The 57,671-nt window shown below is 73.4% G+C and carries 43 protein-coding genes and 1 pseudogene (1 of these 44 running past the window's edge); 23 read left to right on the top strand and 21 right to left on the bottom strand.

Going from position 1 to position 57,671, the window contains the following annotated elements; all coding sequences use genetic code 11:
- Positions 1 to 2,946, bottom strand: partial view of an indolepyruvate ferredoxin oxidoreductase family protein gene (locus FPV26_RS10680; protein WP_147653870.1) — the 5' portion only. The gene continues 714 nt to the left of window position 1, outside the view; 2,946 of the gene's 3,660 nt are visible here — the first part of the coding sequence; the start codon lies at positions 2,944 to 2,946; the stop codon falls past the left edge of the window.
- A gap of 182 nt (positions 2,947 to 3,128) precedes the next feature.
- Between FPV26_RS10680 and ggt the strand changes: the two genes are divergently transcribed.
- The 11 genes from ggt to FPV26_RS10625 all read left to right on the top strand — a co-directional run bounded on the left by ggt (position 3,129) and on the right by FPV26_RS10625 (position 14,555).
- Complete coding sequence (gene ggt / locus FPV26_RS10675; RefSeq protein WP_147653869.1) at positions 3,129 to 4,850, top strand: gamma-glutamyltransferase; 1,722 nt, start codon at positions 3,129 to 3,131, stop codon at positions 4,848 to 4,850.
- 76 nt (positions 4,851 to 4,926) lie between these two features.
- Positions 4,927 to 5,553, top strand: coding sequence for a ParA family protein (locus FPV26_RS10670; protein WP_147653868.1), 627 nt, complete (start codon positions 4,927 to 4,929; stop codon positions 5,551 to 5,553).
- A 105-nt stretch (positions 5,554 to 5,658) separates the two neighbouring features.
- Positions 5,659 to 6,135, top strand: a complete 477-nt coding sequence (locus tag FPV26_RS10665; RefSeq protein ID WP_147653867.1) for a SixA phosphatase family protein — start codon at positions 5,659 to 5,661, stop codon at positions 6,133 to 6,135.
- Positions 6,136 to 6,146: 11 nt separating this feature from the next.
- Positions 6,147 to 6,728 carry a YceI family protein gene (locus FPV26_RS10660; protein WP_147653866.1) on the top strand — a complete coding sequence of 194 codons (582 nt, stop codon included), beginning with the start codon at positions 6,147 to 6,149 and terminating at the stop codon, positions 6,726 to 6,728.
- A complete protein-coding gene (locus tag FPV26_RS10655; protein WP_147653865.1) occupies positions 6,725 to 8,632 on the top strand; it encodes a phospholipase D family protein in 1,908 nt (635 codons plus the stop codon). Before FPV26_RS10660 ends, FPV26_RS10655 begins: the two co-directional genes overlap by 4 nt.
- 200 nt (positions 8,633 to 8,832) lie before the next feature.
- Positions 8,833 to 9,447 (top strand): YkvA family protein, encoded by a 615-nt coding sequence (locus tag FPV26_RS10650; RefSeq protein WP_147653864.1) that lies wholly within the window; start codon positions 8,833 to 8,835, stop codon positions 9,445 to 9,447.
- 80 nt (positions 9,448 to 9,527) lie between these two features.
- On the top strand, positions 9,528 to 9,890 hold the full coding sequence (locus FPV26_RS10645) for a hotdog fold thioesterase (RefSeq protein WP_147653878.1): 363 nt from the start codon (positions 9,528 to 9,530) through the stop codon (positions 9,888 to 9,890).
- 40 nt (positions 9,891 to 9,930) lie between these two features.
- Positions 9,931 to 10,749, top strand: coding sequence for a lysophospholipid acyltransferase family protein (locus FPV26_RS10640; protein ID WP_147653863.1), 819 nt, complete (start codon positions 9,931 to 9,933; stop codon positions 10,747 to 10,749).
- 44 nt (positions 10,750 to 10,793) lie between these two features.
- On the top strand, positions 10,794 to 11,789 hold the full coding sequence (locus FPV26_RS10635) for a YheT family hydrolase (protein WP_147653862.1): 996 nt from the start codon (positions 10,794 to 10,796) through the stop codon (positions 11,787 to 11,789).
- A gap of 41 nt (positions 11,790 to 11,830) precedes the next feature.
- Positions 11,831 to 13,918, top strand: a complete 2,088-nt coding sequence (locus FPV26_RS10630; protein ID WP_181952638.1) for a tetratricopeptide repeat protein — start codon at positions 11,831 to 11,833, stop codon at positions 13,916 to 13,918.
- Between the two features lie 22 nt (positions 13,919 to 13,940).
- Positions 13,941 to 14,555 carry a YbhB/YbcL family Raf kinase inhibitor-like protein gene (locus FPV26_RS10625; protein WP_147653860.1) on the top strand — a complete coding sequence of 205 codons (615 nt, stop codon included), beginning with the start codon at positions 13,941 to 13,943 and terminating at the stop codon, positions 14,553 to 14,555.
- A 6-nt stretch (positions 14,556 to 14,561) separates the two neighbouring features.
- On the opposite strand, the gene FPV26_RS10620 is transcribed toward FPV26_RS10625, so the two are convergent.
- On the bottom strand, positions 14,562 to 15,356 hold the full coding sequence (locus FPV26_RS10620) for an undecaprenyl-diphosphate phosphatase (RefSeq protein ID WP_147653859.1): 795 nt from the start codon (positions 15,354 to 15,356) through the stop codon (positions 14,562 to 14,564).
- Positions 15,357 to 15,593: 237 nt separating this feature from the next.
- Between FPV26_RS10620 and glnA the strand changes: the two genes are divergently transcribed.
- The 4 genes from glnA to FPV26_RS10600 all read left to right on the top strand — a co-directional run bounded on the left by glnA (position 15,594) and on the right by FPV26_RS10600 (position 20,350).
- Positions 15,594 to 17,003: a type I glutamate--ammonia ligase gene (gene glnA, locus FPV26_RS10615; RefSeq protein ID WP_147653858.1), complete on the top strand. Its 1,410-nt coding sequence runs from the start codon at positions 15,594 to 15,596 to the stop codon at positions 17,001 to 17,003.
- Between the two features lie 249 nt (positions 17,004 to 17,252).
- Positions 17,253 to 18,302, top strand: a complete 1,050-nt coding sequence (locus tag FPV26_RS10610; RefSeq protein WP_147653857.1) for a two-component system sensor histidine kinase NtrB — start codon at positions 17,253 to 17,255, stop codon at positions 18,300 to 18,302.
- Positions 18,292 to 19,716: a nitrogen regulation protein NR(I) gene (ntrC, locus tag FPV26_RS10605; RefSeq protein ID WP_147653856.1), complete on the top strand. Its 1,425-nt coding sequence runs from the start codon at positions 18,292 to 18,294 to the stop codon at positions 19,714 to 19,716. The genes FPV26_RS10610 and ntrC overlap by 11 nt, the downstream gene beginning before the upstream one ends.
- An 82-nt stretch (positions 19,717 to 19,798) precedes the next feature.
- A complete protein-coding gene (locus tag FPV26_RS10600; RefSeq protein ID WP_147653855.1) occupies positions 19,799 to 20,350 on the top strand; it encodes a superoxide dismutase family protein in 552 nt (183 codons plus the stop codon).
- A 3-nt stretch (positions 20,351 to 20,353) separates the two neighbouring features.
- Here the strand turns inward: FPV26_RS10600 and FPV26_RS10595 are convergent, their stop codons facing one another.
- Complete coding sequence (locus FPV26_RS10595; protein ID WP_246109269.1) at positions 20,354 to 21,262, bottom strand: hypothetical protein; 909 nt, start codon at positions 21,260 to 21,262, stop codon at positions 20,354 to 20,356.
- 92 nt (positions 21,263 to 21,354) lie between these two features.
- Between FPV26_RS10595 and FPV26_RS10590 the strand changes: the two genes are divergently transcribed.
- Positions 21,355 to 22,632, top strand: a complete 1,278-nt coding sequence (locus FPV26_RS10590) for an acetyl-CoA C-acetyltransferase (protein ID WP_147653854.1) — start codon at positions 21,355 to 21,357, stop codon at positions 22,630 to 22,632.
- Positions 22,633 to 22,637: 5 nt separating this feature from the next.
- Here the strand turns inward: FPV26_RS10590 and FPV26_RS10585 are convergent, their stop codons facing one another.
- From FPV26_RS10585 to rpoH, 4 genes are all read right to left on the bottom strand, one after another.
- Positions 22,638 to 25,052, bottom strand: a complete 2,415-nt coding sequence (locus tag FPV26_RS10585; RefSeq protein ID WP_147653853.1) for a spermidine synthase — start codon at positions 25,050 to 25,052, stop codon at positions 22,638 to 22,640.
- A gap of 10 nt (positions 25,053 to 25,062) precedes the next feature.
- On the bottom strand, positions 25,063 to 25,833 hold the full coding sequence (locus FPV26_RS10580; protein ID WP_147653852.1) for a protein-L-isoaspartate(D-aspartate) O-methyltransferase: 771 nt from the start codon (positions 25,831 to 25,833) through the stop codon (positions 25,063 to 25,065).
- A gap of 105 nt (positions 25,834 to 25,938) precedes the next feature.
- The gene (locus tag FPV26_RS10575) at positions 25,939 to 26,574 is read right to left on the bottom strand and encodes a hypothetical protein (protein ID WP_181952637.1); all 636 of its coding nucleotides are present in this window, start codon (positions 26,572 to 26,574) and stop codon (positions 25,939 to 25,941) included.
- A gap of 75 nt (positions 26,575 to 26,649) precedes the next feature.
- Positions 26,650 to 27,528, bottom strand: a complete 879-nt coding sequence (rpoH, locus tag FPV26_RS10570) for an RNA polymerase sigma factor RpoH (protein ID WP_147653850.1) — start codon at positions 27,526 to 27,528, stop codon at positions 26,650 to 26,652.
- A gap of 169 nt (positions 27,529 to 27,697) precedes the next feature.
- On the opposite strand from rpoH, the gene FPV26_RS10565 reads away from it, so the two are divergent.
- Entirely contained in the window at positions 27,698 to 28,735 is a 1,038-nt protein-coding gene (locus FPV26_RS10565; RefSeq protein ID WP_147653849.1) for a LacI family DNA-binding transcriptional regulator, read from the top strand.
- A 14-nt stretch (positions 28,736 to 28,749) separates the two neighbouring features.
- On the opposite strand, the gene FPV26_RS10560 is transcribed toward FPV26_RS10565, so the two are convergent.
- Both FPV26_RS10560 and FPV26_RS10555 read right to left on the bottom strand, forming a co-directional pair.
- Positions 28,750 to 30,438 carry an alpha-amylase family glycosyl hydrolase gene (locus FPV26_RS10560; RefSeq protein ID WP_425473092.1) on the bottom strand — a complete coding sequence of 563 codons (1,689 nt, stop codon included), beginning with the start codon at positions 30,436 to 30,438 and terminating at the stop codon, positions 28,750 to 28,752.
- Positions 30,435 to 31,928, bottom strand: a complete 1,494-nt coding sequence (locus FPV26_RS10555; protein WP_147653847.1) for an MFS transporter — start codon at positions 31,926 to 31,928, stop codon at positions 30,435 to 30,437. The genes FPV26_RS10560 and FPV26_RS10555 overlap by 4 nt, the downstream gene beginning before the upstream one ends.
- Before the next feature lie 185 nt (positions 31,929 to 32,113).
- Here FPV26_RS10555 and FPV26_RS10550 point away from each other — a divergent pair, with 185 nt between their 5' ends.
- Positions 32,114 to 33,715, top strand: a complete 1,602-nt coding sequence (locus tag FPV26_RS10550) for an alpha-glucosidase family protein (protein WP_147653846.1) — start codon at positions 32,114 to 32,116, stop codon at positions 33,713 to 33,715.
- 7 nt (positions 33,716 to 33,722) lie between these two features.
- On the opposite strand, the gene FPV26_RS10545 is transcribed toward FPV26_RS10550, so the two are convergent.
- On the bottom strand, positions 33,723 to 35,240 hold the full coding sequence (locus FPV26_RS10545) for a tryptophan halogenase family protein (protein WP_147653845.1): 1,518 nt from the start codon (positions 35,238 to 35,240) through the stop codon (positions 33,723 to 33,725).
- A 124-nt stretch (positions 35,241 to 35,364) separates the two neighbouring features.
- On the opposite strand from FPV26_RS10545, the gene FPV26_RS10540 reads away from it, so the two are divergent.
- The 3 genes and pseudogenes from FPV26_RS10540 (at position 35,365) to FPV26_RS12870 (ending at position 41,039) form a co-directional block, all read left to right on the top strand.
- Positions 35,365 to 38,088, top strand: coding sequence for an alpha-1,6-glucosidase domain-containing protein (locus FPV26_RS10540; protein ID WP_147653844.1), 2,724 nt, complete (start codon positions 35,365 to 35,367; stop codon positions 38,086 to 38,088).
- Between the two features lie 56 nt (positions 38,089 to 38,144).
- Positions 38,145 to 40,175 (top strand): annotated as a pseudogene (locus FPV26_RS10535) (glycoside hydrolase family 97 protein); the annotation flags it as partial.
- On the top strand, positions 40,173 to 41,039 hold the full coding sequence (locus FPV26_RS12870) for an alpha/beta hydrolase (protein ID WP_246109271.1): 867 nt from the start codon (positions 40,173 to 40,175) through the stop codon (positions 41,037 to 41,039). The pseudogene FPV26_RS10535 and the gene FPV26_RS12870, both read left to right, overlap by 3 nt.
- 140 nt (positions 41,040 to 41,179) lie before the next feature.
- Here the strand turns inward: FPV26_RS12870 and FPV26_RS10530 are convergent, their stop codons facing one another.
- Complete coding sequence (locus tag FPV26_RS10530) at positions 41,180 to 43,786, bottom strand: alpha-amylase family glycosyl hydrolase (protein ID WP_147653842.1); 2,607 nt, start codon at positions 43,784 to 43,786, stop codon at positions 41,180 to 41,182.
- A gap of 289 nt (positions 43,787 to 44,075) precedes the next feature.
- Between FPV26_RS10530 and FPV26_RS10525 the strand changes: the two genes are divergently transcribed.
- Positions 44,076 to 46,733, top strand: a complete 2,658-nt coding sequence (locus FPV26_RS10525) for a TonB-dependent receptor (protein ID WP_181952636.1) — start codon at positions 44,076 to 44,078, stop codon at positions 46,731 to 46,733.
- A 104-nt stretch (positions 46,734 to 46,837) separates the two neighbouring features.
- Entirely contained in the window at positions 46,838 to 48,253 is a 1,416-nt protein-coding gene (locus FPV26_RS10520) for a solute:sodium symporter family transporter (protein ID WP_147653840.1), read from the top strand.
- A 207-nt stretch (positions 48,254 to 48,460) separates the two neighbouring features.
- Here the strand turns inward: FPV26_RS10520 and eda are convergent, their stop codons facing one another.
- From eda to rhlB, 10 genes are all read right to left on the bottom strand, one after another.
- Positions 48,461 to 49,117: a bifunctional 4-hydroxy-2-oxoglutarate aldolase/2-dehydro-3-deoxy-phosphogluconate aldolase gene (eda, locus tag FPV26_RS10515; protein WP_147653876.1), complete on the bottom strand. Its 657-nt coding sequence runs from the start codon at positions 49,115 to 49,117 to the stop codon at positions 48,461 to 48,463.
- On the bottom strand, positions 49,114 to 50,106 hold the full coding sequence (gene glk, locus FPV26_RS10510; RefSeq protein WP_147653839.1) for a glucokinase: 993 nt from the start codon (positions 50,104 to 50,106) through the stop codon (positions 49,114 to 49,116). The genes eda and glk overlap by 4 nt, the downstream gene beginning before the upstream one ends.
- Complete coding sequence (gene edd, locus FPV26_RS10505; protein ID WP_147653838.1) at positions 50,103 to 51,950, bottom strand: phosphogluconate dehydratase; 1,848 nt, start codon at positions 51,948 to 51,950, stop codon at positions 50,103 to 50,105. Before edd ends, glk begins: the two co-directional genes overlap by 4 nt.
- Positions 51,950 to 52,657 (bottom strand): 6-phosphogluconolactonase, encoded by a 708-nt coding sequence (gene pgl / locus FPV26_RS10500; RefSeq protein WP_181952635.1) that lies wholly within the window; start codon positions 52,655 to 52,657, stop codon positions 51,950 to 51,952. Before pgl ends, edd begins: the two co-directional genes overlap by 1 nt.
- A 5-nt stretch (positions 52,658 to 52,662) precedes the next feature.
- A complete protein-coding gene (zwf, locus tag FPV26_RS10495; protein ID WP_147653836.1) occupies positions 52,663 to 54,141 on the bottom strand; it encodes a glucose-6-phosphate dehydrogenase in 1,479 nt (492 codons plus the stop codon).
- A 76-nt stretch (positions 54,142 to 54,217) separates the two neighbouring features.
- Positions 54,218 to 54,964, bottom strand: a complete 747-nt coding sequence (ung, locus tag FPV26_RS10490) for a uracil-DNA glycosylase (RefSeq protein WP_147653835.1) — start codon at positions 54,962 to 54,964, stop codon at positions 54,218 to 54,220.
- Complete coding sequence (locus FPV26_RS10485) at positions 54,939 to 55,781, bottom strand: response regulator (protein WP_147653834.1); 843 nt, start codon at positions 55,779 to 55,781, stop codon at positions 54,939 to 54,941. Before FPV26_RS10485 ends, ung begins: the two co-directional genes overlap by 26 nt.
- A gap of 10 nt (positions 55,782 to 55,791) precedes the next feature.
- Positions 55,792 to 56,736, bottom strand: a complete 945-nt coding sequence (gene ftsX, locus FPV26_RS10480) for a permease-like cell division protein FtsX (protein WP_147653833.1) — start codon at positions 56,734 to 56,736, stop codon at positions 55,792 to 55,794.
- A complete protein-coding gene (ftsE, locus tag FPV26_RS10475) occupies positions 56,729 to 57,418 on the bottom strand; it encodes a cell division ATP-binding protein FtsE (protein ID WP_147653832.1) in 690 nt (229 codons plus the stop codon). Before ftsE ends, ftsX begins: the two co-directional genes overlap by 8 nt.
- A 23-nt stretch (positions 57,419 to 57,441) precedes the next feature.
- Positions 57,442 to 57,671, bottom strand: a 230-nt coding sequence (gene rhlB, locus FPV26_RS12685) for an ATP-dependent RNA helicase RhlB (RefSeq protein WP_181952634.1), incomplete at its 5' end; no start/stop codon positions are given.

Here is a 57,671-nt window from a genome sequence, read left to right as displayed (position 1 = left end):
CGGCACGTGGCGCAGCTCGTCGGTCTCGCGCACGGGCTTCGGCGCCACGTTCGCGCCCCACTCGTGGCCTTCCCACTCGCCCGGCTTCAGCACCGGCAGGTCGAGCGCGTTGCCGGCATTCGGTGCGCTCGGCGCGATGCCGGCGGCGTCGAGCACCGCGCGCATGTCGAGCGCGGCCAGGCGCCCCCAGGCGAACGCGGTCTTGTTCATCTCCACCGCCGCGCCGTTGAGTTCGATCGCGCGCATCAGCGCCTCGAACGTCACCGGGACCAGCCCGCGCTGCCAGGCGTAGCCGAGCATGAACAGGTTGGTGGCGATCGCATCGCCGAGCAGCGCGGTGGCGAGCTGGGTGGCATCGACCTGCAGCGGATCGCGCCCGCCGAGCGCGGTGCGCACCGCGGCGACGATGTCGGCGGCCGGGAACTTCATGTCCGGCCGGGTGGTGAACGTGCCCGGCATCGCCTCGTAGGTGTTGAGCACGACCTGGGTGCGGTCGGCGCGGATCTTCGACAGCGCCCAGTAATCGTTGACCACCACCATGTCGCAGCCGAGCACGAGGTCGGCTTCGCCCGCGGCGATGCGCACGGCGTGGATGTCGGCCGGCGTGTTGGCGATCCGCACGTGAGTGGTGACCGCACCGCCCTTCTGCGCCAACCCGGTCTGGTCGAGCACGCTCGCGCCCTTGCCTTCGAGGTGGCCGGCCATGCCGAGCAGCGCGCCGATGGTGACCACGCCGGTACCGCCGACGCCGGTGATCAGGATGTTCCACGGCCGGTCGAGCGCCGGCAGTTGCGGCATCGGCAGGTTCGCCAGCCGGTCCTTCGCGTTCGAACCCTTCTGCTTGCGCAGCTGGCCGCCTTCCACCGTGACGAAGCTCGGGCAGAAGCCGTTGACGCAGGAGAAGTCCTTGTTGCAGTTCGACTGGTCGATCTCGCGCTTGCGGCCGAACTCGGTCTCCTTCGGCAGCACCGAGACGCAGAACGACTTCTTGCCGCAGTCGCCGCAGCCCTCGCACACCAGCGAGTTGATGACGACGCGCTTGTTCGGATCCGGCATCTTGCCGCGCTTGCGGCGGCGACGCTTCTCGGTGGCGCAGGTCTGATCGTAGATCAGCACCGTCACGCCCGGCGTCTCGCGCAGGCGCTTCTGCACGGCGTCCAGTTCCTTGCGGTCGAAGAATTCGACGCCGCTCGGGAAGATCGACGGGTCCGACCACTTCGCGATGTCGTCGGACAGCACCACGATCGTCTGCACGCCCTCGGCGCGCACCTGGTGGGCGATCTGCGGCACGCTCAGCACGCCGTCCACCGGCTGGCCGCCGGTCATCGCCACCGCGTCGTTGTAGAGGATCTTGTAGGTGATGTTGACCCCGGCGGCGATCGACTGGCGGATCGCCAGCGAGCCGCTGTGGAAGTAGGTGCCGTCGCCGAGGTTCTGGAACACGTGCGGCGTCCGGGTGAACGGCGCCTGCCCCGCCCAGGTGACGCCTTCGCCGCCCATGTGGGTGAAGGTGTCGGTGCTGCGGTCCATCCACGTGACCATGTAATGGCAGCCGATGCCGCCGAGCGCGCGCGAGCCGTCCGGCACCACGGTCGAGGTGTTGTGCGGGCAGCCGGAGCAGTAGTGCGGCACGCGCGGGAACTGCGCGCGCGGCAGCGCGAGCTCGGATTCCTTCTCGGCCATCCAGCGCAGCACGTTCTCGATGTGCTCGGAATTGTGGAAGCGCTGGATGCGGCGCGCGATCACCCGCGCGATGCGCGCCGGCGTCAGCTCCGAGGTCGACGGCAGAATCCATTCGCCGGCCTCGTCGTACTTGCCGACGATGCTCGGGCGCTCCGGCCAGTTGTACATCTGCTCCTTCATCTGGCTCTCGATGAAGGCGTGCTTCTCCTCCACCACCACGATGTCGGACAGGCCCTGCACGAAACGGCGCAGACCGACCGGCTCCAGCGGCCAGGTCATCGCCACCTTGTAGACGCGGATGCCGAGATCGGCGCAGGCGCGCGCGTCGAGCCCGAGGTACTCCAGGGCCTGCAGCACGTCGAGGTAGCTCTTGCCGGTGGTGATGATGCCCAGCCGCGGGTTCGGCGAATCGATGACGATGCGATCGATCCGGTTGGCGCGCGCGAACGCCTGCGCCGCCTTGACCGCGTACTGGTGCAGGCGCATCTCCTGCTCCAGCGGCGGATCCGGCCAGCGGATGTTGAGCCCGCCCGGCGGCAGCTCGAAGTCCTCCGGCAGCACGATCTGCAGCGCCAGCGGATCGACGTCCACCGACGCCGACGACTCCACGGTTTCGGCGATCGTCTTGAAGCCGACCCAGCGGCCGGTGAAGCGGCTCATCGCCCAGCCGATGAGGCCGAGGTCGAGGATCTCCTGCACGCCGGCCGGATTGAGCACCGGCATCATCGCGCTGACGAACTCGTGCTCCGAGCCGTGCGGCAGGGTCGAGCTGCGGCAGGCGTGGTCGTCGGCGGCGAGCGCGAGCACGCCGCCATGCCTGGAGGTGCCGGCGGCGTTGGCGTGCTTGAACACGTCGCCGCAGCGGTCCACGCCGGGGCCCTTGCCGTACCACATGCCGAACACGCCGTCGTGCTTCGCGCCGGGCCACAGCCCGATCTGCTGCGTGCCCCAGACCATGGTCGCGCCCAGGTCCTCGTTCAGGCCCGGGGTGAACTTCACCCCCGCGCGCTCCAGGTGCTTCTTCGCCCGCCACAGCTCCAGGTCGAAGCCGCCGAGCGGCGAGCCGCGGTAGCCGGAGACGAAGCCGGCGGTGTTCAGGCCGGCGGCCTGGTCGCGCACGCGCTGCATCAGCGGCAGCCGCACCAGCGCCTGCACGCCGGAGAGGTAGATCCGGCCTTCCAGGCGGGTGTACTTGTCGTCGAGGGTGTAGTCGCGGTCCACCGCGGCGGCGGCGGGGGAGCGGGAAGCGGAGGCGGTGGTCATGGGCGGGCCTGCGACGGCGAAGGCGGCGGAATCGGCCGTGTCCGGCGCGGAATCCGCGGGAGAAAAGGGGCGAAATTGTAGCAGCGGCCCCGGCCGGGCCCGGCCGCGGCCATACGCCACCGCACCGAGCCTGCACAGCGCCGGCGCTACCATCCGCCGGCCCCCACGGAGGAATTCGTCCGATGCGCGCCTGCCTGCTCGCCCTCGCCCTGACCCTGGCCGCGGCCGCGCCCGCGTCCGCCGCCGACCGCATCACCGGCCGCCCCTTCGCCACCCGCAGCGAGGTCTATGCCCCGCACGCGATGGCCGCGACCTCGCATCCGCTCGCCACCCAGATCGCGCTCGACGTGATGCAGCGGGGCGGCAGCGCGGTGGACGCGGCGATCGCCGCCAACGCCGCGCTCGGGCTGATGGAGCCCACCGGCAACGGTATCGGCGGCGACCTGTTCGCGATCGTGTGGGATCCGAAGACGAACAAGCTGTACGGCTACAACGGCTCCGGCCGCTCGCCGAAATCGCTGACCCTGGCCGAGTTCCAGCGCCGCGGCCTGACCGAGGTGCCCGCGCACGGCCCGCTGCCGGTGACCGTGCCGGGCACGGTGGACGCCTGGTTCGCGCTGCACGCGCGGTTCGGCAAGCGGCCGATGGCCGAGAACCTCGCCCCCGCGATCCGTTACGCGCGCGAAGGCCATCCGGTGCACGAGACCATCGCCTACTACTGGGACCGCTCGGTGCCGGTGCTGTCGAAGTGGCCGGGTTTCGCCGAGCAGTTCACCGTGGCCGGCGACACGCCCGGTGCACGCCGCGCCCCGCGCACCGGCGAGATCTGGCGCAACCCCAACCTCGCCAACACCCTGGAGAAGATCGCGCGCGGCGGGCGCGATGCGTTCTACAAGGGCGAGATCGCGCGCGTCATCGACGCCTACTTCAAGGCCCACGGCGGGTTCCTGTCCTACGAGGACCTGGCCGCGCACCGCGGCGAGTGGGTCGAGCCGGTGAGCGTGAACTACCGCGGTTACGACGTGTGGGAGCTGCCGCCGAACGGCCAGGGCATCGCCGCGCTGCAGATGCTGCAGATCCTGGAAGGCTACGACCTGGCGAAGTACGGCTTCGGCAGCCCCGAGCACGTGCACCTGTTCGTCGAGGCCAAGAAGCTCGCCTTCGCCGACCGCGCCGCGTCCTACGCCGATCCGGACTTCTACCGCACGCCGGTGGCGAAGCTGCTCTCGGACGAATACGCGGCCGAGCGGCGCAAGCTGATCTCGATGGAGCGGGCGATGCGCGCGGCCGAGCCGGGCGTGATCCCGCAGCTCGACGAGGGCGACACCATCTACCTCACCACCGCCGACGCCGACGGCATGATGGTCTCGCTGATCCAGTCCAACTACCGCGGCATGGGCAGCGGCATGGCGCCGCCGGGGCTGGGCTTCATCTTCCAGGACCGCGGCGAGCAGTTCGTGCTGAAGGCCGGCCACCCCAATGCCTTCGCGCCGGGCAAGCGCCCGTTCCACACCATCATCCCCGCCTTCGTGACCAAGGGCGGCAAGCCCTGGCTGTCCTTCGGCGTGATGGGCGGGGCGATGCAGCCGCAGGGCCATGTGCAGATCCTGCTCAACCTGATCGACTTCGGCATGAACCTGCAGGAGGCCGGCGACGCGCCGCGGATCCAGCACGACGGTTCCACCGAGCCGGCCGGCCAGGCCACGCCGATGGCCGACGGCGGCGAGGTGGACCTGGAGACCGGCTTTCCCTACGAGACCATCCGCGCCCTGATGCGCAAGGGCCACAGCGTGCGCTTCGCCGACGGCCCCTACGGCGGCTACCAGGCGATCATGGTCAACCCGCACGGCGGCTACGTCGGCGCGTCGGAGTCGCGCAAGGACGGGCAGGCGGCCGGGTACTGACCGCCGCGCCGGGCCGGCCGGGCAAAGCCGCGGGGGCTCGGGTACCCTGCGGCTTCCACCGCAGCCGGAGGTCGGAATGAAGACGGTGCTCGTGGCCAGTTCCAAGGGCGGCGTGGGCAAGACCACGCTTTCCACCAACCTCGCCGCGCACTTCGCGGTGGCCGGCAGGCGCACGGTGCTGGTGGACGCCGACCGCCAGGGCTCGGCCCGGCACTGGGCGGAAAAACGCGCCGCGCATGCGCATGCGGTGCTGCCGGTGGACGGCACCCGCCGCGACTGGGACCGGCGCGTGCCGGGCGATGCGCAGCAGGTGGTGATCGACGCCGCCGCCGGCGCGCACGGCGCCGAGCTCGCGCACTTCCTCGACGTCGCCGACGCGGTCGTGGTGCCGGTGCTGCCCTCGGTGATAGATCTGGAGGCCACCGTGCCGTTCCTGAACACGCTCGCCCGGCACGCGCGGGTGAAGAAGGGCCGGCTGCCGGTGGGCCTGGTCGGCAACCGCTTGCGGCCGTGGACCTCGGCCTCGCAGCAGAGCATCGCCACCCTCGAGCAGTGGCCGTATCCGCTGGTCGCGCAGCTGCGCGACACCCAGGCCTACGTGCTGCTCGCCGGGCTCGGCCGCAGCCTGTTCGACTACCACTCGGCACAGGTGCGCGAGCACCAGGACGACTGGGCGCCGTTGCTGAAGTGGTTGCGGCGCTGACCGCGCCCGAGCCGCAACGCCGGCTGCACGGCGGGAGCAACGCGCGGTCGGGCGGCGCGGGCGGGCCGCTACACTCTGGCCATCCCCGCCGCCGGCCCTGCCTCCATGCGTGAACTGATCCTGCTGCGCCATGCCCATGCCCAGCCCGCGGCCGCGGGCCAGGCCGACCTGGACCGGCCGCTCTCACCCGAAGGCCTGGCGGAGGCCGAAGCCGCCGGGCGCTGGCTGCGCGAGCGCACGCTGATTCCGGACTGCGTGCTGTGCTCGCCGGCGCGGCGCGCGCGCGAGACGCTGGAGGCGGTGCTGGGCACCATCGGCTACGTGGACCAGCGCCTGGAGCCTGCGATCTACGAGGCCACGCCCGGCGCCCTGGCCGGGCTCGCCGACGCGCACGCCGAGATCGGCCGGTTGATGATCGTGGGCCACAACCCCGGCCTGGAGCAGCTGGTGGCGCTGATGCACAGCGGCCAGAGCGGCGACTACCGCGGCATGCCGCCGGCGGGGGTGGCGGTGCTGCAGTTCCCGCCGGGCCAGGCCCTGGAACCCGGGATCGCGCGCCTGGCCGCGTTCTGGTGGCCGTAGGCGGGGACGGGATGGGCGCAACCTGGCTGGTCGGCCTGCTGGCGCTGCTCGCGCCCGCGGCGGAGGCGCCGCCGGCGCCGGTTGCGGCGGCCCCCGACGCCGGCGTGCAGATCGCGGCGGCCTCGCGTTGCGAATTCCTGCTGTACCTGCGCTGGGGCCAGACCCTGCGCGGGATCTGCCCGCGGGTCGGCGGCGAGGTCGAGGCGCTGGCCGACGGCCGCCGCCGCGTGCGCATATGGCTGGACGCGCGCGCGGTCGAGATCGCCGACCACCCGCGCTACACCGCCTTCGCGCGCGGGCCGCGGTTCTTCGACGCCGAGCGCCATCCGTTCCTGTACTTCCTCTCCGATCCCTATCCGCCGCAGCTCTTGCACGCCGGCGGCACGCTCGAGGGCCTGCTGACCGTGCGCGGGCGGAGCCGGCGCGAGCGCCTGACCCTGGCGCCGGCGGCCTGCGCCGTGCCCGGGCGGGAATGCGCGATCGTGGTGCGCGGCCAGCTCTCGCGCGACGAGTACGGCATGCCGAGCTGGCGCATGGTGCTGCGCGACCGCGTGGACCTGCTGCTCGAGGTGCGCACGGAGCCGGTGCCGTGAGTGGCGTCGTCCGGTCCCTGCTGCTGGTGCTGGCGCTGCTCGCCTCCGGCTGCGCGACCCTCTCGCACGACGAGCGGGTGCAGGCGGCGCTGGTGGCCGACCGGGCGCGCCCGACCACGCTCGACTGCCCTCGCGAGGACGCCTGCGCGCGGCCCTCGCCGCTGCGCGCGCTCGCCGGCCAGGCCTTCGCCGCCTCCACCCCGGAGGCGCCGCGCCACCACGCCCTGATCCTGGACCGCGGCGAGGACGCGCTGCTCGCGCGCCTGGACCTGATCCGCGGCGCCCGCCACAGCATTGATCTGCAGACCTACATCTTCTCCGAGGACGACGCCGGGCGCCTGGTGCTGGAGGAGCTGCTGGCCGCGGCGCGGCGCGGGGTGCAGGTGCGGGTGCTGATCGACCAGCTCTCGGCGCTGGAGGACGTGCGTACGCTGGCCGCGCTCGCCGCCGCGCACGCCAACTTCCGCCTGCGGGTGTACAACCCGGTGCTTGGGCACGCGCGCCTGAGTTACCCCGAATACCTGCTGGCCTCGGTGTGCTGCTGGCGCCGGCTCAACCAGCGCATGCACAGCAAGCTGCTGGTGGTGGACCGCGCGGTGGCGATCACCGGCGGGCGCAACTACCAGAACGACTATTACGACTGGAACCCCGACTACAACTTCCGCGACCGCGACGTGCTGGTCGCCGGCCCGGCGGTGCGGGCGATGGCGGACAACTTCGAGGCCTTCTGGGTCGCGCCCCGGAGCGTGCCGGCCGAGCAGCTCGGCGACGTCGGCCGCTGGCTGCTGCGCCGCGGCGTGCCGGAACTGCCGCGGCGCGGGTATGCGGTGCCGGAGCGGGTCGAGGCGGTCTCGCGCGCGGCCGACGATCCGGCGCGGACGCAGGCGCTGGCCGCGGCGGCGCTGCCGGTGGGGACGGTGGAGTTCCTGGCCGACCTGCCGGACAAGCACGGGCGCGAGGCGCCCGCCTACGCCAACGGCACCGGCCACGGCCTGCGCGGGCTGATCGAGTCGGCGCGCGAGGAGGTGCTGCTGCAGACGCCGTACCTGGTGCTGAGCAAGCCGGCGCAGCGCATGTTCGAGGCGATGCACCAGCGGCCCGATGCGCCGCGGGTGAAGATCTCGACCAACAGCCTGGCGGCGACCGACGCGTTCATCGTCTATGCGCTGTCGCACAAGTACAAGCGCCGCTACCTGCGCGATTTCGGCTTCCACATCTACGAGTACAAGCCGTTCCCGGCCGATGCGCCGGTGAACCTGGCGATGGCACGCGCCGGGGTTCCGCCGCCGGCGCCGCCGGCGGCGCCGGCACGCTTCGACCGCGGCAGCGCGGTCCGGCGCACGCCGCGACGCACGCCGCTGGAGCGGGAGAACACGGCCGCGCGCTATTTCGGCAGCGGCGCGAACGAGCGGGTGCCGCTGCAGCGCGGGGGCACGCGCATCGGTCTGCATGCCAAGTCGCTGGTGGTGGACGAGCGGGTGGGGGTGATCGGCACGCACAACTTCGATCCGCGCGGCGACGGCTACAACACCGAGAGTGCGGTGGTGATCCCCGACGCGGCGTTCGCGCGCGCGCTGGCGGCGAGCATCCGCCGCGACATGGCGCCGGCGAACGCGTGGGTGATCGCGCCGCGCGACAAGCCGCCGGTGTTCTCGGGCCTGGACTATTCGCTGGGCAAGCTGTCCGAGCACCTGCCGGTGTTCGACCTGTGGCCGACGCGCTATGCGACCAGCTACGAGTTCGTGCCCGGCCCGGACTGCCCGTTCCCGGTGCCGCGCGACCACCCCGACTTCCGCCGCTGCCATCGCCCGGTCGGCGATTTCCCCGAGGTCAGCCTGGGGCTGAAGGGCCTGACCACCCGCATCTTCACCGCGTTCGGGGCGGGGCTGGCGCCGATTCTCTGATTGCGCGGGAGGCACCGCTGCGGCACGGGCGCGCGGCCGCATGTCGGAGCCGGACGCGGAGCCCGCGCGGCGACCCCCACCCCAGGCAGACCGGCGCCCCCGTCCGAAGCGATGAAGCGCACGCCAGCCCCGTCGCATTGACGCCACGCCGAGCCGCGGCCTAGTCTGCCGCTCCTACGCGACTTCGACGGATCTGCGCCATGGCCCTCTCCCTGCACATCGAACTGACCGACCAGGATCTCGAGCACTTCCACCAGGCCATGGCCGCCGCCAAGCAGGCCGCCACGCACCGTTCCGCCGAGGAAATCATCGAGGCCGCCGGCAAGCTGCTTGCCCAGGCCCAGCAGACCCGCCTGCCCGACTTCATCCTGCAGCGCCTGCTGCGCCTGGACGACATGATCGCGATGCTGCGCGACGAAGGCTGGGCCCTGCCCGAGGAGGACCGCCAGCGCGTGCTCTCGGCCCTGGTCTACTTCTGCGACCCCAAGGACGTCATCCCCGACCACGTCGCCGTGCTCGGCTTCCTCGACGACGCGATCATGATCGAGTTGTGCGTGCGCGAGCTGAAGCACGAACTCGACGCCTACGACGACTTCTGCGACTTCCGCCAGCAGGAGGCAGAGCGCCGCGGCCTCAAGCCGGAGGCGGTGGGTCACGCCGACTGGCTCGACAGCCGCCGCAACGAACTGATCGAGCGCATGCACCGCCGCCGCGAGCGCGACTACGGCACCGGCTACGGCAGCAGCAGCGGCTACGCCGGCGGACACCGCAGCTACGCCCGCACCTGGCGCCCGGGCATGTTCCGCTTCGCCTGAGCGGACGCTTGAACCCGCGTTCCCCGTTCCGCCCCGGGAGCAGCGTCGAGGCGCTCAACGCCCTGTCGGCCGGCACCGCGATGGAGCCGCTCGGGATCGTGTTCACCGAGCTCGGCCCCGACTGGCTGCGCGCGACCATGCCGGTGGACGCGCGCACCCGCCAGCCCTACGGCCTGCTCCACGGCGGCGCCTCGGTGCTGCTGGCCGAGACCCTCGGCAGCAGCGCCGCGATGCTGTGCGTGGCCGAGGGCGAACGCTGCGTGGGCATCGAGATCAACGCCAACCACCTGCGCGCGGTGCGCGAGGGCACCGTCACCGGCACCGCCCGGCCCCTGCACCTGGGCCGCCAGACCCAGGTGTGGGAGATCCGGATCGAGGACCAGGCCGGGCGCCTGGTCTGCGTCTCGCGCCTGACCGTGGCCGTGCTGCGCGGCGGCGCCTGAGCGGTGGCCGCGGCCGCGGCGCTTCCGCTATCGTGATGCGATGAGCTCCCCCGCCGCCGATGCCGCCTACGCGCGCGCGCTGCGCTACCTGCTGCGCGTGCCCATGCTGCTGTGGCACGTGGTCGTGCACCTGCCGCTGACCCTGCTGCTGATGCTGCCGCCGTGGGGGCGCATCCGGCTCGACGGCGAACCGCTCGAATACCGCATGGTGCGTTTCTGGCAGGGCGGGCTGATGCACGTGTTCGGCTTCCGCCTGCGCCGCTTCGGCACCCCGCTGCGCGGCCCGGTGGTGTTCGTCGCCAACCACGTCAGCTGGCTCGACATCGTCGCCCTGCACAGCCAGCGCATGATGGGCTTCGTCGCCAAGCGCGAGATCAGCGGCTGGCCGCTGGTGGGCTGGCTGGCCGCGCGCGGCGAGACCATCTTCCACGAGCGCGGCAGCAGCGAGTCGCTCGGCGGCGTGCTGCACGAGATGCTGGCGCGGCTGCGCGCCGGGCGCTCGGTGGGCGTGTTCCCGGAGGGCCGCACCCGCGACGGGCGCGAGGTCGGGCCGTTCCACGCCCGCATCTTCCTCGCCGCAGTCGAGGCCGGCGTGCGCGTGCAGCCGGTGGCGTTGCGCTACGGCGAGCACGGCCAGGCCCAGACTGCGGTTGCGTTCCGGCCCGGCGAGAGCTTCTTCCACAACTTCCTGCGCCTGCTCGGCGAGCCCGGGCGCACGGTGGAGGTGTGGTTCCTGGAACCCATCGACACCGCCACCGCCGGCGGCCGGCGCCAGATCGCCGACCTGGCCCGCGAGCGCATCGTCGCGGTGATGGAAGGCGCATCCCGACCCGCGGTCCACGCCCCGGCGCCCGCCTGAGCGCGACGGACGCTCCACGCTGCGCGCGCTATCGTGTGCGGCCGATGCCGATCCTCCACGAATCGCCCTACCGCCCCCCGCGCGCGCTGCGCAATCCGCACCTGCAGTCGGTGCTCGGCACCAGTCCCTTGCGCCGCCGGCAGGGGCAGCGCCGGCTGCAGGCACTGGGCGCGGTCTCGACCATGCACCTGGTGGACGCCGGCGACGGGGTGTGCCTGCAGGGCGTGCACAGCACCCGGCCCGGGCTGGCGCCGCGCGGCCTGGCGCTGCTGCTGCACGGCTGGGAGGGCAGCGCCGAATCGAGCTACATGCGCCTGACCGCGGCCGCGCTGCTGGCGCGCGGCTTCGAGGTGTTCCGGCTCAACTTCCGCGACCACGGCGATACCCACCACCTCAACGAGGAGCTGTTCCACTCCAATCGGATCGACGAGGTGGTGCGGGCCGCATGCGCGGTGGCCGCGCGCTTCCCGACACGGCCGCTGGTGGCGGCGGGCTACTCGCTGGGCGGCAACTTCGCCCTGCGCCTGGCGCTGCGCGCGCCGGAGGCGGGGCTGCCGCTCGCGCGCGTGGCCGCGGTCTGCCCGGTGCTGGACCCGGCGCGCACGCTGGCGGTGATGGAGGCGGGCCTGGGCCTGTACCACGCCTACTTCCAGCGCAAGTGGACCCGCTCGCTGCGGCGCAAGCGCGCCCTGTTCCCGCAGCGGCACGCGATCGACGAGCGCACCCTCGGCCTGGACATGCGCACGCTCACCCGCTGGCTGGTCGAGCGCCACACCGAGTTCGCCTCGCTCGAGGACTACTTCCACGGCTACACCATCGCCGGCGACCGCCTGGCCAGGCTGCGGGTGCCGGCACGGGTGCTGACCGCGGCCGACGACCCGGTGATCCCGGTCGAGGACTTCCACCGCTGGCAGCTGCCGCCGATCGCGCAGGTCGAGATCGCCGCCCACGGCGGCCATTGCGGCTTCCTCACCTCCTGGCGCGGCGACGGCTACGCCGAGCACTGGGTCGCTGCGCACCTGGCCGGGGACGGCGACTGAGCGCGGCTACAATGGCCGGCTCCCGTGTTGCCGGAAGCCCCATGTACGACGCCATCCTCGAGGCCCTGCGCCGCGGCGCGGTCGCCGACGCCCTCACCGCCGCGCGCGAGGCGGTCGCCGCCCGCCCGGACGACCCGAAGGCGCACCATGTGCTGGCCCTCGCCCTGCGCCAGCAAGGGGAGGCGGCCGCGGCGCTGGAGAGCCTCGATCGCGCGCTCGCGCTCGCGCCCGAGGAGCCGGAGCTGCACCTGGCCCGTGCCGGCCTGCTGCTCGGCACGCGCCAGCTCGACGCGGCCCAGGCCGCGCTGGCGCGCAGCGTCAGCCTCGACCCCAACCAGTTCCCCGCCTATCTGCTGCAGGCGCACCTGGCGTTGGGCCGCGGCGATGCCGACGAGGCCGAGCGGCAGATGCGACTGGCCGCGCGCCTGGCCCCCGACCACCCGCAGGTGGTCGGGCTGGAGGGCCTGATCGCACTGCGTCGCGGGCGTGCCGAGGATGCGATCCGGCTGCTGACCGCGGCCACGCGCGCCATGCCCGACGATCCGGTGTTGCGCAACGGGCTCGGGTTTGCCTTCCTGGCCCAGGGGCACCTGGCCTTCGCCGAACAAGCGTTTCGCAGCGTGCTCGCGGCGGCGCCGGGCCAGGCGAGTCCGGTGCAGCGTGCCCTGCTGGCCGACATCGTCGGGCGCCAGGGGCGGCCCGACGAGGCGGTGGCCGAACTTGAACCATTGCTGGCCGAGTCGCAGACCGCCACGCCCGGCGTGAGGCGCCAGATCGGCGAGTGGCTGCTCGCCGCCGGCCGCGACGAAGCTGCGCGCGAACAGCTCGAAGCGGCATTCGAATCGATGCCCGAGGATCCACGCACGCTCGGCTTGCTGTTCGAGGCCTGGCGCCGGCTGGGGGAGCGCTCCCGCGCCCGCGAACGGCTGGACGCGGCGCTCGCGCGGCGGTCGACGGACATGTCCCTGTGGCAGGCGCGGCTGGCGGTGGAGACGGCGGCCAGCGCCGAAGCGCGGGTGGTGCTCGAACGCTGGCTGCAGGCGATGCCGGAGGCGATCGCTGCACTCGAAGCGCTCGCCGCCATGCACGACAGTGCCGGCGAAACCGACGCGGCGCTGGCGGTGGCACGGCGCATCCTGGCGCAGGATCCGGAACACCCGGGCGCCCGCCTGCGCGTGGCGGTCGGACATCTGATCGAGGCCGATCCCGCCGCCTCCATCGCTGAACTGGAAGCGCTGCTCGAGCGCACGGCCGAGGCCGGGTTGCAGCGCGAGTTGCGCGCCTGGCTCGGCTTCGCCCAGGATCGTGCCGGTCGCGTGCACGAGGCGGTGGCCACATGGATGGTCCGGCAGGACGAGGTCACGGCGTTCGCGGTTGCGCGGCCGCAGCCCACCGCGCCTCGAGTCGAGTGGGCGGAGGCTGCCGTCGCCGCGTCCGGAGCGGTCTCAATCGCATGGCTATGGGGCCCGCCGGGCAGTGGAGTCGAGCAACTCGTGGCTGTCGGCGCCTACGCGGGCCTGCCGTTGCTGACCGACCGCTTCGGCCCGCAGCCGCCGGCGGATCCGCTGCAGCAGCCCGACAGCGCCGCGCGCCTGCTCGCCGGCGAGCTGGATCCGGCGGCGCTGGTCGCCGGCTGGCGCACGACGCTGGCTACGCGCGGAGTTCCCGCCGGCCAGGCGCTGATCGACTGGCTGCCGTGGTGGGACAACGGCCTGCTGCAGGCGCTGCGTCCGCACCTGCCCGAGGCGCTGCTGCTGATCGCGCTGCGCGACCCGCGCGACATGCTGCTCGACTGGCTCGCCTTCGGCGCGCCGGCCGGGCTCGCGTTCGAGTCGCCGCAGGCGGCCGCGGCCTGGCTGGCGCCGGTGCTGCAACAGGTCGCCGCGCTGCACGAGCAGAACCTGCACCCGCACCGCCTGCTGCGCCTGGACGAGGCGCTGGACCGGCCCGAAGCGTTGGCGGCGGCCATCACCGCCGCGCTGGAGAGCGAGGTGCCGCCGCCACCGCGCGCGGCGCTCGGCCCGGCGCGGCTGCCGCCCGGCCGCTGGCGCGCCTACGCCGAGCCGCTGGCCGACGCCTTCGCCCTGCTGGCGCCGGTGGCGCGCCGGCTCGGCTACCCGGAGACCTGACCCAACCGAAGGAGACCCCGCCATGCGGATCTGGAGCGAGAGCTTCGAGCATCGCCAGCGCATTCCCGCCGAGTTCGCGATGGGCACGCCGGACGGTTTCGGCGGCAACCGCAATCCGCACCTGGCCTGGGACGGGGTGCCGGCCGGCACCCGCTCGTTCGTGCTGATGTGCATCGACACCGACGTGCCGACCGTGGCGGAGATGGTGGGCAAGCCGGGGGTGGAGATCCCGGTCGAGCAGCCGCGCACCGAGTTCGTGCACTGGGTGATGGCGGACATCCCGGCCGAGGTGCGCGCGATCGCGGCCGGCAGCTGCAGCGACGGGGTGACCCCGCGCGGCAAGCGCAATCCGCCCGGCCCGCCCGGCGCGCGCCAGGGCCTGAACGACTACACCGGGTGGTTCGCCGGCGATGCCGATATGGGCGGCGACTACTACGGCTACGACGGCCCCTATCCACCGCCGAACGACCTGCGCCTGCACCGCTACTTCTTCCGCCTGTTCGCGCTCGACACCCCGCGCCTGGCGCTGCCGGCGCGCTTCACCGCCGCCGACGTGTTCCAGGCCATGCACGCCCACCTGCTCGGCGAGACCGCGCTCTACGGCACCTACTCGCTGCACCCGCGCGTGGCGGGCTGAGCGCGCTCACTGCCCCGCCGGCAGCAGCCACAGCAGCAGCGCGCCGAGGCAGAAGCGGTAGATCGCGAACGGCGTGAAGCGGTGCCGGGAGATGTAGCCGAGCAGCCAGCGCACGGTGGCGAAGCCGGTCGCGGTGGCGGCGGCGAAGGCGACGGCGAGTTCGCCCCAGTCCTCGCGCGGGGCGCCGGGCGTGGCGGCGTACTCGACCAAAGCGTAGGCGCTGGCCGCGAACATGGTCGGGATGCCGGCCAGGAACGCGAACTCCGCCGCGGCCGAGCGCCGGCTCAGCCCGGCCAGCATCGCCATGAAGATCGCCGCGGCGCTGCGCGAGGTGCCGGGGAACACCCCGGCCAGCACCTGCGCCAGGCCGACCAGCACCGCCACGGTCCAGGTCGCCTCGGTGCGGTCGGGGCGACGCTCGGCCACGCGTTCGGCCAGCAGCATCCACACCCCGCCCAGGATCAGCGCCCAGGCCACCGGCGTCACCGTCTCCGGCAGCTCCCAGCCGAGCAGCCGCACCGGGATCCCGACCGCCGCCGTGACCGCGAACGCGGCGCCGATCTTGAGCGCGTAGTCGCGCGTCTCCGGCCGGTGCAGGCCGTGCGCCAGCGCCCACAGCCGCTGCCGGTACACCAGGCTGATGGCGAGGATCGCGCCGGCCTGGATCACGATGTTGAACAGGTCCGAGCGCGGCCCCAGCCAGTGCTGCGCGATCAGCAGGTGGCCGGTGCTCGAGATCGGCAGGAACTCGGTGATGCCTTCGAGGATGCCGAGCAGCAGCGCGGCCAGCAGGTCGGACATGGGCGGGCGTGGAAGAACGGGCGGCGCGCAGCATAGCCGATCGGCGGATTTGCACACGAAGAGTGCAAGCTGGACGCATCTGCACCAAGACAGTGCCCGGCCGGCCCCGTTTCTGTCGTGCGCCCCGGCCAATCAATGGGTTGCGTGGTCCGCCGGGTTGGCACACCCCTTGCTAACCCTCATCCCGTTCCTTCCCGTTCCCGCCCACTCCCCACTCTTCGCCCCAACGGAGCCGCCATGTCCCTCGATCACGTCAACAAGCTCGTCAAGGACCACAAGGTCGAATGGATCGACCTGCGCTTCGCCGACATGCGCGGCGTGCAGCACCACGTCACCTTCCCCGCCTCGATCGTCGAGCCTTCCCTGTTCGAGGACGGCAAGATGTTCGACGGCAGCTCGATCGCCGGCTGGAAGGGCATCAACGAGTCCGACATGGTGCTGCTGCCGGATCCGTCCACCGCGTTCCTGGATCCGTTCACCGCCGACCCGACCCTGGTGCTGACCTGCGACGTGCTCGACCCGGCGACGATGCAGGCCTACTCGCGCGATCCGCGCGGCGTGGCCCGGCGCGCCGAGGCCTACCTCAAGGCCAGCGGCATCGCCGACCAGGCGTTCTTCGGCCCCGAGCCCGAGTTCTTCATCTTCGACTCGGTGCGTTTCGGCAACGAGATGGGCCACACCTTCTTCCACATTGATTCGGAAGAGGCGCACTGGAACTCCGGCCGCGAGTACGCCGGCGGCAACACCGGCTACCGGCCGATGGTGAAGGGCGGCTACTTCCCGGTGCCGCCGCTGGATTCGCTGCACGACCTGCGCGCGGAGATGTGCAAGACCCTGGCCCAGGTCGGCATCGAGGTCGAGGTCCACCACCACGAGGTCGCCAACGCCGGCCAGTGCGAGATCGGCACCCGGTTCAGCTCGCTGGTGAAGAAGGCCGACGAGCTGCTGACCATGAAGTACGTGATCAAGAACGTCGCCTTCCGCAACGGCAAGACGGTGACGTTCATGCCCAAGCCGCTGGTCGGCGACAACGGCAGCGGCATGCACGTGCACCAGTCGCTGGCCAAGGGCGGGGTGAACCTGTTCTCCGGCGACGGCTACGGCGGCCTGTCGCAGCTGGCGCTGTGGTACATCGGCGGCATCTTCAGGCACGCGCGCGCGATCAACGCGTTCGCCAACTCGACGACCAATTCGTACAAGCGCCTGGTGCCGGGCTTCGAGGCGCCGGTGATGCTGGCGTACTCGGCGCGCAACCGCTCGGCCTCGTGCCGCATTCCGTACGTGGCCAACCCGAAGGCGCGCCGGATCGAGATCCGCTTCCCCGACCCGATGCAGTCGGGCTACCTCACCTTCGCCGCGCTGATGATGGCCGGCCTGGACGGCATCCGGAACCAGATCGATCCGGGCGAGGCGATGGACAAGGACCTGTACGACCTGCCGCCGGAAGAGGCCAAGGGCATCCCGACCGTGTGCCACTCGCTCGACCAGGCGCTGGAGGCGCTCGACGCCGACCGCGAGTTCCTCAAGGCCGGCGGGGTGTTCTCCGACGACTTCATTGACGGCTACATCGCGCTGAAGATGCAGGAGGTCACCAAGTTCCGCGCGGCCACGCATCCGCTGGAGTACCAGCTGTACTACACGATCTGACGCAACAGGGTCGTCGGGCACGGGCGCCGGATGCATGGTCGGCCCGGGCCCGGTCCGCGGGGGATGTCGCTTTTCGCTCGGTCAGGGCTTCCTGCCCTGACTCGCGCGCGCGCCATCCATGGCGCGCTCGGCGCGACACCCCCCGCAGACCGGCCCCTCGGAAAGAGCCGCAGCGCCTGTGACCGACCAGAGCGAAGCCCGTCGCAGGACGCGGATGCGAGCCGGCGCGGTTTGCCCTACATTGGTGCAATGCCCGCGCCCCCCGACCTCGACCACCTGAGCACGCCGCTGGCCTGGGCCGGGGCGGACGGGCGCATCGCCGGGGCGAACCTGGCCTGTGCGCGCTGGCTGGGGGTGAGCGTGCGGCGGCTGCCGGGGGTGCCGCTGGCGGCGCTGGAGCACGAAGGCGCGGCGCTGGCGCGGGCCCTGGGGCAGACGCCGGGCAGCGAGCTGGTCCGGCTGCGGCGGCTGGCGCTGGCCTTTCCCGGCGCCGAGGCGCCGCGGTTCGCCGACGTGGTCCTGTCCCGGCGCGAGGGCGGGGGCTGGCTGCTGGAGGCGCACCCGGTCGAGGAGTTCCCGGGCGAGGATCCGGCACTGGCCCTGCCGGGGGCGCTGGCCGCGGCGCTGAAGGGGCTGGCGCACGAGCTGCGCAACCCGCTCGCCGGGCTGAAGGGCGCGGCGCAGTTGCTGGCGCGGCGCGCGGAGACGCGGCCGGACAACGACGACGAACGCGCCCTGACCGCCCTGATCGAGAGCGAGGTCGGCCGCCTGGCGACGTTGCTGGACCGGCTGCTGGTGCCGGCGCCGCCGCGCGCGTTCGAGCCGCTCAACATCCACGCCGTGCTCGAACGGGTGCTCAAGCTGGCCGAGGCCGACGCCGGCTGGGCGGTGCGGCTGGCGCGCGACTACGACCCCTCGCTGCCGGAACTGGCCGGCGACGCCGACCGCCTGACCCAGGCACTGTGGAACCTGGTGCGCAACGCGATCGAGGCTGGCGCGGCCACCGTCACCCTGCGCACCCGCGCCGAGCACGCGGTGCGGATCGGCGAGACGGTGCATCCGCTGGTGCTGCGCCTGGAGGTGGTGGACGACGGCCGCGGGGTGCCGGAGGAGCTGGCCGAACGCATCTTCCTGCCGCTGGTGACCGGCCGTGCCGAGGGCACCGGGCTCGGGCTCGCGCTGGCGCAGCAGGTGGCGCGCGAACACGGCGGCTCGCTCGCCTACCGCTCGCGCCCGGGCCACACCGTGTTCACCCTGCTGCTGCCGCTGGGCGCCGAGGAGACCCCGCATGCCGGCTGAGCCCGCCCGGATCTGGATCGTGGACGACGACCGCGCGGTGCGCTTCGTGCTCGCCACCGCGCTGCGCGAGGCCGGCTACGTCGTGGACGGGTTCGAGAACGCGGCCGACGCGCTGGCCGCGTTGCGCGGGCGCGCCGCGCCCGACCTGCTGTTCACCGACGTGCGCATGCCCGGCGAGGACGGCCTGGCGCTGCTGGAGAAACTCAAGGCCGCGCAGCCGGCGCTGCCGGTGATCGTGATGAGCGCCTACACCGACGTGGCCAGCACCGCCGGCGCATTCCGCGGCGGGGCCTACGAATTCCTGTCCAAACCCTTCGACCTCGACGATGCGGTGGCGCTGGCCGCGCGCGCGCTGCCGGCGCGGGCTGCGGCCGCGCCGCCGGCGCCCGCGCGCCCGGGCGAGGCGGCGGTGGAGGCCACCCTGCTCGGCCGCACCCCGGCGATGCGCGAGCTGTTCCGGGCCATCGGCCGCCTGGCGCAGGCGCCGCTGTCGGTGCTGATCACCGGCGAGACCGGCACCGGCAAGGAGCTGGTCGCGCGCGCGCTGCACCGCGAGTCGCCGCGCGCGCACAAACCCTTCGTCGCGCTCAACACCGCCGCGATCCCTGCCGAGCTGCTGGAGAGCGAGCTGTTCGGGCACGAGGCCGGCGCCTTCACCGGCGCCACCCGGCGCCACGTCGGCCGCTTCGAGCAGGCCCATGGCGGCACCCTGTTCCTGGACGAGATCGGCGACATGCCGCTGCCGCTGCAGACCCGGCTGCTGCGGGTGCTGGCCGAGGGCGAGTTCTTCCGTGTCGGCGGGCGCGAGCTGATCTCGGTGGACGTGCGCGTGATCGCGGCCACCCACCAGGACCTGGAGCGGCTGGTGGGCGAGGGCCGCTTCCGCGCCGACCTGCTGCACCGCCTGGACGTGGTCCGGCTGCGCCTGCCGCCGCTGCGCGAGCGCCGCGACGACGTGCCGCTGCTGGCCGAGCGCTTCCTCGCCGTGGCCGCGGCGCGGCTGGACGCGCCGGCCAAGCAGTTCGCGCCGGAGGCGCTCGAGCGCCTGCGCGCGCACGCCTGGCCGGGCAACGTGCGCGAGCTGGAGAACCTGTGCTGGCGCCTGGCCGCGCTGGCGCCGGGCAAGACCATCACCGGCGCGGACGTGGCCGCGGCGCTCGGCGAGCGCGCCGTGGACGCCACCGGGACCGGCGGCGAGCGCTGGGAGGAGGCGCTCGCGCAGTGGGCGCGCGCGCAACTGGCCGCCGGCGCGCCGGAGCTGCACGCGCAGGCGCGCGCGCGCCTGGACCGGATCCTGCTCGAGGCCGCGCTCGCCCACAGCGGCGGCCACCGCAGCGCCGCCGCCGCGGCGCTCGGCCTGGGCCGCAACACCCTCACCCGCAAGCTCGGCGCGCGCCGCGGCCGGCGGCGCTGAGCGCGGCGTTCACCCGGCCCTACGGAACGCGCCGGCACACTGCCGGCCTCGCATCGTCGTCGGCACCCAAGGAGCCCCCGCCATGCGTTCCTCCCTGCCCCTGCTCGCCGGCCTGTGCCTGCTCGCCGCCTGCGCCAGCGCCCCGACGCCGCCCGCCGCGCCGCCGGCCGCGCACGCCGCGCAGCAAGCGCGCGCGGTGCTGACTTCGGCTTCCGGCAGCCTGGTCAGCGGCACCGTCACCCTGCGCGCGATGGCCGACGGCGTGCACCTCACCGGCACCCTCGGCGGTTTCGCCCCGCAGAGCGTGCACGCGCTGCACGTGCACGAGCGCGGCGACTGCAGCGCGGCCGACGCCAGCAGCGCCGGCGCGCACTTCAATCCCACCGGCGCCCCGCACGGCCGCGCCGGCCACGGCGCGCACCACCTCGGCGACATGGACAACCTGGTCGCCGACGCCGACGGCGTGGCGCGGGTGGACGTGCACCTGCGCGGCGTCACCCTCGGCGGCGGCGCGCCGAACGACATCGCCGGCCGCGCCCTGGTCGCGCACGCGCAGCCCGACGACTACGCCACCCAGCCCGCCGGCAACGCCGGCGCGCGCGTGGCCTGCGGGGTGATCGCGATCGTGCGTTGAGCGTCAGGCCAGCGCCGCGCGCGCGTCCGCGCCGCGGTCGCAGTCCACGAAGGTCACCGGCACGCCGTGCGCGCCGAGCACCGCGGCGAACTGGCGCTGGCGCGCCTGGAACTGCTGGAAGCGGCGTTCGAGCCGGGCGCCGTCGGCGTCGTCGCCGCCGTAGCGCGCGTGCCAGGCCTTGGGCGAGAACAGCGCGATCCGCGCCTCGCCCGCGGCGTAGCGCACCAGCGGCTCGGGCGGGGCGTCGAGCCATTCCTCCTGCTCGGGCGCGAGCAGCGCGGCCTCGAGCAGCGGCCACAGCGGCGCCAGTCCGGCGTGCTCGTACTGCAGTGCGAGCAGCGCGGCCAGATCGTGCAGGGTCAGGTAACGCGCGTGCTCCACGCGCAGGCCGAACGCATCCTGCGCGGCGAGCGCGGTGGCCGCGCCGGCCATGCCGTGTTCGATCAGCTCGCGCTCGAAGGCATCGCCCACCGCGGCGGCCACCGCCGGATCGCCGGCGAGCGCGAACGGCACCAGCCGCAGCGGGCCGCCGGCGTGGTCGGGATCGGGAGCCAGGCCGCCGGGCAGCACGTCCTGGTGGGCGCCGAAGGCGATGATGCGGCCGAGGTCCTCCGCGCCGGCGTGCGCGCGCTCCGCCGGGGCCGGCGCGCGCGCGGCCAGGCGCTCGAGCTCGGCGTGCACCGGCCAGCCCGGGCGCAGCAGTTCGACCGGATCGTAGTGCGCGCCGACGGTGACCAGGTCGAGCCGCGTCGCCGCCGGCGCGAAGCCGGCCAGGTCGCGGGCGAGGTGCTGCGCCAGCGCGCCGGCGTCCGCCTGCGCCAGGGTCAGGCGCGCGGCGCCGCTGCCGGGCGCGAGTTCCAGCGCCAGCGCGCCCAGCACGTGCATGCGCGCGGCATCGTCGTTCGCGGTCATCGCGTGATTGGCCGTACGGGGGGGTAGGGGTACACTGCGGCGCATTATGCCCGTCGCCCGCGACGGGCCGCGCAACGACGAGGAACCGCTCGATGCTGTCAGGCCGTCCCGTCGCCGTGCTCGGCGGCGTCCGCATTCCCTTCTGCCGGCAGAACACCGCCTACGCCGACGTCGGCAACCTGGGAATGGCGGTGCGCACGCTCGGCGCGCTGGTCGAACGCTTCGGCCTGCACGGCCAGCAGCTCGGCGAGGTCGCCTTCGGCGCGGTGATCAAGCACAGCAGCGACTGGAACCTGGCGCGCGAGGCCACCCTGTCCTCGGGGCTGTCGCCGCTCACCCCGGGCCTGACCCTGCAGCGCGCCTGCGGCACCTCGCTGGACGCGATCATCGCGGTCGCCAACAAGATCGCGCTCGGCCAGATCGAGGCCGGCATCGGCGGCGGCGCCGACACCACCTCCGACGTGCCGATCGTGTACGGCCGGACGCTGCGCCGGCGCCTGCTGGCCGCGGCGATGGCCAAAACCACGCGGGAGAAGCTGGCCGCGTTCAAGGGCTTCTCCTTCCGCGAGCTCAAGCCCGACTTCCCCGGCGTGGCCGAGCCGCGCACCGGCAAGTCCATGGGCGAGCACTGCGAGGACATGGCCAAGGAATGGAACATCTCGCGCGACTCGCAGGACGAGCTCGCCGCGGCCTCGCACCACAAGCTCGCCGCCGCCTACCAGCGCGGCTTCTTCGACGGCCTGGTGGCCAGCTTCCGCGGCGTGGTCCGCGACAACATCCTGCGCCCCGACACCTCGATCGAGAAGCTGGCCACGCTCAAGCCCGCGTTCGACAGGACCTCCGGCCGCGGCACGCTCACCGCCGGCAATTCCACTCCGCTCACCGACGGCGCCGCGGCCTGCCTGATCGCGTCCGAGGACTGGGCGGCGCGGCACGGACACGAGGTGCTGTGCCGGATCCGCGACGTGCAGGTGGCGGCGGTGGATTTCGTGCACGGCGAGGGCCTGCTGATGGCGCCGACGGTGGCGGTGGCCGAGCTGCTCGCGCGCAACGGCCTGACCCTGCAGGACTTCGACATCTACGAGATCCACGAGGCCTTCGCCGCGCAGGTGCTGTGCACGCTGCGCGCGTGGGAGAGCGAGGACTACTGCCGCCACCGCCTCGGCCTGGCGGCGCCGCTGGGGCGGATCGAGCCGGCGAAACTCAACCCGGTCGGCTCCTCGCTCGCCACCGGCCACCCGTTCGCCGCCACCGGCGCGCGCATCGTCGCCACCGCGGCCAAGCAGCTGCACGAACGCGGCGGCGGGCGCTGCCTGATCTCGATCTGCACCGCCGGCGGCATGGGCGTGGCCGCGATCCTGGAGCGGTAGCGCGGTCAGTCCGCGCGCCACACGCGCGCGGCGAGCAGGTACAGGCCGAGCGCCAGCAGCAGGGTCGCGGTCAGGCCGAACGACACCGCCAGCAGCAGCGCCAGCAGCGCCGACACCACCGAGGCGCAACCGTTCAGGCCCCAGGCCCAGGGCACGAACGCCGGCGCCTGGCGCGCGACGCGCCCCAGGCCGAGCGGGAACGGCCGGCCCATCGCGAACGCGAGCGGGGCGAGCGTGGCCAGCGCCAGTCCTGCGCGCAGCGCCAGCGGCCAGCCCGCGCCGTGGCGCTGCAGCAGGGCGAAGGTGGCCACATGCCAGGCGAAGCCGAGCACGATCAGCGCCAGCGCATGCCGGAGCTGGGCCGCCGCCGGCCCGTGCGACCGGCGTTGCACCTGCGCGCTGCCGAGTCCGGCGAACACCAGGAAGCCGCCGATGCCGAGCGCGATCGCCGGCCAGTCCTGGCCGACCACCAGCTTCAGCCGCGCCAGGCAGGCGATCTCGACGAACAGGAACGCAAGGCCCAGGCACACGAAGTAGGCGCCGGCGCGCGCGCGCGGGAACGCATCTGCGTCCGCGGCCGCGCGCGGCAGCGCCAGCAGCGGCGCCAGCACCAGCAGCAGCGCCAGCGGCAGCGCCTGCGCCAGTGCGGCCAGCAGCAGCAGCGTGCCCGCATCGAGCAGCACCGCGCCGCCCTGCTCGCGCAGCGCCCACAGCTCCGGCAGCGCGCGCCAGCGGAAGAAGTCGGCGAAGTAGGGGCGGTCGTCACGCGCCGGGCGGATGTCGAACTTGTACCCGGCCAGGTAGGCGTCCGCGCGCGGCGAGAGCAGGGCGCGGGTGCCGAACGCGGCCTCGTCGCGCGCCAGCGCGTGCACCTGCGCGGCCTCGTCCACGCGCATGCCGGGGTAGTACACCGGGTCGAAGCCGTGCGCGTCGAGGAAGCCGCGCAGGCGCGCGCGTTCCGCGGCCGGGAACGGCCCGCGCCGCAGCAGCAGCGTGCCGGCGTCCCAGTTGCGGACCAGGGCCAGTTGCGCGCCCGGCGTGCGCACCCCGGCCTCGCGCAGCGCCGCCGCCGCGCTCGCGAACAGCTTGAGCGCATCGCGCGGCGGCTGTTTCTCCCAGCGCGTCACCGCCAGCACGCCGCCGGGCGCGAGCAGGCGCCAGGCCTCGCCCAGCGCCTCGACCGTCAGCAGCGGATCCTCGGCCACCGCGGCCGCGCCGGCGCTGCCGGCCGCGGCCGAGCCGGCGCCGCCGAACACGATCAGGTCGTAGCGCGGCGCGTCCGCGGCCGCCACCAGCGCGCGCAGCGTGCTGCGCGCATCGCCCACCTGCACCTGCACGCGCGGATCGTGATACAGCCCGCCGCTGTAGTCCGCATACGGCCCGCGCAGCAGCGCCACCAGCTGCGGATTGGCCTCCACCGCCCGCACCGTGCGCGCGCCGTGCGCCAGCGCCTGCAGCACCTCCTGTCCGCCGCCGGCACCGAGCACCAGCACCCGCGTGCGCGGACGCAGCGCGTAGGGCAGGGCGGCGGTGGTGCGGCGCAGGTAGCCGTGCGCGGCGCGGGTGCCGTCGTCGCGGGTGACCACGCCGAGCCAGTCGCCGTCGAGGAACAGCCCGAGCTGCGGCGCCGGTTCCTCGGTGTTGAGCAGGCTCAGCCCCGCCACCTGCCGCAGCGGCACGCGCGGACTCTCCAGCACCGCGAGCCAGCCGTGGCTGCCGTGGCGCTCGGCGAGCACGCGCGCATCGCGCACCAGCAGCGCCTTCGCCAGGCCCTTGTACGGATTCACCGGCGGCGTCAGCGCGCCGGACAGCGCCAGCGCGAGCAGGGCCAGGCCGGACAGCGCGGCGGCGCCCAGCACTGCCGGGCGCGGCGTCGCCACGCAGGCCGCGAGCAGGGCCAGCGCCGCGACCAGCGCCACCGCCGCGCCGACCGGCAGCCACCAGGCCAGCGCCAGCGCGCCCAGCGCGCCCAGCCCCGCGCCGCACAGATCGGCGCCGTACAGGCGCGGGATGCGCTCGGAATACCGCGCGAAGGCCAGGCCGAAACAGCTCGCCGCGCACAGGAACGGCAGGCTCAGGGCGAGGTACAGCGCCGCCAGCCAGCCGAGCTGGCGCAGGTCCCACACCAGCTCCAGGCCGTTGAACGGGATCCGCGCGGCCAGCAGCAGCATGCCCGGCGCGCTGAGCGCGAAACCGAGCGCGGCGAGCGGGAACCAGCGCGCGAAATGCCGCGCCGTGCCCGGCCACAGGCTGAGCAGGGTGCCGCTGGCGCCGTGTCCGAGCAGGGCCAGGCTGATGATCACCGCCGCGAACGGATGCCAGTGCGCGATCGCCAGCCAGCGCATCAGCAGCAACTGGTAGGCCAGGGCCGCGGCGGCCACCAGCGCGATCGCGAGCGGAAGGCGCGCCGGCGCGGTCACGCGCGTCCCGTCAGCGCGCCTCGCCCCGGGTCAGCGGCACGAACCGCACCGGCAGCAGCTGGGTGGTGCGCACCTTCCCGTCGGCGCGCTTCTCCACCAGCATCAGGGTCTGGGTGAAGAAGCTGGTGCCGACCGGGATCACCATCCGCCCGCCCGGCTTGAGCTGCTCGAGCAGCGGCGGCGGCACCGACGGCGCGGCCGCGGTGACCACGATCGCGTCGTAGGGCGCGTGCGCCTTCCAGCCGTAGTAGCCGTCGCCGACCGTGGTGTGCACGTTGGCGTAGCCGAGCCGCTGCAGCCGCTGCGCCGCCTGGCGCGCGAGCGGCTCGACGATCTCGATCGAGTACACCTCGCCGACCAGCTCGGCCAGCACCGCCGCCTGGTAGCCCGAGCCGGTGCCGATTTCGAGCACCCGGTCGCCCGGTTCCGGCTGCGCCAGCTCGGTCATCAGCGCCACGATGTACGGCTGCGAGATGGTCTGGCCGTAGCCGATCGGCAGCGGCCGGTTCTCGTAGGCGTGGCGGCGCTGCGACTCGGGCACGAATTCGTGCCGCGGCACCCGTTCCAGCGCCGCCAGCACCCGGCGCGAGATCCACGGCCGGCCGCCGTCGCGGGCCATGGCCTCGGCATGGCGGCCGATCTCGCGCAGCAACTGCGCCCGCTGCGCCCGGTACTCGTCGCGCGGCGGCGCCGCGGCCACCGCGCCCGCCAGCGCCAGCAGCGCCGCGAGCAGCGCCGGCAACAAGCGCCCCGAGACGGCCCGGGCAGACATGGCGGCCATGCCGCGATGGTAGGCCCGGCGTGACCGGGGCGGCGTGAACGACTCGGTGCGGAACGATAACGGCCCGGGAATCCCGGGCCGTCGTGTTCCTCATCCGGCGCGCGCTCAGAACTTGAGCGGGCCCTTGTAGTCCTCCCACGCGATCGAGCGCTCGGTCCGCGCGTTGACCACCACGGGCGTCGCCGCGGGGTCGTCGCCGACCGTCATCAGCAGCGACGGCATGTAGAAGTTGAGCAGGAAGGTGGCGTGCTTCTGCATCACCGGGTCGAGCTGCAGCCGCGTCTGCCGGCCGGGCTCGATGCGGAAGCTCAGCACGTTCTCGTTGAAGTAGGCGCCCTTCTTCAGCGCCTTCTCCACGCTCAGGCCGCCTTCGGGCAGGAAGCAGGCGCAGGTGACGGTGTAGTCGCCGGCCGGCAGTTCGAGCGTCCGGCGCTCGCCCCAGCGGGTGAACTCGGGGATGTCGAAACGGAGGAAGCGCTTGTTGACCAGCGCGATGACCAGCTGGCCATCCTTCACGCCCCACTCGATGCCGCCGCTCTCCAGCCGGCCCTGGATCTTCTTGCTCAGCTTCACTTCCGTGCGGAACGGCTTGACCTCCAGCAGCAGCGTGCCGGTCGCGGGCGCTTCCTGGGCCCGGGCCGACCACGAGGCCAGCAGCACCAGCAACGCCAGTCCCGCGCGCATCCCCCAACCACGCATCGGCGATTCCTCTTGCACGCCGGCCAGCTGCCGGCGGGCCATCCTAACCAGTGGCGCAGAAACGGCGAAGCCCCCGGGCGGGGGCTTCGCGGCGGTGTGCGTGCGGGCGCGGGCGCCTCAGGCCACCAGCAGGGCCTTCATCTTCTTCAGCGCGTGCGCCTCGACCTGGCGGATGCGCTCGGCGGAGACGCCGTACTCGTCGGCCAGCTCCTGCAGCGTGACCTTGCTGTCCTCGCTCAGCCAGCGGCGCTGGATGATGTCGCGCGAGCGCGGGTCGAGCGAGGCCAGGCCGGCGCGCAGGCGCTCGAGCTGGTCGTCCTCGCTGTCGGCGGCCTCGTACACCTGCGCCGGATCCTGGTCGTGCGCGCTGAGGTAGGCCACCGGCGCGGGCGGCGCGTGCTCGTCGTCCTCGTCGGCCGGGGCGTCGAAACCGATGTCGCGGCCGGACAGGCGCGCCTCCATCTCCAGCACCTCGCGCTCGGAGACGTTGAGGTCCTGCGCCACCGCGCGCACCTCGTCGGCGTTCATCCAGCCCAGGCGCTGCTTGCTCTTGCGCAGGTTGAAGAACAGCTTGCGCTGCGCCTTGGTGGTGGCGACCTTGACGATGCGCCAGTTGCGCAGGATGAACTCGTGGATCTCGGCGCGGATCCAGTGCACGGCGAAGCTGACCAGGCGCACGCCGACCGCGGGGTCGAAGCGCTTGACGGCCTTCATCAGGCCGATGTTGCCTTCCTGGATCAGGTCGCCCATCGGCAGGCCGTAGCCGCCGTAGCCGCGCGCGACGTGGACCACGAAGCGCAGGTGCGAGAGCACCAGCTGCTTGGCGGCCTCCAGGTCGTCGTGCTCGCGGTAGCGGCGCGCCAGCGCCTGCTCCTCCTCGGCCGAGAGCACGGGGATGCGGTGGACCGCCGCGACATAGGCCTCGAGCGAACCGAGCGCGGACGGAACCGGCAGGTTGTTGCTGATGAGGGTGGTGGACAGGGCAGTCTCGGTCATGGCAGCGATCTTAGCAGTCGGGCCTTTCGACTGCTAAGGCCGGGAAAGGTTCCCAGCATTCCGTTCATGGAACGGTAGGCGACCCCTGTCGCCCCGCAGGGGGCCGGGGGAGGCTCGCCGGCGCCGGCCGGGCCTGACTACACTGCCGGCAGTCCCGGGCCGAGCCCCCATGCGCAGCAAGAAGTCCAGAGCCACCTCGGTGGACATCGCCCACCGCGCCGGCGTGTCCCAGGCCACCGTGTCGCGGGTCCTGCGCGGCAGCCCGCTGGTCAACCCGGAGACCCGGCGGCGGGTGCTGGAGGCGGTCGAGGCCCTGAACTACAAGGTGGACCGCCGCGCCTCGGCCCTGCGCACCCAGCGCGCCGGCACCCTGGCGCTGCTGCTGTTCGAGGACCCGACCCCGGACGACTCGCACATCAACCCGTTCTTCCTGTCCATGCTGGGCTCGATCACCCGGGCCTGCGCCCGCCACGGCCACGACCTGCTGGTCTCGTTCCAGCAGCTCTCCGACGACTGGCACGCCGACTACGAGGACAGCATGAAGGCCGACGGGCTGATCCTGCTCGGCTACGGCGACTACCTGGCCTACCGCAGCAAGCTCGAGCGGCTGGTGCAGCAGGGCACCCATTTCGTGCGCTGGGGGCCGGTGCTGCCGGACCAGCCGGGGGTCTCGATCGGCTGCGACAACGTCCAGGGCGGGCACCTGGCCGGCGCGCACCTGGCCCGGCAGGGGCGCAAGCGGGTGGCCTTCCTCGGCGGCGCCTCCAGCCACTGCCCGGAGTTCCTGGCCCGCTACCGCGGCTGCGACGCCGCCCTGCGCGAGGCCGGGCTGCCCGGCCTGCATCCGGACCTGCAGGTGGACGCCGAGAGCTCGGAGGAGGCCGGCCATGCCGCGGCGGTCACGCTGATGGAGCGCGGGTTGCCGTTCGACGCGGTGTTCGCGGCCAGCGACCTGATCGCGATCGGGGCGATGCGCGCGCTGGCCGAGCACGGCCGGCACGTGCCCTGGGACGTGGCGGTGGTGGGCTTCGACGACATCCCGATGGCGCGCTTCGCCAATCCGCCGCTGACCACGGTGTACCAGGACACCTCGCGCGCCGGCGAACTGCTGGTGGAGACGCTGCTGCGCCAGATCCGGGACGAGCCGGTGCAGAGCACGATGCTCCCGGCCACCCTGGTGGTGCGCAAATCCAGCGGCGCGGGCTGAGGTACGCGCGGCGGTCAGCCGTGCGGGCGCGCCCCGGCCCGCGCGCGCTCGAGCGCGGCGCGCAGCGCGGGGGCGCTCACCGGCGCGTCGAGCAGGAACACCTCCACCCCGTGCGCAGGCACCGTGGCCGTGAGCGCCCCGCCCGCCGGCACCGCGACCGTGCCGCCGCCGAGCGCGCGCCGCCAGCGCCCCGGCTGCACGTACTCGCGCACGGAAAAGTGCGCGGGCGTCTCGCCCTTGTTCAGCAGCACCAGCGCGATCTGCGCCTCGCCCGCACGCTGCAGCACGCGGAAGAACGCGGCGCGATCGCCCCGCATCTCCACGTTCACCTGCAGCCCGCGCTGCAGCGCCGGCGAGGCCTGGCGCACGCGCGCGATGCGCGCCAGGGCGGCGCGGATCGGATGCGCGCGCGCGGCCTCGATCCGGTCCTGGCCGAAGTAGTTGCGGTTGCCCTTGTGCTCGGCGGCGCCGCGCATGAAGCCGATCTCGGAGCCGTAATAGACCACCGGGATGCCGCGCGCGGTGAACAGGAAGTTGTGCGCGTCCACGAAGCCGGCGTCATCGGTGTCCAGGCGCGGCATGTCGTGGTTGTCGTAGAAGGTCATCAGCTCGTAGGGGTTCTGATAGGGGCCGCCGTCGAGGTACAGGCGCTCGGCGATGCGCTCGTAGCCGGCGCGCCGGCGGCCGAACACCTCGTGCATGCGCTCCTTGAGCGGGAAGTCGAGCACGCTCACGCCGCCGTTCCCGGGCCGGGTGAACGGTGCGATCTTGTCCGCGTCGTGGTCGAAGGCCTCGCCGAACATGAAGAAGCCGGGGTGCGCGGCGCGGATCCGGTCGGTGAAACGCTTCCAGAACGGCAGCGGCATGTGCCGGATGGTGTCAATGCGGAACGCGTCGGCGCCCTGCGCGATCCACTGCAGGTAGGCGCCGGCGAGGTAGTCGAGCACCGCCGGGTTGTCCTCGTCGAGGTTGGAAAGCTGGGCCAGGTCCGGCTCGGTGTGGAAGAACGCGTGCAGCGGGTTGTGCGCCGGATCCAGCTGCGGCGGCGGCAGGTTCTGGTGGTCGGCGACCAGCCGTCCGTCGCGGTCGTAGATCTCGCCGAACTTGGGCTGGTCCACGGGCATGGTCCACGAGGGCGAGCCGTGGTTGGCGACGATGTCGAGCACGGTCTTCAGCCCGTGCCGCTCGAGCCCGGCGTCGAGCGCGGCGAAATCGAGCCCGGGGCTCGGCAGGTGCTCGTCGAGGCGGTAGAAGTTCACGCCCCAGTAGCCGTGGTAGCCGGTCTTGCCGCGGTCGGTGAAGAACGCGCCGGAGCCGACCGCATCGCCGCCGGTGAAGGCCTCGTCCGGGTTGTCCACGATCGGGGTCAGCCACACCGCGCCGAAGCCCATCCCGGCGATGTAGCCGGCGTTGTCGAGCAGGCCCCGGAAGTCGCCGCCGAGGTAGCCGAGGTTGTCGCCGTTCGCGTCGGCGCCGGGCGTGGGCCGGTCGAAGCTGCGCCGCGCCGGATCCGGGCCGCCCTGGTCGCGCTGGTCGTTGGCCGGGTCGCCGTTGACGAAGCGGTCGGTGAGCACGAAGTACACCGCGCGCGCGGCGAACGGCTCGTCGGTGCCCACGTATTCCGGCGCCGGCGCGCGCGGCGGCGTGGCGCAGGCGGCGAGCAGCAGGGCCGCGGCGAGTGCGGTCGCGCGGCGCGCGCTCACGGCGCGGCTCCCGCCACCGCCGCGCGCGGCTGCGGCTCGCGCACCCGCAGCACGCACAGGCCGGCCACGATCATGCTGATCCCGCCGATCGCCAGCGCGTAGATCGGCTCGCCGCCGAAGAAGGCCTTGAGCAGGAAGCCGAGCAGGCTGGCCGCGACCAGCTGCGGGATCACGATGAAGAAATTGAAGATGCCCATGTACACGCCCATCTTCTCCGCCGGCAGGCTGTCGGACAGCAGCGCGTAGGGCAGCGACAGGATCGAGGCCCAGGCGAAGCCGACCCCGAGCATGGACAGCAGCAGCCAGTGCGGGTCGCGGATCGCCAGGAACGAGAGCAGGCCGAGGCCGCCGAGCACGGCGTTGACCAGGTGGCTCAGGCGCAGGCCGAGGCGGCGCGCCATCCACGGGATCACCACCGCGGCGAGCGCGGCGAAGCCGTTGTAGGCGGCGAACAGCACGCCCACCCAGTTCGCGCCGGCGTTGTACGCGGCCGAGGTCGGGTCGCTGCTGCCGTAGTGCACGCTGGTGACCGCGCCGGTGGTGTAGATCCACATCGCGAACAGCGCGAACCAGGAGAAGAACTGCACCACCGCGAGCTGGCGCATCGCCTCGGGCATGTCGTACAGGTCGTCCATCACCTGGGCGAAGGGGTTGGCAGCGCGCATGCGCGCGCGCAGCGCCAGCGCCAGGCCGTAGCCCGCCACCAGCGCCGCGAACAGGTACAGCTGCCGGTCCCAGCCGCGCCAGGCGACCGTGGCCGCGATCGCGGCGCCGGCCAGCAGCCAGGCGGCGGCGTGGCGGCGCACCCGCGCCGGCTCGCGCGGGCGGCGCGGCAGCGGCGGCGCCTCGTCCCAGGCCTTGAGCGTCTCCGGCGGATACTCGCGCGTGCGCAGCACGGTCCAGCCGATCGCGCCGAGCAGCACCGCGCCGCCGCACCAGAACGCGTAGCGCACGGTGTCGGGCACCTCGCCCGGCGGCGCGGTGTTGGCCACGCCCGCCTGCTCCAGCAGCCACGGCAGCAGGCTCGCCACCACCGCGCCGACGCCGATGAAGAAGCTCTGCATCGCGTAGCCGGCAGGGCGCTGGCGCACCGGCAGCTGGTCGCCGACGAAGGCGCGGAACGGTTCCATCGAGACGTTGATCGAGGCGTCCAGCACCCACAGCAGGCCCGCCGCCACCCACAGCGCCGGCGAATCCGGCATCGCGAACAGCGCCAGCGAGGCCAGGATCGCGCCGGCGAGGAAGTACGGCCGGCGCCGGCCGAGCCCGGTCCAGGTGCGGTCGGACAGGTAGCCGACGATCGGCTGCACCAGCAGCCCGGTCAGCGGCGCGGCGATCCACAGCATCGGGATCTGTTCCATCTCCGCGCCGAGGGTCTGGAAGATGCGGCTGACGTTGGCGTTCTGCAGCGCGAAGCCGAACTGGATGCCGAGGAAGCCGAAGCACATGTTCCAGATCTGCCAGAACGACAACGGCGGCTTGTGCGACATGCAGGTGTTCCGGTGGAGGAAGCGTGGCGCGCGAGTGTGGCCGATTCCGTGCGCGCAGGCATGGCGCAGCGCGGCATCCGCCGCTGCAAACGTATTCAGCGCCCGCCCGTGACGGCCGCGACGGGCGCGCGCGGCCGCGACGTGGAATAGTCGCGGCCTCGGACAGACGGGCAGGAGCGGGACGGATGACGCCTTGGTGGCGCGGCGCGGTGATCTACCAGGTCTACCCGCGCAGCTTCCTCGACACGGACGGCGACGGCGTGGGCGACCTGCCGGGCGTGATCGAGAAGCTCGACTACATCGCCGGCCTGGGCGTGGACGCGATCTGGGTGTCGCCGTTCTTCCGCTCGCCGATGGCCGACTTCGGCTACGACATCGCCGACTACCGCGACGTGGACCCGCTGTTCGGCACCCTGGCCGACTTCGACCGGCTGCTGGCCGGCGCGCACGCGCGCGGGCTGAAGGTGATGATCGACCAGGTGCTCAGCCACACCTCGGTCGAGCACCCCTGGTTCCGCGAGAGCCGCGAGAGCCGCGACAACCCCAGGGCGGACTGGTACGTGTGGGCCGACCCGAAGCCGGACGGCACCCCGCCCAACAACTGGCTCTCGATCTTCGGCGGCGTGGCCTGGAAGTGGGAGCCGCGGCGCGCGCAGTACTTCCTGCACAACTTCCTGTCCTCGCAGCCGGACCTCAACTTCCATTGCGAGGCGGTGCGGCAGGCGCAGCTCGACAACGTGCGCTTCTGGCTCGAGCGGGGCGTGGACGGCTTCCGCCTCGACGCGATCAACTTCTGCTTCCACGACCGCCGGCTGCGCGACAACCCGCCCAAGCCGCCGGAGCTGCGGGTCGGGCGCGGCTTCAGCCCCGACAACCCCTACGCCTACCAGTACCACTGGTACAACAACACCCAGCCGGAGAACCTCGGCTTCCTCGAGCAGCTGCGCGCGCTCACCGACCGCTACCCGGACATCGCCACCCTCGGCGAGATCTCCTCGGAGGACTCGCTGGCGACGATGGCCGAGTACTGCCGCGGCCACCGCCTGCACATGGGCTACAGCTTCGAGCTGCTCACCGACGACTTCAGCGCCGGCTACATCCGCGCCACGGTCGAGCGGCTGGAGGCGGCGATGGACGAGGGCTGGCCGTGCTGGGCGATCTCCAACCACGACGTGCAGCGCGCGGCCACGCGCTGGGGCGGGCATGGCGATGCGTTCGCGCGCCAGCTGGTGGCGCTGCTGTGCTCGCTGCGCGGCTCGGTGTGCCTGTACCAGGGCGAGGAGCTGGGTCTGCCCGAGGCCGAGGTGCCGTACGAGGCGCTGCAGGATCCCTACGGCAAGGCGTTCTGGCCGAACTTCAAGGGCCGCGACGGCTGCCGCACGCCGATGCCGTGGAACGGCGACGACGGCGCCGGCTTCACCCGCGGCCGGCCGTGGCTGCCGATCCCGGACGCGCACCGCGCGCGCAGCGTGGCGGTGCAGGAGGCCGACCCGGGCTCGGTGCTGCACGCCACCCGCGCGTTCCTGCGCTGGCGCAGGACCCAGCCGGCGCTGGTGCTGGGCGCGATCCGGTTCCTCGACGCGCCCGAGCCGGTGCTGGCGTTCGTGCGCGAGCACGCCGGGCAGCGGCTGCTGGTCGCGTTCAATCTCTCCCCGCGCCCGTGCGAGTGGACCCTGCCCGCGGCCCTGGCGCCGCGGCCGCTGGCCGCGCCCGCGGTCGAACCGGGGCGGCTCGACGGCCGCCGCCTGCACCTGCCCGCGCATGGCGCGTTCTACGCCACGGCGTGAGCCGCGCTCAGGCCGCGGCCAGCGCCGCCGCCGCGCAGTGGCGGGCGATGAACGCCTCGTGGCGCGGCATCGCCCGCACGCAGTTGGCGATCACCCCGCGCACGTTGTCCAGGTATTCGGCGATCTTCTCCTCGGAATACAGGTCCACCAGCGCGTGGTAGCCGCGCGGGTGCACGCCCTGGCCGTGCATCACCTGCACCCAGCTCGGCTCGGCGAACAGCTCGTTGGCCTCGCGGAACACGCGGCCGTTGCTGCGGAACAGTTCCATCCTGCGCTGCAGCGACTCGGGCACGGACATGGTCCGGCACTCGTTCCAGAACGGCGTGTCGTCGCGTTCGGTGGCGTGGTAGTGCAGGATCAGGAAGTCGCGTATCCGGTCCACCTCGAAGTCGGCGTGGGCGTTGAATTCGTCGATGTCGGCCTGGTCGAAGCCGGCGTGCGGGAAGAACGCGGTCAGGCGCGCGATCGCCGACTGGATCAGGTGGATCGAGGTGGACTCCAGCGGCTCCATGAAGCCGCTGGCCAGGCCCACCGCGACCACGTTGCGGTTCCAGGTCTTCCTGCGCTTGCCGGTGACGAAGCGCAGCACGCGCGGCTCGGCCAGCGGCTCGCCGTCGAGATGGGCGAGCAGGGTCGCGGTGGCCTGGTCCTCGCTGAGGTGGCGGCTGCTGAACACGTAGCCGTTGCCGATCCGGTGCTGCAGCGGGATCCGCCACTGCCAGCCGGCCTCGCGCGCGGTCGAGCGCGTGTACGGGGTGAGCGGCCCGTCGCCGGAGGCGCACGGCACCGCCACCGCGCGGTCGCAGGGCAGCCAGTGGGTCCAGTCCACGTAGCCGGTCTTGAGCGCCTGCTCGATCAGCAGGCCGCGGAAGCCGGAGCAGTCCACGAACAGCTGGCCCTCGATCCGGCGCCCGCCTTCCAGCACCACCGCCTCGACGAAGCCGTCCTCGCCGCGCAGCGCCACGTCCACCACCTTGCCCTCGATCCGGCGCACCCCGCGCGCCTCGGCGTACTCGCGCAGGTAGCGCGCGTACAGGAAGGCGTCGAAGTGGTAGGCGTAGGCGATGTCGGCCAGCGGCGAGTTCGGGCGGTCGCTCACCGCGCGCATGAACTTGAACTCGCGCGCGGCGGCGGTGTTGATCGAGTAGTCGTCGAGCGGCCCGGCCTTGCCGGCCTGGTGCATCTTCAGCCAGTACTGGTGGAACGGGACCAGGCCGAGGTCCTGGCCGATCTTGCCGAAGCCGTGGAAGTACGACGCGCCGCGGCGGGCCCAGTCCACGAAGTGGATGCCGAGCTTGAACGTGCCCTTGGTGCGGCGGACGAAGTCGGCCTCGTCGAGCTCGAGCGCGTTGTTGTAGAGCTTGATCATCGGGATCGTGCCCTCGCCGACGCCGACGGTGCCGATCTCCTCCGACTCGATCAGGGTGATCGAGTACTCGCGGGTGAGCACCTTCGACAGTGCCGCCGCCACCATCCAGCCGGCGGTGCCGCCGCCGACGATCACGACCCGGGTGATGCGTTGCATGAGTGAACCTGGCTCCCCTGGCTGTCCTGCGCGCCCGCGGCCGCGGGCGGGCGTCCATTGTGCGCAGCGCGCGCCGCGGGCCCGGCCCGGGCGGGCCCTGAATGCGGCCGCTGGAATCGTATTCATGGCGCTGTGCGCCGCGGCCTGGATGCCGTTGGCGGTCGCCCCGGCGCGCGCGGCGGGGCCGGCGGCCTGCGACGGGCCCGCTTCCGCGGAGGTCCTGCACCCGGCCATGCACGCGGCCGACGACGCCCGCGCGCTGTGGCTCGACCGGCGCCTGCTGCGCTGGCCCGGCGCGCGCGTCGCGCCCGGCGACCGCTTCCGCCTGTACCACTCGGCGCAGGCGCGGCTCGCCGCGCCGGTCGGGGCGCGGGTGCGCGGCGCCGACGGGCGGCTGACCCTGGCGCCGGCCGACGAGGCCGTGCCGGCCGCGCTCGCCGAGCGCTTCCGCTACGCCGGCGCCGGCCCGGTCCTGGCGATTCCCGCCGCCGCGCGCGAGCGCCTGCCGGCCCTGCTGCGCGGGCAGCTGCTGCTGGTGCACGAGGACGCGGCCGGGCGCGTGCGCGATGCGACCCACGTGCAACTGCCGGGCGCGCTCGACGACCTGTACGCGGCGGCGACGGCGGCCGATGGCCTCGGCGTGCGCCTGCGCGGCGGCGGCACCGCGTTCGCGCTGTGGGCGCCGACCGCGCGCGCGGTGGCGGTGTGCCTGTATCCCGACGGCGACGGCCGCGCCGTCGCGCAACTGGCGCTGGCGCGCGACCCGGTGACCGGGATCTGGCGCGGACGCGTGCCGCAGGACCGCCGCGGCGGCCATTACACCTATCTGGTCGAGGTGTACGTGCCCGGCCACGGCGTGGTGCGCAACCGGGTCACCGACCCGTACTCGGTCGGCCTGGGCGCGGATTCGCGGCGCAGTGTCATCGCCGACCTCGACGACCCGGCGCTGAAGCCGCCGGGCTGGGACGCCGCGCCGCGCCCGGCGCCGCTCGCGGCGCAGACCGATCTGGTGATCTACGAACTGCACGTGCGCGACTTCTCGCGCGACGACGCCGGCGTGCCGCCGGCCGATCGCGGCAAGTACCTCGCCTTCACCCACCCCGATGCGGTCGGCATGCGCCACCTGCGCGCGCTGCGCGAGGCGGGGCTCACCGACGTGCACCTGCTGCCGGTGTTCGACTTCGCCACCGTGCCGGAAACCGGCTGCGTGGATCCGCAGGTGCCGCAGGCGCCCCCCGACAGTCCGGCGCAGCAGGCCGCGGTGCTGGCCCAGGCCGCGCGCGACTGCTTCAACTGGGGCTACGACCCGTACCACTTCAACGCCCCCGAGGGCAGCTACGCCAGCGACGCACGCGACGGCGCGGTGCGGATCCGCGAGTTCCGGGCGATGGTGCAGGCGCTGCACGCGGCCGGGCTGCGGGTCGGCATGGACGTGGTCTACAACCACACCACCGCCTCCGGGCAGGCGGAGACGTCGGTGCTGGACCGGATCGTGCCCGGCTACTACCACCGCCTCGACGCGCAGGGCCGGGTCGAGCGCTCCACCTGCTGCGCCAACACCGCGACCGAGCACGCGATGATGGCCAGGCTGATGCGTGATTCGGTGCTGCTGTGGGCCACGCAGTACCGGGTGGACTCGTTCCGCTTCGACCTGATGGGCCACCAGCCGCGCGCGGCGATGGAGGCGCTGCAGGCGCAGGTGGACGCGGCCACCGGCCGGCACGTGCCGCTGATCGGCGAGGGCTGGAACTTCGGCGAGGTCGCCGACGGCGCGCGCTTCGTGCAGGCCGCGCAGTTGTCGTTGCACGGCGCGGGCATCGCCACCTTCAGCGACCGCGCGCGCGACGCGATCCGTGGCGGCGGCCCGGCCGACCGCGGCGCGGCGCTGCTCGAACGCAAGGGCTACGTGAACGGCGCGGTGCCGCCGCTTGCCGACCGGCAGGCGCCGTCGTGGCGCGAGGCGCTGCACACGGCCGACCTGGTGCGCGCCGGCCTGGCCGGCACCCTGCGCGACTACCGCATGGTGATGGCCGACGGCGTGGTGCGGCCGCTCGCGCAGCTCGACTACCGCGGCCAGCCGGCCGGCTACGCCGCGCAACCGGGCGAGGTGGTCAACTACGTCGAGAACCACGACAACCAGACCCTGTACGACCTCAACGTCTTCAAGCTGCCGCGCGACACTCCGCCCGCGGAGCGCGCGCGGGTGCAGCTGCTGGCCGCCGCGCTCACCGCCTTCAGCCAGGGCGTGGCCTATTTCCATGCCGGCATCGAGCTGCTGCGCTCGAAGTCGCTGGACCGCAACAGCTTCGACTCCGGCGACTGGTTCAACCGCTACGACCCCACCGGCGCCGAGCACGGTTTCGGCGCCGGCCTGCCGCCGGCACCGGACAACGGCGCGGACTGGCCGCTGATGCGGCCGCTGCTCGCCGATCCGGCGCTCAAGCCCGGCGCGGACGCGGTGGCGTGGATGCGCGCGGCCTTCCTCGACCTGCTGCGGATCCGCGGCAGCTCCACCCTGTTCCGCCTGCGCACGGCCGCGGACGTGCAGCAGCGCCTGCGCTTCCACAACACCGGCCCGGACCAGGACCCGGCGCTGATCGCCGCGCACCTGGACGGCGCGGGCTATCCGGGCGCGCGCTTCCGCGCGCTGCTGGTGCTGGTCAACGTCGCGCCGCAGGCGCGCACGCTGCGCCTGCCGGACCAGGCCGGCAAGCGCTACGTGCTGCACCCGGTGCAGCGCGCCGAGGACGCGGCCGATCCGCGGCCGCGCACGCAGGCGCGTTACGACGCACGTACCGGCCGTTTCACCGTGCCCGCGCGGACGGCGGTGGTGTATGTGCTCGAGTGAGGCCATCTCGTCGCGCCCGCCCGCGCGGGCGTGACCCGAACCAGGCAATCGTGTCCATGAGGTCCGTGATGCGTGTACTGAGCTTGCTGTTGGTCCTCTGCGCGGCCGCCCTGCCCGCGCGCGCCGAGACCGTGGCCAGCGTCGCCTCGCCCGGCGGCGTGCTGCGGGTGGAGCTGGACATCAGCGACGGCCGCGCCGGCTACCGCGTGTTCCACCGCGACCGGCCGGTGATCGCCACCTCGCGCCTGGGCTTCCACTTCCAGGACGCCGAGCAGTTCCTGCGCAACCTGACCCTGCAGACGCAGCGGACGGCCGACTTCGACGAGACCTGGGAGCAGCCCTGGGGCGAACGCCGCCTGGTGCGCAACCACTACCGCGAGCTGCGCGCGCGCCTGGTCGAGGGCGGCCGCGCGCGCCGCGCCTTCGACGTGGTGTTCCGCGTCTACGACGACGGCCTGGGCTTCCGCTACGAGTTCCCCGCGCAGCCGTCGCTGCGCGAGGTGAGGATCGCCGAGGAGCTGACCGAGTTCGACCTGGCCGAGCCGGCCACCGCGTGGTGGATCCCGGCCGGGGAATGGAACCGCTACGAATACCTCTACCACCGCACCCGGCTCGACGAGGTCGGCACCGCGCACACGCCGCTGACCCTGCGCACCGACAGCGGCCTGCACCTGTCGCTGCACGAGGCGGCGCTGGTGGACTACGCCAGCATGTGGCTGCGGCGGGTGGACGGGCGGCGCCTGCGCGCGCAGCTCGCGCCCTCCGCGCAGGGCTGGAAGGTGCGCCGCACCGCGCCCTTCGCCACGCCCTGGCGCACGCTCCAGGTCAGCCCGACCGCCGGCGGCCTGGTCGAGTCGAGCCTGATCCTCAACCTCAACGAGCCCAACGCGCTCGGCGACGTGAGCTGGTTCACCCCGCACAAGTACGTCGGCGTGTGGTGGTCGCTGCACCTGGACACCGAGAGCTGGGGCACCGGCCCGCGCCACGGCGCGACCACGGCCAACGTCAAGCGCTACATCGACTTCGCCGCCGAGCACGGCTTCCGCGGCGTGCTGGTCGAGGGCTGGAACACCGGCTGGGACGGCGACTGGTTCGCCAACGGCTGGAACTTCGACTTCGCCCGGCCGACGCCTGACTACGACCTGGAGGCGCTCGCCGCCTACGCGCGCGCCAGGGGCGTGCACCTGATCGGCCACCACGAGACGGCCTGCGCGGTCAGCCACTACGAGCGGCAGATGGGGCGCGCGTTCGCGCTGTTCGCGCGGCTCGGCATCGACTCGATCAAGACCGGCTACGTCTGCGACGCCGGCCAGATCGAGCGCCAGGACACGCCGGGCGGGCCGGTGCTGCGCGAATGGCACGACGGGCAGTGGATGGCGCGGCACCACCTGCGCGTGGTGCGCGAGGCGGCGCGGCACCGGATCGCGGTCAACGCCCACGAGCCGATCAAGGACACCGGCCTGCGCCGCACCTATCCCAACTGGATCGCGCGCGAGGGTGCGCGCGGCATGGAATACAACGCTTGGGGCAACCCGCCCAACCCGCCCGAGCACGAGGTCAACCTGGTGTTCACCCGCCTGCTGGCCGGGCCGATGGACTACACCCCCGGCGTGGTGAGCCTGAAGGGCCGCCACGGCCAGCCGTTCCAGACCACGCTCGCGCGCCAGCTCGCGCACTACGTGACGATCTACAGCCCGATCCAGATGGTGGCCGACCTGCCCGAGCACTACGCGGCGCGGCCGGATGCGTTCCAGTTCATCAAGGACGTGGCCGTGGACTGGGAGCAGACCCGGGTGCTGGCCGGCGAGGTCGGCGACTACGTCGCGATCGCGCGCCAGGCCCGCGGCAGCGACGACTGGTTCCTGGGCGCGATCACCGACGAGCACGCGCGCACCCTGACCCTGCCGCTGCGCTTCCTCGCCCCGGGCCGCCGCTACCAGGCACAGATCTACCGCGACGGCGAGGGCGCGCACTACCGCGACAACCCGTTCGCGTTCGTGCGCGAGACGCGCGAGGTCGGCGCCGACGACACCCTGACCCTGGCGCTCGCCGCCGGCGGCGGCGCGGCGATCCGCTTCACGCCCGTGCCCGCGCCGCCGCAGGTCGCCGCCGGCCGGATCGAGCGCTTCGTCCTGCCCTCGCGCCACCTGCCGCCCCGCACCGTGGACGTGTGGCTGCCGGACGGCTACCCGCGGCACGGCCCGTATGCGGTGCTGTACATGCACGACGGGCAGATGCTGTTCGACGCCGCCACCACCTGGAACCGGCAGGAATGGCGCGCCGACGAGACCGCGGCCGCGCTGATCGCCTCCGGCGCCACGCGCCCGTTCATCATCGTCGGCATCCACAACGGCGGCGTCGACCGCGCGCGCGACTACTTCCCGCAGCGGCCGTTCGCATCGCTGCCGCAGGCCGAGCAGGACGCGCTGTACGCGATCCGCTTCGGCCAGGACCGGCTGTTCTCGGGCCCGGTCCGTTCCGACGCGTACCTGAAGTTCCTGGTCGAGGAACTCAAGCCGCACATCGAGGCGCGCTACGCGGTCGGCCGCGCGCGCGAGGACACCGTCGTGATGGGGTCGAGCCTGGGCGCGCTGGTGTCGCTGTACGCGCTGGCCGAGTACCCGGACGTGTTCGGCGGCGCCGCGGCGCTGTCCACGCACTGGCCCGGCCGCGTCGGCGACAGCCCCGACAACCCCGTCCCGGCCGCGTTCCTGCGCTACTTCGAACAGCACCTGCCCGCCGCCGGCCGCCACCGCCTGTACTTCGACCACGGCACCGAAACCCTCGACGCCAGCTACGCCGACCGCCAGCGCGAGGTGGACCGCCTGCTGCGCGCCAAGGGCTACACCGCCCGCGACTGGCTCACCCGCACCTTCCCCGGCGCCGAGCACAGCGAGAACGCCTGGGCGGCGCGGCTCGCGGTGCCGCTGCGGTTCCTGCTGGGGCGCTGAGGGGCGGCGCCGGTCCTTCGCGGCGCACGCGCGCCCCGGACGATCTCGGCTTCATGTACACGCGCGCGATCGAGGATCCCGACGGGCACGTCTGGGAGTACTTCCACATGTCCGGCGCGCCGGGCTGAGCGCGCCGCGCCTCACGGCAGCACGATCACCCCGGCGTCGTCCAGCACCAGCGGGTCGCGGGCGCCGTCGCCGCCGCCGAAGCGGTGCGTGTCGGCAACGGGGGCGAGCGGGCGGAAGCCGCCGTCGTAGTCCCAGGTGCTCACGTACAGGCGCGCGCCGTGCAGCGTGGCCGGGCGGCCGAGGGCGCGGGCGGTGAAGGTCAGGGTGAGCGTGCGCCGCGTGCGGTCCACGGCGAGCTGCGGGCCGGGCACCTGGGCGCGGCCTTCGTGCGTGGCCGTGGCGCCTTCGGGGTCGGACCAGGCCAGCGACCAGCCGTGCGCGCGCAGGCGCCGGTGCCAGCGCATGCCGGCGGGCAGGGTGGCGTTCTGCTGCGGCATGACCGAGGTGCCGCCGGGAGTGCCGGGCAGTTCGACGAACAGGGTCAGCGCGACATGGTCGAAGCCGTGGGCCGGGTTCCACAGCGCGGTCAGCGCGCCCAGGGTCAGTTCCACCTTCAGCGCGCGGCCGGCGCGCCACACCCGCACCCGGCGCAGGTCGCCCTGGCGCGCGGCCCAGCCGGGATCGGTGGGATAGACGTACCGGCCCGCGGGGCCGGTGTCGTCGCCGGCCGGATCCTCGCGCTCGGCGACCAGTTGCCAGTCGCGCGCGATGCGGAAGCGTTGCCGCGGCGAGGCCTGGCCGCGCTGCGCATCCCAGGCCACCAGTCCATGTTCGACCTCCTCGGCGAGGTCGTCGGTGTCGAGTTCGGCGCGCCAGCGGCCGGTGGCGTCGGCGAACGCGGTGGCCGCGGCGTCGAGGTCGCCGTCCACCACCAGCTGCACGCGCGTGCCCGGCGCGGCGGTGCCCGAGACCGCCACGCGTTCCCCGGCGCGCGGCTGCGGCGGGTCGAGCGTGGGCGCGGGCGCCGCGGCGGGTGCCACCGCCGCCGGCGTCTGCGCCAGCCACACGGTTCCGCTGCGCGGCGGCAGCACCAGGCTCAGCGTGCCGTCGGCGGCCACGCTCCGTTCCGGCGCCGCGCCGGCGAGCGCGAAGCGGCCCGCCAGGCGGGTGCCGGCGGGCAGGCCGGTGGCCAGGCGGTCGAGCAGCACCGCGTGCTCGGCGGTGTTGAACACCACCAGCGCCGTCTGCGCGGGACAGGCCGCGCATGCGGCGCGGGCGTCGGCGTGCGGGTCGTAGTCCATGCGGTAGGCGAACGCGCCCGGGCCGGCCGCGCTCTCCGCCAGCACCGTCGGCACGCCGCGCGAGAACACCGGGTGCGCGCGTCGCAGCGCGATCGCGCCCTGCAGGAAGCGGTACAGCGGCGCGCCGGGGTCGAACCGGTCGCGCCCGCCCGAGCCGTGGCCGCGCGCGAACATCGCCGCGCGCGGCGCGGTGAAGCCCTGCTCGGTGCCGTAGTAGATCACCGGGATCCCGGGCAGGGTCAGGATCGCCAGCAGCGCCTGCTTCAGCGCGGCCTCGCTGCCGCCGGCCAGGAACCGGTCCACGTCGTGGTTGTCCACGAACGTGGGCATGCGGTGCGGATCGGCGTGCACCCGCATCATGCTGGCGATGCGGTGGCCGAGCTCGGCGGTCGGCCGCCCGCGCGCGAACACCTCGGCGAGCGTGCCGTAGAGCGGGAAGTTGATCATCGCCGGCAGCAGCGGTCCGGCGGCGTCGCGCGCATAGCCCTCGATCCGGCGCGCCTGCGTGTCCTCGTAGGCGCGGTCGAGGGCGAAGCCCTCGCCGAACACATGGAAGTCCGCGCGCCCGGTGGCCCGCGCCACGTGCATCACGCCCGGTGCGCGCGGGTCGTCGGCATCGAGGAAGTCGCGGAAGTACGCCGGCGGCACGTAGAACGCGGTGTCCACCCGGAACGCGTCCACTCCGACTTCGCGGATCCAGCCGCCATAGGCCTTGCGCAGCGCGCGGCGCACCACGGGGTGCTCGGTATTGAGATCGTCCAGGCCGGCGAGCTGCCAGGTGAGCACCTGCGCCGGATCGGCGAAGTCGCGGATGTCCGGGGTCCAGTGGTACAGGCCGGCGGCGCGGTGGCGCGGATCCTGCGGATCGTTGCGGTCGAACGGCGGCTGCGCGGGCGCCCGTCGCCCGCGCGCGTCGGGATGGCGGCGGCAGCGTGCGGCGGCGTCAGCCGCATCGCCCGCGCGCGTGCAGTGGAAGAAGTCCGCGGTGTGGTTCACCACCACGTCCTGCACCAGGTACATGCCGCGCGCGTGCAGCGCCCGCGCCAGCGCGCGGTAGTCGGCCAGCGTGCCGTAGTGCGGGTCCACCGCGTCGAAGCGTTCGGCCCAGTAGCCGTGGTAGCCGCCGTAGCGGCTGCGCGGGTTCCACCACTGGTTCGCCACCGGCGGGGTGATCCACAGCGCGGTCGCGCCCAGGCCGCGGATGTAGTCGAGCCGGCGGGTCAGGCCGCGCAGGTCGCCGCCGCTGTACTTGCGGTGATCGGCGGGGTCGTACTCGTCCGCGCCCTGGTCGTTGTTGCGCGGCTCGCCGTCGTCGAAGCGGTCCACCAGGGCGAAGTAGACGACCTGGTCGCGCCAGTCGGGCGAGGGCACGTGCAGCGCGCCGCGTTCGCCGGCGACGGCCGCGCCGGCGAGCAGGGCGAGCGCGGACAGCAGCATGAACGGGCGGGGCCGGAGCGGGGCGGGGCGCGAACGGGTCATCGGAATGGCGGCGGCAGCGCGGGACGCGGCCGCCGGACGATGCCATGCCGGCGTGACCGGCGCGGCGCTCCGCCGCGGCGATCGCCATGAATACGTATGCAGCGGACGTTGTGCGGCGCGTGCCCGCACTACCATCGCCGGGCGTTCAGGGGAGCGGCACCGGCGGCGCGCGAGCGGTGCGCACCGGGGCGGCTGCGACGACACATTCCGAAGTTCCGGAGGGGAAATGCGGCAGTTGAAACGAAACATGCTGAGCGTGGCGCTCGCCTCGGCGACGCTGATGCTGGTCGCCAACGTGCAGGCCCAGGAGGCGCAGGCGGCCGACGAGGCGCAGGAAGAGGAAGCGAAGAAGCAGGAGGATGAGGCGCGCACGCTCGACCGCGTGGTCGTCACCGGCATCCGCCGCGGCATCGAGGCCTCGATCGAGGCCAAGCAGGCGGCGAGTTCGATCGTCGAGGCGGTCTCGGCCGAGGACATCGGCAAGCTGCCCGACACCTCGATCGCCGACTCGATCGCGCGCCTGCCCGGCCTGTCCGCGCAGCGCTTCGGCGGCCGCCCGCAGGAGATCCACATCCGCGGCTTCTCCGGCGACTTCTCCACCACCACCCTCAACGGCCGCGAGCAGGTCAGCCTGGGCAACAACCGCGGCGTCGAGTTCGACCAGTACCCCTCCGAGCTGATGAGCCAGGTGCTGGTGTACAAGACCCAGGACGCCTCGCTGGTCGGCCAGGGCCTGTCCGGCACCGTGGACCTGCGCACCGTGCGCCCGCTCGAGTTCGGCGAGCGTGCCGTCGCCGTGAACCTGCGCGGCGACATGAACAAGCTCGGCGACTCGAAGGAATACGGCAACCGTTTCAGCATCTCCTACATCGACCAGTTCGCCGACGACACCGTCGGCCTGGCGCTCGGCTATGCGCGCCTGAACAACCCGGTGCAGGGCCACCAGTTCGAGTCCTGGGGCTATCCGGGCGGCGCGATCGGCGGCGGCAAGCTGTACGACATCCAGAACGACAACGAGCGCGACGGCTTCATGGGCGTGCTCGAGTTCAAGCCCAACGACTTCTACTCCACCACACTCGACGTCTTCTACTCCAAGTTCGACAAGGAGGAGTTCAAGCGCGGCATGGAGTTCGGCTTCGAGTGGGGCGCGGCCGGGCCGCCGGTGAGCCGCACCAACAACGCCAACGGCACCGCGGTGGAGGCCACCTTCACCAACTTCCGGCCGGTGATCCGCAACGACTTCAACGCCGCCTACGACGACCTGTTCTCGATCGGCTGGGAGCACAAGATCCGGCTGAACGAGGACTGGCGCGTGCGCGCCGACATCAGCCACTCCAGCGCCAAGCGCGAGGAGCGGATCCTGGAGACCTACGCCGGGCTCAACCCCGGGCTCAGCGACACGGTCCACGTGCGTCTGAACCCCGCCGGCTACTTCGATTTCGACTTCGGCCTGGATTACGGCAACCCCTCGATCCTGCGCCTGACCGACGCCGGCGGCTGGGGCCAGGACGGCTATCTGAAGGACTTCACCGTCGAGGACGCGCTGACCGCGGTGCGCTTCGACTTCGAGCGCAGCTTCGAGGCCGGCGCGCTGAGCAGCCTGGAGTTCGGCGCCAACCTCACCGACCGCACCAAGAGCCGCGCCTCCGACGAGGCCTTCCTGTGCCTGCAGGCCTGCCGTGACGGCGCCTCGCGGCCGTTCCCGACCGACCTGCTCAACGCCACCGCGTTCGGGTTCGCCGGGCTCGAGAACCTGGCCGGCTACGACGCGCGCCAGGCGCTGGCGCGGTTCTACACCCTGCGCCCGAACTCGCACCCGGACATCAGCAACAAGAACTGGGAGGTGCACGAGGAGGTCACCACCGCCTACGTGCAGGCCAACCTCGACTTCAGCCTGGGCACGGTCACGGTGACCGGCAACGTCGGCGTGCAGGCGGTCGCGGTGGACCAGTCCTCGACCGGCGTGGCCACCTTCCAGGGCGTGCCGCTGGGCGAGCCGGCCACGCGCGGGGCGAACTACGTGGACTACCTGCCGAGCCTGAACCTGAAGTTCCACCTGCCGGCCGAGCAGTACCTCCGCTTCGGCGCCGGGCGGCAGATGGCGCGGCCGCGCATGGACCAGATGCGCGGCAACGCCACCTACGGCCTCAACCTCACCCGCAACATCTGGGAAGGCGGCGGCGGCAATCCGGCGCTCGAACCCTGGCTGGCCGACGCCTTCGACCTGAGCTACGAAAAGTATTTCGGCGACCGCGGCTACGTCAGCGCCGGCTACTTCTACAAGGACCTCAAGAGCTACATCTACGAGCAGGTCACCCCGTTCGACTTCAGCCTGCTGCCGCAACCGCCGGCGTCGGTGCTGCCGCCGGTGCTGCCACCGTCCACGATCGGCGAGTTCCGCCAGCCGATCAACGGCGAGGGCGGCACGCTCAAGGGCTACGAGCTCGCGGTCTCGATCCCGTTCGATCTGTTGTGGAAGCCGCTCGAGGGCTTCGGCCTGGTCGCCAACTACTCCAACATCGAGAGCGAGATCCAGCCGTTCGGCCCCGGCACCACCCAGCCGCTGCCGGGCCTGTCCAAGCACGTCTCGAACGCGACCCTGTACTACGAGCGCCACGGCTTCTCCGCCCGCGTCAGCCGGCGCAGCCGCACCGACTTCTTCGGCGAGGTGCAGGGCTTCGGCGGCGACCGCACCCAGCGCGTGTTCGAGGGCGAGACGATCATTGATCTCCAGGTCGGCTACACCTTCCAGTCGGGCCCGCTGCAGAACCTCTCTCTCCTGCTGCAGGTCAACAACCTGGAGAACGAGCCGTTCACCTCGACCTTCGACGGCATGGACGACCGGCCGCGCGAGTTCTTCGAGTTCGGCCGCACGTACCTGTTCGGCGTGAACTACCGCTTCTGAGCGTGAGGCTCCGGGCGGTACCGTTGACCCCTGCCGGCTCACCCCCGCCGGCAGGGGTTTTTTGTTGACGCGCGCGGCGCGACGGGAAACGGCGGCGGATGACGATGGATGCGAACCTGGCGCAGGTGGCGGTGTTCCTGGGGCTGACCGCACTGGTGGCGGTGCTGACCTGGTGGCGCTGCCGGCACGAGCGGCGCGGCGCGGACGCGGCGCACGACTATTTCCTGGCCGGCGGCACGCTGGGCTGGCCGTTCATCGCCGGCTCGCTGCTGCTGACCAACCTCAGCGCCGAGCAGATCGTGGGCATGAACGGGGCGCAGGCGATGCTGGTGGCGTGGTGGGAGTTCGGCGCCGCGGCCGGGCTGCTGGTGCTGGCGCACGTGCTGGTGCCGCTGTACTACCGGTACCGCTGCACCACCACCACCGAGCTGCTGGAGCGGCGCCTGGGCGATGCCGGGCTGCGGCGCACGGTGTCGGCGCTGTTCATGCTCGGCTACATGTTCATCCTGCTGCCGGTGGTGCTGTACACCGGCGCGGTGTTCATGAAGTCCATGTTCGCGCTGCAGATGTCGGTGTTCACGATCTCGCTGCTGTTCGCGCTCGGCGGGCTGGCCTACGCGGCGTTCGGCGGCCTGCGCGCGATCGCGATCTCCGACACCTACAACGGCCTGGGGCTGCTGGTGATGGGCGTGGCGGTGACGCTGTTCGCGCTGCACGCGGTGGGCTGGGACCTGTCCGGGATCCCGGCCGAGCGCTGGACGCTGGTCGGCGACGGGGACTCGGACATCCCGTGGCACACGCTGCTGACCGGGATGCTGTTCATCCACGTGTTCTACTGGGGCACCAACATGGTCATCGCGCAGCGCGCGCTGGCCGCGGACTCGGTGCGCGAGGCGCAGAAGGGCATCTACGCGGCGGCCGCGTTCAAGATGCTCACGCCGCTGATCGTGGTGTTCCCCGGAGTGATCGCCTTCAAGCTGTACGGCGACGTGGGCGACGTGGCCTACGGGCGGCTGGTCGGCGACGTGCTGCCGCCGTGGCTGTCGGGGGCGTTCGCGGCGGTGATCACGGGGGCGGTGCTGTCGAGCTTCAATTCGTGCCTGAACTCGGCGGCGGCGCTGTACACCTGCGACTTCCACCTGGCGCGGATCAACCCGCGCGCCGACGCGCGCCGGATCGGGCAGTGGGTGGCGGTGGTGTTCACCGCGGTGTCGCTGGCGATGGTGCCGCTGTACCAGCACTCGCAGAGCATCATCGCCACGCTGCAGCAGCTCAACGGGCTGTACTCGATGCCGGTGCTGGCGGCGTTCATTGTCGCGGTGTTCTTCCGCGGCGCCAACGCGCGCGCGCTGCGCATCGCGCTGGTGTTCGGCGCGGCGCTGTACGCGGTGTTCACCTTCGTGTGGACACCGCTGCACTACATCCACCTGATGTTCATCACCCTGCTCACGACGATCGCCCTGGCCTGGCTGCTCGGCCGGCTGCTGCCGGCGCAGGCGGAGCAGCGGCAGACGGCCTGAGAGCCGGCCTGCCTGTTGTGCGGGCAGGTGCGAGTGTCGGTCGCTTCGGGCGGGGGCGCCGGTCTGCCTGGGGTGGGGTTCGCCGCGTGGGCTCCGCGTCCGGACAGGATGTCCTGACCGAGCGGAGAGCGACACCCCCGCGCACTGAGCCCGGGCCGATCAAACTTCCCGGAACTCGAACAGGGGCCGACCAACCCTCCCGCCGCCTTACGCCGCCGCGCCGCCCCGCAACCCCGCACACGCCCGCGCCAGCGCCGTGATCGTGTCCCAGTCGCCTGCCTGCAGCGCCGCCGCCGGCACCATCCACGAACCGCCCACCGTGAGCACGTTGGCCAGCGCCAGATAGCGCGGCGCCGACTGCGCGTCGATCCCGCCGGTCGGACAGAACCGCGCCTGCGGGAACGGGCCCGCGAACGCGCGCAGCGCCGCCACCCCTCCGCTGGCCTCGGCCGGGAAGAACTTGAAGCGCGTGCACCCGTGCTCCAGCCCCCGCATCAACTCGCTCGCCGTCGCGATCCCCGGCAGCAACGGCACCGCGCTGGTCCGCGCCGCCGCGTACAACGCCTCCGTCGCCCCCGGCGCGATCGCGAACGCCGCCCCCGCCTCCGCCACACTGACCAGATCCTGCGGCGTCAGCACCGTGCCCGCCCCCACCACCGCCTCGGGCAGCGCCGCGCGGATCGCCCGGATCGCATCCAGCGCCGCATCGGTGCGCAGCGTCACCTCCAGCACCGGCAGCCCGCCCTCCAGCAGCGCCCGCGCCAGCGGCACCGCATCGTCCAGCCGCGCGATCGCCAGCACCGGCAACACCGGCACGCGGCCCAGCAGCGCGTCCAGCCGGCGCGCGTGCGTGTCCGGATTCATTTCCTGCATGACGCTGCCTCCGCATTCGCGCGCAGCGCCATCGCCGCGCCGAGCAACCCCGGCTGGGAATGGGTGACGACCTGGATCGCCACCGACTCGAGCAGCGAGGCGAACCGGCCCTTGGCCAGGAACCGCTCGCGGAACGCGCTCGAACGCAGGAACGGCACGAACCGCGGCACGATCCCGCCGGCGATGGTCACCGTGCGCGCGCCGTGGATCAGCGCGCAGTCGCCGGCCACACTGCCCAGCACCGCGCAGAACCGGGCCAGCGCCCGGCGCGCCACGATGTCGTGGCCGGCCAGCGCCGCCGCCACGATCGCGGCCGGCTCGCGCAGCTCGCGGGTGTCGTGCGGCAGCCCGCGCAGCACCGCATCCACGTGCGCCAGCCCGCTGCCGCTGAGCACGCGCTCGTTCGAGGCGCGGCCGAAGCGGCCCACCAGCCAGTGCGCGATCGCCTGCTCCTCCTCGCCGAGCGGCGCGAAGCTGACATGCCCGCCCTCGGTCTCGACCACCTCCCAGCCGCGCGCCTCGGCGCCGACCAGCAGCGCCACGCCCAGGCCGGTGCCCGGCCCGAGCACGCTCACCGGGCCGGGCAGCGTGTCCTCGTCGGGGCCGTACAGATGCACGCGCTCGTGCGCCTGCAGCACCGGCACCGCCCGCGCCACCGCGCCGAAATCGTTGAGCAGCACCAGCTCGGTCAATCCCAGCGCCTCGCGCAACTCGCTGCGGGTGAACGACCAGGCGCGGTTGGTCAGGCGGATCTCCTCGCCCTGCACCGGGCAGGCGACCGCGATCGCGGCCCGGCGCGGGGTCACGCCGACTTCGGCCAGGTAATGCTCGGCCGCATGCTGCAGGCTGGCGAACCGCGCCGCCGGCAGCGAGCGCGGCTGCAGCACCTCCGGCCGCGGCGCGGCCGGATCGGTGAGCGCGAAACGCACGTTGGTGCCGCCGATGTCGGCGAGCAGCGCCAGGGGGACCTGCGCGCTCATGCGCCGTCCTCCTCGGCGACGAACAGGCTGCACGCGCCCTGCTCGGCCGTGCCCGCGCGGGCCCGCATCAGCGCGAACAGCTCGCGGCCCAGCCCGTGCCGGTGCGCGGCCAGCGCCGGCCGCACCGGCGTACGCGCCTGCCACACGGCCGGCTCCACGCGCGCCTCGACCACGCCTGCGGCGGCGTCGATGCGGATCGGGTCGCCCTCGCGCAGGCGCGCGATCGGGCCGCCGTCGGCCGCCTCCGGGGTGAGGTGGATCGCCGCCAGCACCTTGCCCGAGGCGCCGGACATGCGCCCGTCGGTGAGCAGGGCCACGCGCTGGCCGCGGTCCTGCAGCACCGACAGCGTGGGCGTGAGCTTGTGCAGCTCCGGCATGCCGTTCGCGCGCGGGCCCTGGCCGCGCACCACGGCGACGAAATCGCCTTCGAGCGCGCCGGCCTTGAACGCCTCCAGCAGCGCGTCCTGCGATTCGAACACCCGCGCCGGCGCCTCGATCGCGCGCAGCTCCGGCGCCACCGCCGACACCTTGACGATGGCGCGGCCGAGGTTGCCGGCGAGCGTGCGCAGCCCGCCCTCGCGGTCGAACGGAGCGTCCACCCCGCGCAGCACCGACGGGTCGAGCGAACGCGCCGGCGGCTCGCGCCAGCGCAGCACGGTGCCGTCGAGCCACGGCTCCTGCGCCTGCCGGCGCAGGTCGCCGCCGTGCACGCAGCGGATGTCGGGGTGCAGCAGGCCCGCGTCGAGCAGCTCGCGGATCACGAAGCCCAGGCCGCCGGCGGCGTGGAAGTGGTTCACGTCGGCGCTGCCGTTCGGGTAGATGCGCGCCAGCAGCGGCGTGACCCGCGACAGCGCGTCCAGGTCGTCCCAGTCGATGCGCAGGCCGGCCGCACGCGCGATCGCCACCAGGTGGATGGCGTGGTTGGTGGAACCGCCGGTCGCGGCCAGGCCGACCATCGCGTTGACGATCGCCTTCTCGTCCACGGTCTCGGCCAGCGGGCGGTAGTCCGCGCCGAGCGCGGTGATGCGCAGCGCCTGCTCGGTGGCGGCCACGGTCAGCGCGTCGCGCAGCGCCGTGCCGGGGTGGACGAAGGCGGCGCCGGGCAGGTGCAGGCCCATCACCTCCATCAGCATCTGGTTGGAGTTGGCGGTGCCGTAGAAGGTGCAGGTGCCGGGGCCGTGGTAGGACGCGGCCTCGGCCTCGAGCAGCTCCTCGCGGCTGGCCTTGCCCTCCGCGTAGCGCTGCCGCACCGCGGCCTTGTCCCGGTTCGGCAGGCCCGAGGTCATCGGCCCGGCCGGGACGAAGATCGCCGGCAAATGGCCGAAGCCGAGCGCGCCGATCAGCAGGCCCGGCACGATCTTGTCGCACACGCCCAGGCACAGCGCGGCGTCGAACATGTCGTGCGAGAGCGCGATCGCGGTGGCCAGGGCGATGGTGTCGCGCGAGAACAGCGACAGTTCCATGCCCGCGCGCCCCTGGGTCACGCCGTCGCACATCGCCGGCACGCCGCCGGCCACCTGCGCGCTGCCGCCGGCGTTGCGCGCGGCCATGCGGATCAGCGCGGGATAGGTCTCGAACGGCTGGTGCGCCGAGAGCATGTCGTTGTAGGCGGTGACGATGCCGAGGTTGGCGCCGCGGCCGCCGCGCAGCGCCGGCTTGTCGGGGCCGGCGGCGGCGAAGCCGTGGGCGAGGTTGCCGCAGCTCAGCCGGGTGCGCGCCGGCGCGGACAGGCGCGCGGCGCGCATGCGCGCCAGATAGTCGGCGCGCGGTTCGCGGCTGCGCGCGGCGATGCGCGCGGTGACCTCGGCGACGACGGGATGCAACGGGGCGGGCGCGGGGGGCATCACGGGCTCCAGTGGATCCGAACGCACGTGTCCGGCGCGTGCAGGAGCGCGGCGGCGGGCAGGTGCAGCGGATCGGCATCAAACGCCTGCGCCCGCGCCAGCGCGGCGCGCTTGTCCGCGCCCTGGCACGCCAGCAGCACGCGCCGCGCGCGCAGCAGCCGCGCGAGCGACAGCGAGATGCGCGGGAACGGCGCCTCCGGCGGCAGCGGCTGCGGATCCACCCGGCCAGCATCGCACGTCGCACCGGGCCCGAGCAGCGCGGGCAGCTGCGGCGCGCCGGGGAACAGCGAGGCGATGTGGGCGTCCGCGCCGATCCCGAGCAGGACCGCGTCGAACGGCTCCGGTTGCGCCGCGAGCAGGGCGCGGGCGTGCGCCTCCGAGCGCGCCGGATCGCCGTCGGCGCAGGTCAGCGCGTCGAACGCGAGCGCCGGCGCCGCGGCGAACGCTGCGCGCAGCGCGCGCAGGTTGCAGGCCGGGTGCTCGTGCGGCACGCAGCGCTCGTCGCTCGGCAGCACCGTCACCCGCGCCCACGGCAGCGGCTGCGCGGCGAGGACGCGGCAGGCAGGCAGGGGCGTGCGCCCGCCGGCGAGGACGAGACGGGCGCGCCCGCGTGCGGCCAGCGCCTCGCGGCAGGCCGCGGCGAGCTCGTCCGCGATCGCCGCGGCGAGCGCTTCCGGGCCGGGATGGATGAACTCGAGCCAGGCCATGCGCATCACTCGCGCCAGCTGTGGCCGCGCCGCTCGGTGAGCGCGATCGCCGCGGCCGGGCCCCAGGTGCCGGCGGCGTAGGGCCTGGGCGCGTGGTCGCCGTGGCGCCAGCCGTCGAGCACCGCGTCCACCCATTCCCACGCGGCCTCGGTCTCGTCGCGGCGCACGAACAGCGTGCCGTTGCCTTCCAGCGCGTCCAGGTACAGGCGCTCGTAGGCCGGACGGCGGCGGTGCGCGGCGAATTCCTCGTGCAGGTCGAGGTCGAGCGCGACCTGCGACAGGCGCACCCCGGCGCGGTCCAGGCCCGGCGTCTTGTGCATCAGCAGCAGCTCGATCCGTTCCTCCGGCTGCAGCCGGATCACCAGCGCGTTCGGCTCGATCCGCGCGCCGGGGAAGATCGAGTGCGGCACCGCGCGCAACTGCAGGAAGATCTCGGTCGCGCGCCGCGGCAGGCGCTTGCCGGTGCGCAGGTAGAACGGCACGCCGGACCAGCGCCAGTTGTCCACGTGCGCGCGGATGGCGACGAAGGTCTCGGTGCGGCTTGGGTGGCCGAGTTCCTCGATGTAGCCGGGCACGGCCTGGCCGCCGACCGCACCGGCGACGTACTGGCCGGCGACGGTCTCGGCGGCGACTTCGGCGCGGCCGATCGGGCGCAGCGCGCGCAGCACCTTCAGCTTCTCGTTGCGCACCGCGGTCGGCTCGAACTGCGAGGGCGGCTCCATCGCGGCCAGGCACAGCAGCTGCAGCAGGTGGTTCTGCAGCATGTCGCGCATCGCGCCGGAGCCGTCGTAGTAGTCGCCGCGGCCTTCCACGCCGACCGCCTCGGCCACGGTGATCTGCACCTGCTCGACGTGACGGGCGTTCCACAGTGGCTCGAACAGCGCGTTGCCGAAGCGCAGGGCGAGCAGGTTCTGCACCCCTTCCTTGCCCAGGTAGTGGTCCACCCGGAACACGCAGTCCTCGGCGAACACGCGGGCGACGCCGTCGTTGATCGCGATCGCGCTGGCGAGGTCGTGGCCGATCGGCTTCTCCAGCATGACCCGGGTGCCGGCGCCGGCCAGGCCGTGGGCGGCGAGCGCGTCGCAGATCGGCGCGTAGAAGCGCGGCGCGGTGCTGAGGTGGTAGACGACCTCGCCCTCGCGCAGGGCGCGGATGCGCGCGCCCAGGCGCGCCATGTCGGCGGCGTCGCGGGTGTCGGCCGCCACGTAGTCCAGGCGCGCGAGCAGGCCGTCGAGCCGGTCGCGGTCGAACTCGCGCGCGGGCACCTGGCGCTGCACGGCGGCGGCGACCAGCGCGCGGAACGCATCGGCGTCGTGACCGCCGCGCGCGGTGCCGAGGATGCGCAGGCGCTCGGGCAGCAGGCCGTCGGCGTGCAGGCCGTACAGCGAGGGAAACAGCATGCGCTGCGCGAGGTCGCCGGTGGCGCCGAAGATCACGAGCAGGGTGGCGGGCGCGCGTGTCGCGGCGACGGGGACCAAGACCATCCCGCAAGCCTACCGGCGCCGGTGGCGGCGCGGCGCGTGCATACGTTTGCAGGGGGCGGCGCCGCGCGCGCCGGGCTCAGCCGCCGGCCAGGCGTGCCGCCGGCGGCAGCGACCAGTCGATCGGCGCCTGTCCGTGCCGCTGCAGGTAGTCGTTGGCCGCGGAGAAATGCCCGCAGCCGAGGAAGCCGCGGTGCGCCGACAGCGGCGAGGGATGCGGGGCCTTGAGCACGCGGTGGCGGCGCGGGTCGATGCGCGCGCCCTTCTTCTGCGCGTAGCTGCCCCAGAGCAGGAACACCAGGTGCTCGCGCTCGCGGTTGAGCACGTCCACGACGTGGTCGGTGAAGCCCTCCCAGCCGCGGCCGGCGTGCGCGCCGGGGCTGCCGTCCTCGACCGTGAGCACGGCGTTGAGCAGCAGCACGCCCTGCCGCGCCCAGGGTTCCAGGCAGCCGTGGTCCGGCCGCGGGATGCCGAGGTCGCGGCCGAGTTCCTTGAAGATGTTCTCCAGCGACGGCGGCGGCGCCACCCCGGGCGGCACCGAGAAGCACAGGCCGTGCGCCTGGCCGGGGCCGTGGTACGGGTCCTGGCCGAGGATCACCACCTTGACCTGCTCGAACGGCGTGGCGTCGAGCGCGGCGAAGATCCGCGGCCCCGGCGGATAGATCCGCGCGCCCTCCGCCTTGCGCCGGCGCAGGAACGCGGCCAGCTGCCGCATGTCCTCGCGCAGCAGGTACTCGCCCACGCGCGCCTTCCAGCCCGGCTCGAGCCGGATCCGGGTGTCGGCGCCGGCGGGCGCGGCCTCAGGCGTCGAACACGCGTCGCTCATCCACCTTCGCCGCGCGCAACTGGAACAGGATCTTGGTCACCAGCAGGCGCTCCTCGATCGGCTTGAGCACCAGGTCGTTGGCGCCCTCGCGCAGCAGCGTGCTCTGGTTGTCGCGGTTGGCGTCGCCGGTCATCACCAGCACCGGCAGCGCGCGCTTGTCGTAGCCGAACTCGCCGCGGATGCGTGCCAGCAGGTCGCGGCCGCTGAGCGCGCCCTTCAGGTACACGTCGGTGAGCACCAGGTCCGCGCCCGGCGCGTCGGCGGTGTCGCGGTGCATCTGCAGGTACTCGATCGCCTCCTCGGCGCCGAGCGTGTGGATCACCTTCAGGCCCTGGCGCTGCAGCATGCGGCTGGTGGCGGCGGCGACCACGCGGCTGTCCTCCACGTACAGCACGCGCGCGCCGGCGATCGGCTCGGGCTGCACGTAGCCGCGGATGAACGTGGCCAGCGCGGCGTGGCCGAGCGCCTTGTCGAAGTAGTCGGTGACGTCCGCGCCCAGGCTGCGGTCCTCCAGCCGCGACTGCACGTCGCCGGAGACCACGATCACCGGCACGTAGGCCTGCCCGGCCGCCTCGCGCACCAGGCGCGCGAGCTGCAGGCCGTCGCCGTCGGGCAGCACCAGCGCAGTGGTGACCAGGTCCACCGCGCCGGCGGCGAGCGCGGCGCGCGCCTCCTCCAGGCCGCCGCAGCCGATCACCTCCACGTTCGGCAGCTCGCGCCGCAGCACGTCGCCGATCAGCTTGCGCACGAGCTTGGAGCCGTCCACCACCATCACCCGCGGGGCGTCGCTCACCAGGTGGCGCAGGTCGTGGTCCATGCGGAAGCCGTCAGGGAGAGGTGGGGCGGGTCTGGCGCAGGAAATGCCCGGTCACGATACCCGCGCCGAGCCAGCCGAGCACGGTCGCGCCGAGCAGCACCAGGCCGGCTTGCCGCGGATCGAGCCCGTGCAGGGCGAAGCGGCTGCCGTAGCTGGCCGCCAGCTCCGCGATCGGTGCCTGCAGCGCCAGGTGCGCGGCGCTGAGCACGGCCAGCGCCAGCGCGCCCGCGGCCAGCCCGTACCAGGCGCCCAGGTACAGGAACGGACGGCGGATGAAGCCGTCGCTGGCGCCGAGCAGCTGCAGCACGCCCAGTTCCTCGCGCCGCGCCTGGATGTCCAGGCGCACGGTGTTGCCGACCACCAGCAGCGCGCCCAGGCCGAGCAGCGCCGCCAGCACCAGCGCCACGCGGCGGCCGAAGCGCAGCCAGCCGTCCAGGCGCTGCCGCCACAGCGCGTCGTGCTGCACCTGGTCGGCCTCGGGCAGGTGGGCGAGCGAGTTCGCCAGCAGCAGCTCGTCGCCGCGCGGGCGCACCAGCAACAGGCTCGGCAGCGGATTGGCCGCCGGATCCGCGGCGCGCAGGACCTCGATCGCCTCGGCCAGTTCCGGCTGCCGGCGCAGCTGCGCCAGGCCCTGGGCCGGGGTGCGCAGTTCCACTGCGGCCACGTCGGCGCGCGCGCGCAGCTCGGCGGCCAGCGCCTGCGCCCGCGTCACCGGCACCTCCGGCTTCAGGAACACGCCGATCTCGCGCGCGCTCTGCACGCTGCCGGCCAGGCGTTCGAGGTTGGCGAGCACGATCCCGAGCCCGAGCGGCAGCGCCAGCGCCAGGCCCATCACCCCGACCGTGAGCAGCGTCGCCCACGGCCGGCGGAAGCAGCGGCCCAGGCTCGCCACCAGGCTGTAGCCGTGGTGCGCGAGCCAGGCGCCGAGGCGGGTGGCGTGGGCGCGCTCAGGCATCGGCCAGGTCCTCCGGCGCGATGTCGTCCACCAGCCGGCCGCGGTCGAGCACCAGCACGCGCTTGCGCATGCGCTTGATCAGGCCAAGGTCGTGGCTGGCCACCAGCACGCTGGTGCCGCGTTCGGGCAGCGCGGCGAACAGGGCCATGATCTCGGCCGAGAGGGTCGGGTCGAGGTTGCCGGTCGGTTCGTCGGCGATCAGCAGCGGCGGCTCGGCGACCAGCGCGCGTGCGATCCCGACCCGCTGCTGCTCGCCGGCCGACAGCTGCGAGGGCAGCGCGCGCTCGCGTTCGGCCAGGCCCAGCCGCTCGAGCATCGCCCGCACCCGCTTGCCGGTCTCGGCCCGCTTCATGCCGCGCAGGATCAGCGGCAGGGCCACGTTCTCGCCCACGCTGCGGTCCATCAGCAGGCGGTGGTCCTGGTACACCACGCCGACGTTGCGCCGGTGCAGCGGCACGCGCGCGCCGCGCACCTTGTTGAGGTTGCGCTCGCCGAACAGGACCGCGCCGCGGCTGGGCCGTTCGGCGAGCTGGATCAGCTTGAGCAGGGTGCTCTTGCCGGCGCCGGAGTGGCCGGTGACGAACAGCATCTCGCCCGGCCGGACCTCGAAGCTGACGTCCGACAGCGCGACCTGTCCCCCGGGATACTGCTTGCTGACGTGGTCGAAGCGCAGCGCGGCCATGCGCGCAGTATCGCAGTCCGGGCTCAGTGCTGCGACTGCGGTCCGCGCTTGATCAACGCGCGCAGGCCGCGCTTGATCCGGGTCAGCAGCGAGGGCGCGGCCTCGGCCGGCGGCGGCGAAGGCGGCGGCGTGGTCAACGCGGCGGCCTCGCCCTCGATCCGGCGTCCGCCGCGCCGGCGCCGGCGCTTGCGCGGCGGGCGCGTGTCCTCCGCCACCGCGACCGTGGCCGCGGGCGCGGCCGGGGACGGCGCCG

Source organism: Vulcaniibacterium gelatinicum, from assembly GCF_008033445.1.
GTDB classification, from domain to species: domain Bacteria; phylum Pseudomonadota; class Gammaproteobacteria; order Xanthomonadales; family Xanthomonadaceae; genus Vulcaniibacterium_B; species Vulcaniibacterium_B gelatinicum.
This window is presented reverse-complemented; position numbering and strand designations above follow the sequence as displayed.

Excerpts from the sequence above, each read along its gene's own strand:
- ftsX (WP_147653833.1), bottom strand. The coding sequence starts at position 56,736 with ATGCCTGAGCGCGCCCACGCCACCCGCCTCGGCGCCTGGCTCGCGCAC.
- FPV26_RS10565 (WP_147653849.1), top strand. The coding sequence starts at position 27,698 with ATGCGCAGCAAGAAGTCCAGAGCCACCTCGGTGGACATCGCCCACCGC.
- zwf (WP_147653836.1), bottom strand. The coding sequence starts at position 54,141 with ATGGTCTTGGTCCCCGTCGCCGCGACACGCGCGCCCGCCACCCTGCTC.
- FPV26_RS10600 (WP_147653855.1), top strand. The coding sequence starts at position 19,799 with ATGCGTTCCTCCCTGCCCCTGCTCGCCGGCCTGTGCCTGCTCGCCGCC.
- FPV26_RS10520 (WP_147653840.1), top strand. The coding sequence starts at position 46,838 with ATGGATGCGAACCTGGCGCAGGTGGCGGTGTTCCTGGGGCTGACCGCA.
- rpoH (WP_147653850.1), bottom strand. The coding sequence starts at position 27,528 with ATGACCGAGACTGCCCTGTCCACCACCCTCATCAGCAACAACCTGCCG.
- FPV26_RS10620 (WP_147653859.1), bottom strand. The coding sequence starts at position 15,356 with ATGTCCGACCTGCTGGCCGCGCTGCTGCTCGGCATCCTCGAAGGCATC.
- FPV26_RS10530 (WP_147653842.1), bottom strand. The coding sequence starts at position 43,786 with ATGCTGCTGTCCGCGCTCGCCCTGCTCGCCGGCGCGGCCGTCGCCGGC.
- FPV26_RS10555 (WP_147653847.1), bottom strand. The coding sequence starts at position 31,928 with ATGTCGCACAAGCCGCCGTTGTCGTTCTGGCAGATCTGGAACATGTGC.
- glnA (WP_147653858.1), top strand. The coding sequence starts at position 15,594 with ATGTCCCTCGATCACGTCAACAAGCTCGTCAAGGACCACAAGGTCGAA.
- edd (WP_147653838.1), bottom strand. The coding sequence starts at position 51,950 with ATGCCCCCCGCGCCCGCCCCGTTGCATCCCGTCGTCGCCGAGGTCACC.
- FPV26_RS10670 (WP_147653868.1), top strand. The coding sequence starts at position 4,927 with ATGAAGACGGTGCTCGTGGCCAGTTCCAAGGGCGGCGTGGGCAAGACC.
- FPV26_RS10580 (WP_147653852.1), bottom strand. The coding sequence starts at position 25,833 with ATGGCCGCCATGTCTGCCCGGGCCGTCTCGGGGCGCTTGTTGCCGGCG.
- ftsE (WP_147653832.1), bottom strand. The coding sequence starts at position 57,418 with ATGGCCGCGCTGCGCTTCGACCACGTCAGCAAGCAGTATCCCGGGGGA.
- FPV26_RS10540 (WP_147653844.1), top strand. The coding sequence starts at position 35,365 with ATGGCGCTGTGCGCCGCGGCCTGGATGCCGTTGGCGGTCGCCCCGGCG.
- FPV26_RS10635 (WP_147653862.1), top strand. The coding sequence starts at position 10,794 with ATGCCGATCCTCCACGAATCGCCCTACCGCCCCCCGCGCGCGCTGCGC.
- FPV26_RS10645 (WP_147653878.1), top strand. The coding sequence starts at position 9,528 with ATGGAGCCGCTCGGGATCGTGTTCACCGAGCTCGGCCCCGACTGGCTG.
- FPV26_RS10525 (WP_181952636.1), top strand. The coding sequence starts at position 44,076 with ATGCTGAGCGTGGCGCTCGCCTCGGCGACGCTGATGCTGGTCGCCAAC.
- FPV26_RS10575 (WP_181952637.1), bottom strand. The coding sequence starts at position 26,574 with ATGGCCCGCCGGCAGCTGGCCGGCGTGCAAGAGGAATCGCCGATGCGT.
- FPV26_RS10590 (WP_147653854.1), top strand. The coding sequence starts at position 21,355 with ATGCTGTCAGGCCGTCCCGTCGCCGTGCTCGGCGGCGTCCGCATTCCC.
- pgl (WP_181952635.1), bottom strand. The coding sequence starts at position 52,657 with ATGGCCTGGCTCGAGTTCATCCATCCCGGCCCGGAAGCGCTCGCCGCG.
- FPV26_RS10665 (WP_147653867.1), top strand. The coding sequence starts at position 5,659 with ATGCGTGAACTGATCCTGCTGCGCCATGCCCATGCCCAGCCCGCGGCC.
- ggt (WP_147653869.1), top strand. The coding sequence starts at position 3,129 with ATGCGCGCCTGCCTGCTCGCCCTCGCCCTGACCCTGGCCGCGGCCGCG.
- FPV26_RS10650 (WP_147653864.1), top strand. The coding sequence starts at position 8,833 with ATGGCCCTCTCCCTGCACATCGAACTGACCGACCAGGATCTCGAGCAC.
- FPV26_RS10640 (WP_147653863.1), top strand. The coding sequence starts at position 9,931 with ATGAGCTCCCCCGCCGCCGATGCCGCCTACGCGCGCGCGCTGCGCTAC.
- FPV26_RS10550 (WP_147653846.1), top strand. The coding sequence starts at position 32,114 with ATGACGCCTTGGTGGCGCGGCGCGGTGATCTACCAGGTCTACCCGCGC.
- FPV26_RS10595 (WP_246109269.1), bottom strand. The coding sequence starts at position 21,262 with ATGACCGCGAACGACGATGCCGCGCGCATGCACGTGCTGGGCGCGCTG.
- FPV26_RS10630 (WP_181952638.1), top strand. The coding sequence starts at position 11,831 with ATGTACGACGCCATCCTCGAGGCCCTGCGCCGCGGCGCGGTCGCCGAC.
- eda (WP_147653876.1), bottom strand. The coding sequence starts at position 49,117 with ATGAATCCGGACACGCACGCGCGCCGGCTGGACGCGCTGCTGGGCCGC.
- FPV26_RS10660 (WP_147653866.1), top strand. The coding sequence starts at position 6,147 with ATGGGCGCAACCTGGCTGGTCGGCCTGCTGGCGCTGCTCGCGCCCGCG.
- ung (WP_147653835.1), bottom strand. The coding sequence starts at position 54,964 with ATGAGCGACGCGTGTTCGACGCCTGAGGCCGCGCCCGCCGGCGCCGAC.
- glk (WP_147653839.1), bottom strand. The coding sequence starts at position 50,106 with ATGAGCGCGCAGGTCCCCCTGGCGCTGCTCGCCGACATCGGCGGCACC.
- FPV26_RS10485 (WP_147653834.1), bottom strand. The coding sequence starts at position 55,781 with ATGGACCACGACCTGCGCCACCTGGTGAGCGACGCCCCGCGGGTGATG.
- FPV26_RS10625 (WP_147653860.1), top strand. The coding sequence starts at position 13,941 with ATGCGGATCTGGAGCGAGAGCTTCGAGCATCGCCAGCGCATTCCCGCC.
- ntrC (WP_147653856.1), top strand. The coding sequence starts at position 18,292 with ATGCCGGCTGAGCCCGCCCGGATCTGGATCGTGGACGACGACCGCGCG.
- FPV26_RS10545 (WP_147653845.1), bottom strand. The coding sequence starts at position 35,240 with ATGCAACGCATCACCCGGGTCGTGATCGTCGGCGGCGGCACCGCCGGC.
- FPV26_RS10610 (WP_147653857.1), top strand. The coding sequence starts at position 17,253 with ATGCCCGCGCCCCCCGACCTCGACCACCTGAGCACGCCGCTGGCCTGG.